Origin of the sequence: Corynebacterium halotolerans YIM 70093 = DSM 44683, assembly GCF_000341345.1 — a bacterium.
Lineage (GTDB): Bacteria > Actinomycetota > Actinomycetes > Mycobacteriales > Mycobacteriaceae > Corynebacterium > Corynebacterium halotolerans.
In genome coordinates this window covers 1,254,104-1,311,774 of the sequence record NC_020302.1, presented here as the reverse complement: position 1 = coordinate 1,311,774, position 57,671 = coordinate 1,254,104, and the positions used below count along the sequence as shown (strand labels likewise).

At 66.9% G+C, this 57,671-nt stretch carries 44 protein-coding genes and 1 tRNA gene (2 of these 45 running past the window's edge); 28 read left to right on the top strand and 17 right to left on the bottom strand.

Annotated elements, in window-relative coordinates:
- The 7 genes from A605_RS06120 to A605_RS06090 form a co-directional block, all read left to right on the top strand.
- On the top strand, nucleotides 1–1,976 hold the 3' portion of the coding sequence (locus tag A605_RS06120) for a nitrate reductase subunit alpha (protein ID WP_015400636.1). Its footprint begins 1,771 nt before the window's first position; 1,976 of the gene's 3,747 nt are visible here — the last part of the coding sequence; the start codon falls outside the window, past its left edge; the stop codon is at nucleotides 1,974–1,976.
- A complete protein-coding gene (narH, locus tag A605_RS06115) occupies nucleotides 1,976–3,595 on the top strand; it encodes a nitrate reductase subunit beta (RefSeq protein ID WP_015400635.1) in 1,620 nt (539 codons plus the stop codon). Before A605_RS06120 ends, narH begins: the two co-directional genes overlap by 1 nt.
- A gap of 4 nt (nucleotides 3,596–3,599) precedes the next feature.
- The gene (gene narJ / locus A605_RS06110) at nucleotides 3,600–4,289 is read left to right on the top strand and encodes a nitrate reductase molybdenum cofactor assembly chaperone (RefSeq protein WP_015400634.1); all 690 of its coding nucleotides are present in this window, start codon (nucleotides 3,600–3,602) and stop codon (nucleotides 4,287–4,289) included.
- A 35-nt stretch (nucleotides 4,290–4,324) separates the two neighbouring features.
- Nucleotides 4,325–5,116: a respiratory nitrate reductase subunit gamma gene (gene narI, locus A605_RS06105; RefSeq protein WP_015400633.1), complete on the top strand. Its 792-nt coding sequence runs from the start codon at nucleotides 4,325–4,327 to the stop codon at nucleotides 5,114–5,116.
- Nucleotides 5,117–5,232: 116 nt separating this feature from the next.
- A complete protein-coding gene (gene modA, locus A605_RS06100) occupies nucleotides 5,233–6,039 on the top strand; it encodes a molybdate ABC transporter substrate-binding protein (RefSeq protein WP_015400632.1) in 807 nt (268 codons plus the stop codon).
- 51 nt (nucleotides 6,040–6,090) lie between these two features.
- On the top strand, nucleotides 6,091–8,052 hold the full coding sequence (locus A605_RS06095) for an ATP-binding cassette domain-containing protein (protein ID WP_015400631.1): 1,962 nt from the start codon (nucleotides 6,091–6,093) through the stop codon (nucleotides 8,050–8,052).
- Nucleotides 8,049–8,879 (top strand): helix-turn-helix transcriptional regulator, encoded by an 831-nt coding sequence (locus tag A605_RS06090; RefSeq protein ID WP_015400630.1) that lies wholly within the window; start codon nucleotides 8,049–8,051, stop codon nucleotides 8,877–8,879. Before A605_RS06095 ends, A605_RS06090 begins: the two co-directional genes overlap by 4 nt.
- A gap of 356 nt (nucleotides 8,880–9,235) precedes the next feature.
- Here the strand turns inward: A605_RS06090 and thrB are convergent, their stop codons facing one another.
- Both thrB and A605_RS06080 read right to left on the bottom strand, forming a co-directional pair.
- Entirely contained in the window at nucleotides 9,236–10,165 is a 930-nt protein-coding gene (thrB, locus tag A605_RS06085) for a homoserine kinase (RefSeq protein ID WP_015400629.1), read from the bottom strand.
- Between the two features lie 21 nt (nucleotides 10,166–10,186).
- Nucleotides 10,187–11,533, bottom strand: a complete 1,347-nt coding sequence (locus tag A605_RS06080; protein WP_015400628.1) for a homoserine dehydrogenase — start codon at nucleotides 11,531–11,533, stop codon at nucleotides 10,187–10,189.
- A gap of 420 nt (nucleotides 11,534–11,953) precedes the next feature.
- Between A605_RS06080 and A605_RS06075 the strand changes: the two genes are divergently transcribed.
- Complete coding sequence (locus tag A605_RS06075; protein WP_015400627.1) at nucleotides 11,954–12,748, top strand: hypothetical protein; 795 nt, start codon at nucleotides 11,954–11,956, stop codon at nucleotides 12,746–12,748.
- 258 nt (nucleotides 12,749–13,006) lie between these two features.
- Here A605_RS06075 and lysA read toward each other — a convergent pair whose 3' ends face one another.
- On the bottom strand, nucleotides 13,007–14,353 hold the full coding sequence (gene lysA, locus A605_RS06070; RefSeq protein ID WP_015400626.1) for a diaminopimelate decarboxylase: 1,347 nt from the start codon (nucleotides 14,351–14,353) through the stop codon (nucleotides 13,007–13,009).
- Between the two features lie 3 nt (nucleotides 14,354–14,356).
- Entirely contained in the window at nucleotides 14,357–16,009 is a 1,653-nt protein-coding gene (gene argS / locus A605_RS06065; RefSeq protein WP_015400625.1) for an arginine--tRNA ligase, read from the bottom strand.
- 264 nt (nucleotides 16,010–16,273) lie between these two features.
- On the opposite strand from argS, the gene A605_RS06060 reads away from it, so the two are divergent.
- The 5 genes from A605_RS06060 (at nucleotide 16,274) to catC (ending at nucleotide 20,523) form a co-directional block, all read left to right on the top strand.
- Nucleotides 16,274–17,845, top strand: a complete 1,572-nt coding sequence (locus tag A605_RS06060) for an alpha/beta fold hydrolase (protein WP_015400624.1) — start codon at nucleotides 16,274–16,276, stop codon at nucleotides 17,843–17,845.
- A 104-nt stretch (nucleotides 17,846–17,949) separates the two neighbouring features.
- A tRNA-Arg gene (locus tag A605_RS06055) sits at nucleotides 17,950–18,023 on the top strand.
- 169 nt (nucleotides 18,024–18,192) lie between these two features.
- Complete coding sequence (locus tag A605_RS06050; RefSeq protein ID WP_015400623.1) at nucleotides 18,193–19,188, top strand: alpha/beta hydrolase; 996 nt, start codon at nucleotides 18,193–18,195, stop codon at nucleotides 19,186–19,188.
- 319 nt (nucleotides 19,189–19,507) lie between these two features.
- A complete protein-coding gene (locus A605_RS06045) occupies nucleotides 19,508–20,143 on the top strand; it encodes a class I SAM-dependent methyltransferase (RefSeq protein ID WP_015400622.1) in 636 nt (211 codons plus the stop codon).
- An 89-nt stretch (nucleotides 20,144–20,232) separates the two neighbouring features.
- Entirely contained in the window at nucleotides 20,233–20,523 is a 291-nt protein-coding gene (gene catC, locus A605_RS06040) for a muconolactone Delta-isomerase (protein WP_015400621.1), read from the top strand.
- A 90-nt stretch (nucleotides 20,524–20,613) separates the two neighbouring features.
- Here the strand turns inward: catC and A605_RS06035 are convergent, their stop codons facing one another.
- From A605_RS06035 to A605_RS06025, 4 genes are all read right to left on the bottom strand, one after another.
- Nucleotides 20,614–21,300 (bottom strand): SDR family oxidoreductase, encoded by a 687-nt coding sequence (locus tag A605_RS06035; RefSeq protein WP_015400620.1) that lies wholly within the window; start codon nucleotides 21,298–21,300, stop codon nucleotides 20,614–20,616.
- A gap of 106 nt (nucleotides 21,301–21,406) precedes the next feature.
- Complete coding sequence (locus tag A605_RS15270; protein ID WP_149029390.1) at nucleotides 21,407–21,718, bottom strand: hypothetical protein; 312 nt, start codon at nucleotides 21,716–21,718, stop codon at nucleotides 21,407–21,409.
- Nucleotides 21,715–21,942: a PspC domain-containing protein gene (locus A605_RS06030; protein WP_015400619.1), complete on the bottom strand. Its 228-nt coding sequence runs from the start codon at nucleotides 21,940–21,942 to the stop codon at nucleotides 21,715–21,717. Before A605_RS06030 ends, A605_RS15270 begins: the two co-directional genes overlap by 4 nt.
- A 136-nt stretch (nucleotides 21,943–22,078) precedes the next feature.
- Complete coding sequence (locus A605_RS06025) at nucleotides 22,079–22,597, bottom strand: MarR family winged helix-turn-helix transcriptional regulator (RefSeq protein WP_015400618.1); 519 nt, start codon at nucleotides 22,595–22,597, stop codon at nucleotides 22,079–22,081.
- 288 nt (nucleotides 22,598–22,885) lie between these two features.
- On the opposite strand from A605_RS06025, the gene A605_RS06020 reads away from it, so the two are divergent.
- Nucleotides 22,886–23,422, top strand: a complete 537-nt coding sequence (locus A605_RS06020; RefSeq protein WP_015400617.1) for a YceI family protein — start codon at nucleotides 22,886–22,888, stop codon at nucleotides 23,420–23,422.
- 105 nt (nucleotides 23,423–23,527) lie between these two features.
- Here the strand turns inward: A605_RS06020 and A605_RS15945 are convergent, their stop codons facing one another.
- The 3 genes from A605_RS15945 to A605_RS06000 all read right to left on the bottom strand — a co-directional run bounded on the left by A605_RS15945 (nucleotide 23,528) and on the right by A605_RS06000 (nucleotide 28,164).
- Nucleotides 23,528–26,200 (bottom strand): AAA family ATPase, encoded by a 2,673-nt coding sequence (locus A605_RS15945; protein WP_015400616.1) that lies wholly within the window; start codon nucleotides 26,198–26,200, stop codon nucleotides 23,528–23,530.
- 5 nt (nucleotides 26,201–26,205) lie between these two features.
- On the bottom strand, nucleotides 26,206–27,351 hold the full coding sequence (locus A605_RS06010) for a metallophosphoesterase family protein (protein ID WP_015400615.1): 1,146 nt from the start codon (nucleotides 27,349–27,351) through the stop codon (nucleotides 26,206–26,208).
- Between the two features lie 237 nt (nucleotides 27,352–27,588).
- Nucleotides 27,589–28,164, bottom strand: a complete 576-nt coding sequence (locus tag A605_RS06000) for a CueP family metal-binding protein (protein ID WP_027004458.1) — start codon at nucleotides 28,162–28,164, stop codon at nucleotides 27,589–27,591.
- 385 nt (nucleotides 28,165–28,549) lie between these two features.
- Between A605_RS06000 and A605_RS05995 the strand changes: the two genes are divergently transcribed.
- From A605_RS05995 to A605_RS05970, 5 genes are all read left to right on the top strand, one after another.
- Nucleotides 28,550–29,272 (top strand): response regulator transcription factor, encoded by a 723-nt coding sequence (locus A605_RS05995; RefSeq protein ID WP_015400612.1) that lies wholly within the window; start codon nucleotides 28,550–28,552, stop codon nucleotides 29,270–29,272.
- Nucleotides 29,269–30,489 (top strand): sensor histidine kinase, encoded by a 1,221-nt coding sequence (locus A605_RS05990; RefSeq protein ID WP_015400611.1) that lies wholly within the window; start codon nucleotides 29,269–29,271, stop codon nucleotides 30,487–30,489. The genes A605_RS05995 and A605_RS05990 overlap by 4 nt, the downstream gene beginning before the upstream one ends.
- 297 nt (nucleotides 30,490–30,786) lie before the next feature.
- A complete protein-coding gene (locus tag A605_RS05980; protein ID WP_081602093.1) occupies nucleotides 30,787–33,042 on the top strand; it encodes a copper-translocating P-type ATPase in 2,256 nt (751 codons plus the stop codon).
- A gap of 49 nt (nucleotides 33,043–33,091) precedes the next feature.
- Nucleotides 33,092–33,778, top strand: a complete 687-nt coding sequence (locus A605_RS05975) for a DUF305 domain-containing protein (RefSeq protein ID WP_015400608.1) — start codon at nucleotides 33,092–33,094, stop codon at nucleotides 33,776–33,778.
- Nucleotides 33,779–34,062: 284 nt separating this feature from the next.
- Nucleotides 34,063–34,500: a tautomerase family protein gene (locus tag A605_RS05970; protein WP_015400607.1), complete on the top strand. Its 438-nt coding sequence runs from the start codon at nucleotides 34,063–34,065 to the stop codon at nucleotides 34,498–34,500.
- 85 nt (nucleotides 34,501–34,585) lie between these two features.
- On the opposite strand, the gene A605_RS05965 is transcribed toward A605_RS05970, so the two are convergent.
- Complete coding sequence (locus A605_RS05965; protein ID WP_015400606.1) at nucleotides 34,586–35,419, bottom strand: SWIM zinc finger family protein; 834 nt, start codon at nucleotides 35,417–35,419, stop codon at nucleotides 34,586–34,588.
- On the bottom strand, nucleotides 35,420–38,503 hold the full coding sequence (locus A605_RS05960) for a DEAD/DEAH box helicase (protein ID WP_015400605.1): 3,084 nt from the start codon (nucleotides 38,501–38,503) through the stop codon (nucleotides 35,420–35,422).
- A gap of 432 nt (nucleotides 38,504–38,935) precedes the next feature.
- On the opposite strand from A605_RS05960, the gene putP reads away from it, so the two are divergent.
- The 3 genes from putP to A605_RS05945 all read left to right on the top strand — a co-directional run bounded on the left by putP (nucleotide 38,936) and on the right by A605_RS05945 (nucleotide 41,731).
- The gene (putP, locus tag A605_RS05955) at nucleotides 38,936–40,519 is read left to right on the top strand and encodes a sodium/proline symporter PutP (RefSeq protein WP_015400604.1); all 1,584 of its coding nucleotides are present in this window, start codon (nucleotides 38,936–38,938) and stop codon (nucleotides 40,517–40,519) included.
- Between the two features lie 61 nt (nucleotides 40,520–40,580).
- Entirely contained in the window at nucleotides 40,581–41,237 is a 657-nt protein-coding gene (locus A605_RS05950) for an HNH endonuclease family protein (protein ID WP_015400603.1), read from the top strand.
- Nucleotides 41,238–41,251: 14 nt separating this feature from the next.
- Nucleotides 41,252–41,731 (top strand): hypothetical protein, encoded by a 480-nt coding sequence (locus A605_RS05945; protein ID WP_015400602.1) that lies wholly within the window; start codon nucleotides 41,252–41,254, stop codon nucleotides 41,729–41,731.
- Nucleotides 41,732–41,762: 31 nt separating this feature from the next.
- Here the strand turns inward: A605_RS05945 and A605_RS05940 are convergent, their stop codons facing one another.
- Nucleotides 41,763–42,758 carry a hypothetical protein gene (locus A605_RS05940; RefSeq protein ID WP_015400601.1) on the bottom strand — a complete coding sequence of 332 codons (996 nt, stop codon included), beginning with the start codon at nucleotides 42,756–42,758 and terminating at the stop codon, nucleotides 41,763–41,765.
- Nucleotides 42,759–43,058: 300 nt separating this feature from the next.
- Nucleotides 43,059–45,152 carry a DEAD/DEAH box helicase gene (locus tag A605_RS05935; protein WP_015400600.1) on the bottom strand — a complete coding sequence of 698 codons (2,094 nt, stop codon included), beginning with the start codon at nucleotides 45,150–45,152 and terminating at the stop codon, nucleotides 43,059–43,061.
- A gap of 281 nt (nucleotides 45,153–45,433) precedes the next feature.
- Between A605_RS05935 and A605_RS05930 the strand changes: the two genes are divergently transcribed.
- The 4 genes from A605_RS05930 to A605_RS05920 all read left to right on the top strand — a co-directional run bounded on the left by A605_RS05930 (nucleotide 45,434) and on the right by A605_RS05920 (nucleotide 49,514).
- A complete protein-coding gene (locus A605_RS05930) occupies nucleotides 45,434–46,864 on the top strand; it encodes an amino acid permease (RefSeq protein ID WP_015400599.1) in 1,431 nt (476 codons plus the stop codon).
- A gap of 167 nt (nucleotides 46,865–47,031) precedes the next feature.
- The gene (gene hutG, locus A605_RS05925) at nucleotides 47,032–48,000 is read left to right on the top strand and encodes a formimidoylglutamase (RefSeq protein WP_015400598.1); all 969 of its coding nucleotides are present in this window, start codon (nucleotides 47,032–47,034) and stop codon (nucleotides 47,998–48,000) included.
- 167 nt (nucleotides 48,001–48,167) lie between these two features.
- Nucleotides 48,168–48,296, top strand: coding sequence for a hypothetical protein (locus A605_RS15940; RefSeq protein ID WP_280109783.1), 129 nt, complete (start codon nucleotides 48,168–48,170; stop codon nucleotides 48,294–48,296).
- A gap of 171 nt (nucleotides 48,297–48,467) precedes the next feature.
- Nucleotides 48,468–49,514, top strand: coding sequence for a right-handed parallel beta-helix repeat-containing protein (locus tag A605_RS05920; RefSeq protein ID WP_015400597.1), 1,047 nt, complete (start codon nucleotides 48,468–48,470; stop codon nucleotides 49,512–49,514).
- 71 nt (nucleotides 49,515–49,585) lie between these two features.
- Here A605_RS05920 and A605_RS05915 read toward each other — a convergent pair whose 3' ends face one another.
- Nucleotides 49,586–49,999, bottom strand: a complete 414-nt coding sequence (locus tag A605_RS05915) for a GNAT family acetyltransferase (RefSeq protein ID WP_015400596.1) — start codon at nucleotides 49,997–49,999, stop codon at nucleotides 49,586–49,588.
- A gap of 201 nt (nucleotides 50,000–50,200) precedes the next feature.
- Between A605_RS05915 and A605_RS05910 the strand changes: the two genes are divergently transcribed.
- Nucleotides 50,201–50,599, top strand: a complete 399-nt coding sequence (locus A605_RS05910; RefSeq protein ID WP_015400595.1) for a (deoxy)nucleoside triphosphate pyrophosphohydrolase — start codon at nucleotides 50,201–50,203, stop codon at nucleotides 50,597–50,599.
- Nucleotides 50,596–53,514 (top strand): DUF3427 domain-containing protein, encoded by a 2,919-nt coding sequence (locus A605_RS05905; protein ID WP_015400594.1) that lies wholly within the window; start codon nucleotides 50,596–50,598, stop codon nucleotides 53,512–53,514. Before A605_RS05910 ends, A605_RS05905 begins: the two co-directional genes overlap by 4 nt.
- 362 nt (nucleotides 53,515–53,876) lie before the next feature.
- Here A605_RS05905 and A605_RS05900 read toward each other — a convergent pair whose 3' ends face one another.
- Nucleotides 53,877–57,671 carry the 3' portion of an AAA domain-containing protein gene (locus A605_RS05900; RefSeq protein ID WP_081602092.1) on the bottom strand. 1,461 nt of this gene lie beyond the right edge of the window, so 3,795 of the gene's 5,256 nt are visible here — the last part of the coding sequence; its start codon lies beyond the right edge, outside the window; it ends in the stop codon at nucleotides 53,877–53,879.

Here is a 57,671-nt window from a genome sequence, read left to right as displayed (position 1 = left end):
GCCAGGAGAAGCTGCGCCCGATCAACGGCTGGACGCAGTACGCCATGGCCCTGGACTGGCAGCGCCCGCCCCGACAGATGATCACCACCGGTTTCTTCTACCTGGCCACCGACCAGTGGCGCTACGACAACTCCAAGGCCTCCCGCCTGGCCTCCCCGCTGGCCAACCGCGGGGCGGTGGGCGACAAGTCGATGTCCGACACACTCATCGAGTCGATGAAGCGCGGCTGGATGCCGTCGTTCCCCCAGTTCAACCGCAACCCGTTGCTGCTGGCCGACGAGGCCGCGGCGAAGGGCGTGGACGTCAGGGACCACATCGTCGACGAACTGAGCTCCGGCAACATGAAGTTCGCCGCCGAGGACCCGGACGCCCCGGAGAACTGGCCGCGCATCCTGCTCAACTGGCGCACCAACATCATGGGTTCCTCGGCCAAGGGCACCGAATTCTTCCTGCGCCACCTGCTGGGCGTCGACTCGGACGCCTCGGCGGAGGAGCTGGCGGCCCACGAGCGTCCCGAATCCCTCGTCTGGCGGGACGAGGCCCCCAAGGGCAAGCTCGACCTGATGCTCGCGACGGACTTCCGCAACACGTCGACCACCCTGCACTCGGACATCCTCCTGCCGGCCGCGACCTGGTACGAGAAGAACGACCTGTCCACCACGGACATGCACCCGTTCATCCACGCCTTCAACGCGGCGATCGACCCACCCTGGGAGGCACGCAGCGACTTCGAGGTCTTCCGCGACCTCGCGCAGGTGTTCTCCCGGCTCGCGGAGCGCTGGCTGGGCACCCAGACCGACGTGATCGCCGCCCCGCTCGGCCACGACTCCCCCGACGAACTCAACATGCCCAACGGCATCGTCCCGGACCTGGACACGGAAGGCCTGGTACCGGGCAAGACCATGGCCAAGCTCATCCCGGTCGAGCGTGACTACACCAAGGTCTTCGAGAAGTGGACCCACCTGGGACCGCTGACCGGGGAGAAGGGCTCGGGAGTGCACGGCACGTCCTACGACATGTCCAAGCAGGTCGAGGAGCTGGCGCTGATCAACGGCACCTCGGAGACCGTCTCCGCCGGCGAACGTCCCGAGCTGACCACCTCGACGAAGGTCATCGAGATGATCCTGCACCTGTCGGGCGTGTCGAACGGTGAGGTCGCCGCGGAGGGATTCAAGAACCAGGGCGACCGCGTCGGCACCGACATGTCCGACCTGGTGGCCGACACCAAGGGCACCCGCATCACGTGGGACGTCGTCAAGGAACGCCCGGCCGAGGTCATCACCTCCCCGGAGTGGAGCGGCGACAAGCGCAACCGCCGCCGCTACACCGCCTTCTCCATCAACATCGAGTACGACAAGCCGTGGCACACCCTGTCGGGCCGCATGCACTACTACCTCGACCACGACTGGTACCTGGACTACGGCGAGGCGCTGCCGGTGTTCCGTCCCCCGCTCGACCGGCTCCACCTCAACGGCGAGCTCAACCCCGGCGAGCTGGTCAAGGGCGACAGTGGCGACCCGGAGGTCACCGTCCGCTACCTCACCCCGCACAACAAGTGGTCCATCCACTCGCAGTACTTCGACAACCTGCACATGCTGTCGATCTCCCGCGGTGGCCAGGTGATCTGGATGTCGGACAAGGACGCCGGGAAACTCGGCATCGCGGACAACGACTGGATTGAGGCGTACAACCGCAACGGGGTCGTCTCGGCGCGTGCGATCGTCTCCCACCGCATCCCGGAGGGCACGGTCATCATGAACCACGCCCAGGAACGCACGACCGGCACCCCGCTCAATGAGCGCACCGGCCGCCGCGGCGGATCCCACAACTCGCTGACCCGCATCATGATCAAGCCCGTCCACGTGGCCGGGGGCTACGGTCACCTGACCTACGGCTTCAACTACATCGGCCCCACCGGCAACAACCGCGACGAGGTCACCCGCATCCGTCGCCGCTCCCAGGAGGTGCAGTACTAATGAAGGTAATGGCCCAGATCGCCATGATCATGAACCTGGACAAGTGCATCGGCTGCCACACCTGTTCCGTCACCTGCAAGCAGACGTGGACCAACCGTGAGGGAACCGAGTACATCTGGTTCAACAACGTCGAGACCCGCCCCGGCGTGGGCTATCCCCGCGGCTGGGAGGACCAGGAGAAGTGGGAGGGCGGCTGGGTCCGCACCTCCTCCGGCAAGCTCAAGCCGAAGGCCGGCGGCCGGCTGAAGAAGCTGCTGACCATCTTCCACAACCCGAAGCAGCCGTCGATCGACGACTACTACGAGCCGTGGACCTACGAGTACGACAAGCTGCTCTCCGCCCCGAAGGGCCAGCAGACGCAGCCGACGGCCGCCCCGGTCTCCCAGCTCGACGGCCGCCCGCTGGACAAGATCCGCTGGTCGTCCAACTGGGACGACAACCTCGGCGGCTCACCGGCGACGATGGACGAGGACCCTGTCCTCCACGACATGAACCTGACGGTGCAGAAGGAGATCGAGGACTCCTTCATGTTCTACCTGCCGCGCATCTGCGAGCACTGCCTCAACCCGACCTGCGCGTCCTCCTGCCCCTCGGGGGCGATCTACAAGCGCGCCGAGGACGGCATCGTGCTCGTCGACCAGGACCACTGCCGCGGCTGGCGCATGTGCGTGACCGGCTGCCCCTACAAGAAGGTCTACTTCAACCACAAGACCGGCAAGGCCGAGAAGTGCACGCTGTGCTACCCGCGCATCGAGGTCGGCCAGCCGACCATCTGCTCGGAGACCTGCGTGGGCCGCCTGCGTTACCTGGGCGTGCTGCTCTACGACGCCGACCGGGTCGCCGAAGCCGCCGCGACCGAGGACCCGCAGGACCTCTTCGAGGCGCAGAAGGACATCTTCCTCGACCCGCACGACCCACGCGTGGTGGAGGCCGCCATCGAGGAGAACGTCCCCCACTCCTGGATCGACGCCGCCCAGCAGTCCCCCATCTGGGACCTGATCTTCAGGTACGAGGTCGCCCTGCCGCTGCACCCGGAGTACCGCACCCTGCCGATGGTCTGGTACATCCCGCCGCTGAGCCCGATCGTCGACGAGGTCACCGCCTCCGGCAACGACGGCGAGGACCACAAGGTGCTCTTCTCCGCCCTGTCGAACATGCGCATCCCGCTGGAGTACCTGGCCGGACTGTTCACCGCCGGGGACACCGTGCCGGTGGAGAAGTCCCTCCGCCGGTTGGTCGCCATGCGCTCCTACATGCGCGACATCAACCTGGGCACCGAGCCGCAGGAGGAGATCGCGCGGGCCGTCGGCATGACGGGAAAGCAGGTCCGGCAGATGTACCACCTGCTGGCCGTCGCCAAGTACGACGACCGCTACGTCATCCCGACGGCCTCCCCGGAAACACCGCGCGGCATCGCCTCCCTCGACCCGTTCGGCACCGTCGACCCGGCCAATGCGATGGACCAGTTCCCGGATCTCGGTGAGGGCGCGCCGGAGGCCTGCACCTCCGAGGGCTGCGGCGGACACGGGGACGACGCTGACGGAAAGGCCGGCAAGGTCTCGCTGCTGAGCTGGACCGGTGACCGCCCGGACGGCATGTTCCCGCCGAGAAAGGACTAGCGCGATGCCCCGCACCCACACCGGCCGGATACCCACCGAACTGACCCGGCCCGTGGCCATCGGCCGCGAACAGCGCCGCACCCTGGCGATGATGGACTCGCTGCTGCTGGACTACCCGGACGACGCCTTCGGCCGGAAATTCGCGGCCGTCGAGACGCAGGTGCACACCCTGCCGCCGGCCGTCGCCGCGGAGGTCACCGCTTTTCTCGACGCCGCGCGGGTCCTCGGCCTGCGCGGGCTGCAGACCCACTACGTGGAGACCTTCGACCAGCGGCGCCGCTGCTCGCTGTTCCTGTCCTACTACGCCGTCGGCGACACCCGGCAGCGCGGCGCGGCCATCCTGGCCTTCCGCGAGGCGCTGCAGTCGCTCGGCTTCGAGGAACTGCGCGAGGAGCTGCCCGACCACCTCTGCGTCGTGCTCGAGGCGACGGCCCTGGCCGAGGACGAGTCCCACGACACCGCCGTCGAGCTGCTCGCCGCCCACCGCGACGGGATCGAGGTGCTGCGCTCGGCACTCGAGTTCGCGCGTTCCCCGTACGCGCACCTGATCACCGCGCTGTGTATGGCGCTGCCGAAGATCGACGAGGACACCGCGCGCAGCTACCTCGACCTGATCCAGTCGGGTCCGCCGGAGGAGCTGGTGGGTCTCGGCACTCCCCTGCCCTTCCCGACCGCCCAACCGGACGTCCACTAGCCGCCGTCCAGGCACCATCTGACGAAGGAACCATCATGAACTACTTCGACACCTTCCTGTGGGTCGCGTTCCCCTGGTTGGCCATCGCCGCCTTCTTCATCGGCATCTTCTGGCGCTGGCGCTCCGACCAGTTCGGCTGGACCTCGCACTCCACCCAGATCTACGAGTCCACCCTGCTGCGGATCTCCTCCCCGATGTTCCACTGGGGCATGGTCTTCGTGATCATCGGCCACCTGATGGGCCTGGCGATCCCGAAGTCCTGGACGCGGGCGGTGGGCATCTCCGACGTGGCCTACCACTGGATCGCCACCATCCCGGGCACCATCGCCGGGGTGGCCGTGATCATCGGCCTGGTCGGCCTGATCTACCGCCGCGTGGTCAACAAGTCGGTCTTCCTGGCCACCTCCACCTCGGACAAGATCATGTACGTCATGCTGGGACTGGCGATCCTCACCGGTTTCTTCGCCACCGTGTCCCTGCAGCTGTTCGGCGGGGCGCACGGCTACGACTACCGCGAGACCATCTCCCCGTGGCTGCGCCAGCTGCTGATCTTCAACGCCCAGCCGGAGATCATGGCCGCCGCCCCGTGGCAGTTCCAGGCGCACACCATCGCCGGTTTCGCCCTGATCGCCGTGTGGCCGTTCACCCGCCTGGTGCACGCGTTCTCCGCACCGGTCGGCTACACCACCCGCCCGTACGTGGTCTACCGCTCCCGCGACATCCGCACCCAGCCCATGCGCCGCCACGTCGCCTGGGAGCCCGTGCGTTCCTCCAACCGGAGCTCGTCACCCGCGGAGAAGGACGAGGCCCCCTGGTCCGGCGCCTGAGCGGCTCCGGTGCCGGTTCCGCCGCCACCGGCCACAAAAATCAGATCAACAGGTGAAATTCCCTTAAACTCGGAGGGAATTTCACCTTTATTTTTCTTCTCCCAGGAGTAGTCCGCATGATCCGACCTGCCCACCCCACCGGAGCCGCCGGTACCGCTCTCGCCACGCTCGGCGCCGCGGCCCTGCTGACCGGGTGCATCCCCGGGACGGCTGGCCCCGGATCCGCGGACGGCGACGCCGGGGTGACCGCCACCACCGAGGTCACCGTCCTGGGCGCGGCCTCCACGCGGGTGATCAACGAGCAGCTGGCCGACCTGGCCGGGGACCTCACTCCCCCGCAGTCGCTCGAGTTCGTCAACGCGGGCTCGTCCACCCTGGTCCAGCAGCTGGCCGACGGCTCGCCGGGCGATGTGCTCATCACCGCCGACGAGGCCACCATGGGCCGGGCCGTGGACAACGGCTCCGTCGAGGACCCGCAGGTGGTGGCCACCAACTCCATGGTGATGGTCGTGCCCGCCGGCAACCCGGCCGAGATCACCGGCGTCGACGATTCCCTCGACGACGCCTCCGTGGTCCTGTGCGATCCCCAGGTGCCCTGCGGCACCGTCTCCCGGGCCCTGATCGAGGAGCTCGGGGTGGACATCGATCCGGTCTCCCTCGAGCACTCCGTCTCCGATGTCCTGGGCAAGGTCATCTCCGGGGAGGCCGACGCCGGCTGGGTCTACCGCACCGACGCCGCCGCCGCGGGCGAGGCCGTGGAGGTCATCGACATCCCCGGCGCCGGGGACCACCCCAACTCCCTGGTCGCCGCCGTGACCGCCGGCACCGACACCCCCGCCGGGTCCCGGGAGCTTGTCGAGCTGCTGACCTCGGAGAAGATGGCCCGGGTGTGGCAGGCCCACGGCTTCACCCCGGCGCCGTAGCATCGACCGGCCCGACAACCACCCCGACCTGTCCCGGAGACGACCAGCCCAGTGACCACCAGCCCCACCACCGAGACCACCCCACCCCCACCGCGGCCGGTCCAGGGGCGGGTGCCGGTCGTCTTCGCGGTGCTGGGCGCGGTCGCCCTCGTGCTCATCCTGGGCCCCGTGCTGGCCCTGGGCATCCGCGTGCCGTGGGAGCGGTTCCCGACCGTCCTGGCCGAACCCGACACCGTCGAACTGCTGCGGGTCACCCTCGCCGCGGCGATCTGGGCGACCGTGGTCACCACCGCCCTGGGTGTGCCGCTGGCGGTGTGGATCCAGCACCTGCGCCGCGGAGGGCGGCTGGTCCGCCTGCTGGTTCTCCTGCCGCTGGCGATGCCGCCGGTCGTCGGCGGCCTGGCGCTGACCGCCGCCGTCGGCAGGCGTGGACTCACCGCCCCGCTGCTCGACGCCCTGGGCTGGCAGTTCGCCTTCGCCTTCCCCGGCGTGGTCCTGGCGCACGTGTTCATCGCGCTGCCCTTCGTGGTGGTCTCCGTCGACTCGGCGCTGCGCCAGATCGACCGGGAAATCCTCGCCAGCGCCGCGGGCGTGGGCATGCGACCGTGGGCGGTGCTGTGGCGGGTCACCCTCCCGGCCGCGGCGCCGGCGATCCTCACCGGCGCGGGCCTGGCCTTCGCCCGCTCGCTGGGTGAGTTCGGCACCACGCTGACCTTCGCCGGTTCCATGCCCGGGGTCACCCGCACCATGCCGCTGGGCATCTACCTCGAGCGCGAGATCAACCAGGACCGCGCCTACGTGCTCGCCGCGATCCTCATCCTGCTCGCCGTGCTCATCCTCGGGCTGGCCGCCCTCCCGGCGGCACTGCGCCGCGAGCCGACCCCCGCTCCACGCGCGATCGGCGATCTCGACGCCGCCCGCCTGCGGGAGCTGACCGCGCCGCGGGAGGGCGGGGTGCCCGTCACCGTCACCACCGCCGGGGTGACCACCCGCTTCCCCGCCGACCGCATCACCGCCGTCGTCGGCCCCAACGGCTCCGGGAAGACCACCCTCATGGGAATGATCGCCGGCCGGTTGCGCGGGGCGGCGGTCGCCGTCGGTGGACGCGTCGTCGACGGCGGGCGGTTCACCGCCCCCGAGGACCGCGGCGTCGTCCTGCTGACCCAGCGGCCCGGCCTGCCGCACACGGCGACCGTCGCGCAGGCCGTCACCATGGCCACCCGCGACAGGCGACTGACCGGGGAGCTTCTCGACGCCGCCGGCCTCGCCGACCTCGCCGGGGTGAAGATCCCGTCCCTGTCGGGTGGGCAGGCCGCCCAGGTCGCGCTCGTGCGCGCGCTGGGCGCCCGGCCGTCCGTGCTGATCCTCGACGAGCCGCTGGCGGCCATCGACGTCGCCTCGGCCACCCGCTGGCGCCGCCTGCTGCGCGCCACCGCCCCGGACCGCACCACCCTCCTGGTCACCCACGACGCCCTGGACGTGGCCGGATTGTCCGACCATCTCGTCGTCCTCGAGGGTGGCCGGGTCGTCGCCGACGGCCCCACCCGGGACCTGCTGGAGGTGCCGCCCAATGATTTCGTCGCCCAGTTGGTCGGCCTCAACCGACTGGAAGGTACGGTTTCAGACGTAGATATTGGTATGATAACTGTCCACAGTGAAGAAGTGACGGTCACCGGCACCGCCGCCGACGGGGAACAGTTCCACGTCGGAGACGAGGCAGTAGCCACCCTGCCCCCGGAGTCCATCACGCTACGCCTGCCCGGTGCGGCCCCCTCCCCGAGGGAGTCGGCCCGGAACGTCTGGCGCGGGGTCATCGGGTCCGTGGACTCCTCCGCCTCCCGTTCCGGAACCGTCGTCACCGTCTCGGTCGGATCCACCCGGCTGACGGTACCCGTCACCAGGCGATCGGCGATCGCTCTCGGCCTCGAGCCGGGGATGGCCGTCGAGTGTGTCACCAAGGCACACGGCATCACCGTCCATCCACATCTCCGACGGAAGGAATGGAAGCCATGACGCCTCAGTCAAACCCGCGGCCGGCCACCGAGCTGTTCCCGGAGTCGCTGCGGCTGAGCCCCAAACAGCGTGAGGTCCTGACCACCCTGCAGACGTTCCCCGAGGGCGCCCGTGCGGTCGACGTCGCGGCGGCACTGGGCATGCACGTCAACACCGCCCGCGGCCACCTCGACGAGCTGGTCAACCGGGACGCCGTCCGGGTGTTCACCGCCCCCGCCCAGGGGCGCGGCCGACCCTCCCTGATCTTCCAGGTGCGGGTGCCGGACAACCGGTCGATCGCCAATGAGTACGTCTCCCTGATCGAGGTGCTCGCCGCCGCCCTCAACGAGGTGGACGAGGTGACTCCGGCGGCCCGCGGGCAGGCCAGGGAGATCGGCCGGAAGTGGGCACGGCAGATGCAGGCGGAGGGCCGGGAGTGGACGAACGTCGAGGAGATGCTCAGCCCGCTCTACCTCAAACTCCGTGACATGGGCTTCGACCCCTCCATCGACCCGTCCCGGGAAACCGGGGACGGCGGCACCACCACCGACGTCCACCTGCACTCCTGCCCCTTCATCGTCGGATCCGAGCGCCCGTCGATCTTCGTGTGCGCCATCCACGAGGGATTCATCCAGGAGGCCATGGGGGACACCGGCCTGCCCGACGCCAGCGGCCGTGTCCACCTGACCCTGCGCCCCTTCGCCGGAGAGGACTCGTGCATCGTCTCCGTGGAGGAGACCCCGGAAAGCCCGGAGACCACGCCGGAACCGCCGGCCAATGAGACCGGGCAGGTCATCGAACGCATCGACCTGGAGAATCACCCGGGCCCGGGCCAGAAGACCGCCTGAGACGGTGGAGACCGGCCCTGTTCACCGGTGTTACGCGGGTGAACAGGGCCGGTCTGGTCCGGCGCGGGCCGTGCACACGGGCAGGTTCCCGAAGGACAGGGCCAGTGCCGAGACGGAGGTGTATTTTCCTCGGCCCCCGGGTATGACGAAGAACTGCGGACAGGGATAGTACACCTGTCAATCAATAGGTATCTGGAGATAATACACCTCAGCACCGGAGCGGCGGGACCACCCGGACCTCCGGATCGGCGAATACGCAGGGAACGCGCGCAACCGCGCACTCCCCGTCCGCAGACACGGGAAAGCGGCCCCGCCCACCTCCTGAACGGGGCCGCTGACCCGGAAACGGTCCAGAACTAGACCGTGCCGACCTCCACCGTGACCGGGCCGGCCACCTCGAGCTCGAGGACGCGCAGGTTGTCCTCGCGCGCCTGGTCGAGGATCCTCTCGTCGATCGGCTCGGTGGACAGGACCATGACGGTCGGGCCGGCGCCGGAGAGGTAGGCCGCGTAGCCGCGGTTGCGCAGGCGGTTGATCCACTCGGCGGTCACGGGCAGGACCTCGGCGCGGTAGGTCTGGTGCAGCCGGTCGCGGGTGCCCTCCCAAAGCAGTTCCGGGTGGTTCTGCAGCGCGACGGTCATCACCGCGGTGCGGGAGACGTTGAAGCGGGCGTCGACGTGCGTGACGTGGTCCGGCAGCACCCGACGCACCGCCTGGGTCGAGGCGTGGAAGTCCGGCACCAGCGCCGTGGCCCGGATTTCCGGGTGGACCGGCAGCTGCACCGCCTGATAGGACGGCTGGCTGCGGCCGTCGACGGGCACCGTCGTCCAGGAGACGACGGCCGAGCCGAGCACCGAGGCGGCGGCGTTGTCGGGGTGGCCCTCGAAGGCCGAGGAGAGCTGGACGATCTGCTCCCCCGTCAGCGGGGAGTCGGCCAGCGCATTGGCCGCGACCACGCCCGCGACGGCAGCCGCCGCCGAGGAACCGAGTCCCCGCGACTGCGGGATGGCGTTCGTGCAGACGACCCGCAGGCCGGGCGCCTCGACGTTCGCCGCGGTCAGCCCCGAACGGATGGCCTTGACCACCAGGTGCGAACCGTCGAGCGGGAGTTCGCCCTCCCCCTCGCCGTAGACCTCGATCTCGAGGCCGGCGTCGGTGACCTCCACCTCGACGGTGTCCCAGATGCCCAGGGCCAGGCCCAGGGTGTCGAAGCCGGGGCCCAGGTTCGCCGACGAGCCGGGCACGGAGACGGTGGCCTTGGTGCCCACCTCCAGCAGGATGCTCATGAGTGTGTCTACGCCCCCGTCTTAAGCGCCGAGGCGGATGACGCTGTTGATGGCCTTGACGTCCGGCATCGCGGAGAGCTCCTCGACCGTGGCGCTCAGGTCCGCCTCGGTGGCGGTGTGGGTGACCACGATGAGACGGGCGTTCTCGCCGGACTCCTCCTGGCGCACGGTCTTCAGCGACACGCCGCGGGCGGAGAACTTGGCGGCCACCTCGGAGAGCACGCCCACGCGGTCCACGACCTCCATGTCGATGTGGTAGCGGGTGGGCACGACGCCGAAGTCGGCGATCGGGAGGTTGGCGTAGGTGTTCTCGCCCGGGGCGCGGCCGCCGTGGACCTTGTTGCGGGCGGCGCCGACGACATCACCGAGGACGGCGGAGGCGGTCGGGGCGCCGCCGGCGCCGTTGCCGTAGAACATCAGGGAGCCGGCGGCCTCGGCCTCGACGAAGATGGCGTTGTAGGACTCGTTGACGGCGGCCAGCGGGTGCTCGCGGCGCACCAGGGTCGGGTGCACGCGGGCGGAGACCGCCTCCCTGCCCTCGTTGTCGGTGACGCGCTCGCAGATGGCCAGCAGCTTGATGGTGTAGCCGGCCTCGCGGGCGGCCTCGATGTCGGCGGCGGTGACGCCGGTGATGCCCTCGCAGTGGACGTCGTCGAACTTGACGCGGGTGTGGAAGCCCAGGGACGCCAGGATCGCGGCCTTGGAGGCGGCGTCGTGGCCCTCGACGTCGGCGGTCGGGTCGGCCTCGGCGTAGCCCAGCGCGGTGGCCTCGGCGAGCGCGTCATCGTAGTTTGCGCCGGTGGAATCCATGGCGTCGAGGATGAAGTTGGTGGTGCCGTTGACGATGCCGGAGATGCGCTGGATGTTGTCACCGGCCAGCGAACGGCGCAGCATGCCGACCACCGGGATGGCGGCCGCGACGGCGGCCTCGAAGTACAGGTCGACGTTCGCGGCGTCGGCGGCGTCGGCGAGCTCGTCGGCGTGCGCGGCCACCAGCGCCTTGTTGGCGGTGACGACGGACTTGCCGGCGTTCAGGGCGGCCAGGACGAGCTTGCGCGGGTACTCGATGCCGCCGATGACCTCGACGACGATGTCGACGTCGTCGCGCTCGATCAGGCTCATCGCGTCATCGGTGATCAGCTCCGGGTCGACGCCCTCACGCGGCTTGGACAGATCCGAGACGGCCACGCCCTTGAGCTCCAGCGGCCCCCCGATACGGTGCGCGAAGGCCTCCGAGTGCTCGCCCATCAGGCGCAGCACCTCGGAACCGACGGTGCCGTGGCCCAGAATGGCGATGCCGACCGGCTGGCCGGCGCCCTTGCCGGGGTTGAAGGTGCTGCGCTCCGAGTTCGCGGTGGTCGCGGTCATGTCTCTCCCTGGGTTGTACGTGTCCTTGCCGGGTGAATGCTCCGGGCCAGACTACCGGGGCGGCGTCGGCGCGCCGCCTCCCGGGGCCGGTTCCGGACGTCCCCTTCCACGCCAGCATAGACTACTTGGTCCATTTCGCACGGACAGCGACAGGCGGCCGCCGATCGTGCCGCGCACAGCGGTGCCGCCTCCCGCCCCGGCTACACCATTTCGGGTGCCTTCCCATGACCGGTGGATCATCCTTTCGTTCCGCTAACCTGTCCGGATGCGGCGTTCTCGGTTAAACTATGACCACTTCCCGCCGCAGTGCGGGTGTCGGCGTTTATCCGCCCTCCGCCCCCTTGCTTTCCCGCCGCCCGTCACGAGGCGGCCGCCCGCGCCCCGGAGTCCCCCGCAGACAACCGAGGAGGCCCCCGTCCCATGACCCTTCGTCGTACCGCAGCGGCCACGGTTGTCTCGGCCCTCCTGTTCGCCGGACTCACCGCCCCGACCGCGGGGGCCAGCGAGACCTCCGTCACCGACGGTACCTGCACCGTCTCCGCCTCGGCCCGGGAGTACGAGAACTTCGTCTCCGCCGCCGGCGTCTTCGCCGCCAACTGGGCCCGCGAGATCATCCGCGACACCCCGGCCGTCTCCGCCGACATGTCCACCGCCCGCGCCTGGTACGCGGACAAGACCTCCGAGGAGGTGGACTCCCGGCCCGAGGAGGTCCGCGCCGCCGAGGAGCGCATCGACGCCGCCGGGGTCCGCGCCGGCTACCGCGAGGGCGAGACACTCGCCCCGCTGCAACTGCTGATCCTGCGCAACGACCGCCGTACCCACGGCTCCGTCAGCTGGTTCGACTCCCACCGCATGACCACCTCCGAGGCGCGCACCCGGCTGGCGGACGCGCGGAGCTCCGGCCAGCCGGCCATCCTCGCCTCGACGCGGACGGACCTGAGCGTGCCCGCCGACGAGGCCTGGAACCGCGCGTGGGAGGCCACCCCGCAGATCCAGGCGCAGCACGACGCCGCCCTCGCCGAGCTGGAACTGTGCGCCGAGGGCACACCCGGGGAGGTCAACCGCACCACCGGGAACGTGAGCGTCAGCGAGGCCCCCACCCCGGCTCCGACGGTCTCCGGCGGGCTCGCGGGCATCGTCAGCGGGCTCTACGCCGCGGTCGTCCAGCTGCTCTCCCGGCACATCCCCGAGCTGCGGGCACTGTTCACCGGGTGAGCGGCACCGGCGTGTGACGGCTACCCGGGTCCCCGCCCGGTTTTCCGGCCCGACGGGGTCGAAAGCACCTGGTCGAAAGGGCTCGTCCTTTCGACCCCGTTGGTCGAGACCACATCCCCTTTCGACGACGTGATCTCGACGAACACCCGCAGCCACACCCCACCGGCTCCAACCCCGCTCCCCTGAACCGGCAGGAGCCGCCCCGATGACCATTCACCGGGGCGGCTCATCTCATGGCCGTCAGGGAAACGGCCGGGCTCACGCCTCCAGCGAGAGGATGTCCTCGATGGTCTCGCGGCGCAGCATCAGCTTCGTCTTACCGGCGCGCACCGTCACCACGGCCGGGCGGGCGAAGGCGTTGTAGCGGCTGGACATGGCGTAGCAGTAGGCGCCCGTCGAGGCCAGGGCGAGCAGGTCACCGTTGGTGATGTCGTCGGGGTAGGTCGCCTCGTTGACGAGGATGTCGCCGGACTCGCAGTGGGAGCCGACCACGCGGGTGGACACCGGCTCGCCCTCGGTGAAACCGGAGACCACGCGGGCGTCGTACTCCGCCCCGTACAGGGCGGGGCGGATGTTGTCGGACATGCCGCCGTCGACGGAGACGTAACGGCGGGTGGTGTCGTCGTCGACGTGGACGTCCTTGATGGTGCCGACCTCGTAGACGGTGACGCCCGCTGGGCCGGCGATGGCGCGGCCGGGCTCGACGAGGACGGTCGGGGCGTCGATACCCAGCTCCGCAGCGGTCTTGCCGACGGCCGTGAGCAGGTCGTGGGCGACCTCGTCGACGTTCAGCGGCTCCTCGTCGACGGTGTAGGCGATACCGTAGCCGCCACCGAGGTCGAGTTCCGGCAGTGCCACGCCGAGCTCGGAGTGGATGCGCGAATACAGCTCGAGGACGCGTTCGGCGGCCAGGGAGAAGCCCTGGGCGTCGAAGACCTGGGAGCCGACGTGGCAGTGCAGGCCCACCAGCCCGAGATTCTCGGCGCGCACGGTCGCCTCGGCGGCGCGGAAGGCGGAGCCGGAGGCCAGCGAGAAACCGAACTTCTGGTCCTCATGGCTGGTGGCGATGAACTCGTGGGTGTGGGCCTCGATGCCGGGCTTGACGCGGATCAGCACCTCCTGGACCTTTCCCTCGGACGCGGCGATGAAGTCGAGCAGCTCGAGCTCCTGCTCGGAGTCCAGGACCACGTGGCCGACGCCCTCGCGCACGCAGGCGCGCAGAAAGTCGACGTCCTTGTTGTTGCCGTGGGCGGTGACGCGCTCGGCCGGGAAGTCGGCGGCCAGGGCGATGCGCAGCTCGTTGAGGGAGGCGACGTCCAGCGACAGCCCCTCCTCATCCACCCAGCGGGCGACCGTCTTGGTCAGGAAGGCCTTGGATGCGTAGTGGACGCGCTCGGGGCCGCCGAAGGCGCGCGCCATGTCCTGGCAGCGGGAGCGGAAGTCGTCCTCGTCGATGACGAAGACGGGCGTGCCGTACTCCTCGGCGATCTCGGGCAGCGGTACTCCCGCGATGGTGACCACGCCGTCCTCCTGGCGGACAGCGTTGCGGGGCCAGACGTGTGCTGGCAGGTTGTTGAACTCTTCGGTCGCGGTGGACACCTGCATTGATTACATCCTCTCCGGTGCGGTGACGCCGACAAGGCCGAGAGCGTTGGCCAGGGTCTGGCGGGTGGCGGTGGCCAGGGCCAGCCGGGCGGCGTGAATCGGCTCGGCGGACTCACCGGCCTTCGGCAGGATCTGGCAGTTGTCGTAGAAACGGTGGAACACGCCCGCCAGTTCCTCAGCGTAGCGGGCGACGCGGTGCGGTTCGCGCAGTTCGGCGGCGGCCGTGACGACGGCCGGGAACTCGCCGAGGGTGCGGATGAGGTCGCCCTCGCGCTCGTGGGTGAGCAGCGAGAGATCGGCACCGTCGTGGGTCACGTCGGCCTCGGCGGCCTTGCGTGCGATGGAGCACAGGCGGGCGTGGCCGTACTGGACGTAGTAGACGGGGTTGTCCGAGGACTGGGAGGCCCACAGCGCCAGGTCGATGTCCAGGGAGGAGTCGACGGAGCTGCGCACCAGCGAGTAGCGGGCGGCGTCGATGCCGATGGCCTCGACGAGGTCGTCGAGGGTGATGACGGTGCCGGCGCGCTTGGACATGCGCACGGCCTCGCCGTCCTTGAGGAGGTTGACCATCTGGCCGATGAGCACCTCGACCCGCTCCGGGTCGTAGCCGAGTGCTGCGGCGGCGGCCTTCAGGCGGGCGATGTAGCCATGGTGGTCGGCGCCGAGCATGTAGATGCACAGGTCGTGCCCGCGCTCGATCTTGTCGACGATGTAGGCGATGTCGCCCGCGATGTAGGCGGCCTCACCGTCGGACTTGATGACCACCCGGTCCTTGTCGTCGCCGAAGTTGGTCGAGCGCAGCCACCACGCGCCGTCGGCCTCGTAGAGGTTGCCGTTGTCCTTGAGCTGCTGTACGGCGCGTTCGACGGCGCCGGACTCGAACAGGGAGTTCTCGTGGAAGTAGACGTCGAAGTCGGTGCGGAACTCGTGCAGGGACTCCTTGATGTGCTCGAACATCATGTCCACGCCGAGCGCGCGGAAGGTCTCCTGCACGTCCGCCGGCTCACCGTCGAGGGCGTCCGGCCGCTTCTCGACGACCGCGTCGGCGATCTCGCGGATGTAGTCGCCGCCGTAGCCGTCCTCCGGGGTCGGCTCTCCCTGGGCGGCGGCGACCAGGGAGCGGGCGAAGCGGTCGATCTGCCCGCCATGGTCGTTGAAGTAGTACTCGCGGGTGACCTGCGCACCCGCGGCGGTGAGCACGCGGCCGAGGGAGTCGCCGACGGCGGCCCAGCGGGTGCCGCCCAGGTGGATCGGGCCGGTCGGGTTCGCGGAGACGAACTCGAGGTTGACCTTCCTGCCGGAGTAGAGATCGACGTTGCCGAAGGAGCCGCCGGCCGCCAGGATCCGGGCCACGATGTCGCCCTGGGCGGCGGCGGCCAGCCGGATGTTGAGGAAGCCGGGACCGGCCACATCGGCGGCGTCGATGGCGTCGTCGGAGGCGAGCGCCTCGGCCAGCCAGCCGGCCAGCTCACGGGGGTTGGTGCCGGCCTTCTTGGCGACCTGCAGCGCCAGGTTGGTGGCGTAGTCGCCGTGCTCGGGGTTGCGCGGGCGCTCGACGGTGACGGTCTCCGGCAGCACGGAATTGTCGAGGTCGCGGGCGGCGAGCACGCCGCCGGCTGTCTCCTTGATCAGGGACGCAAGATCTGCAGGTGTCATGGGCAGAAAGTGTATCGGAGCGCGGGCGCGCGGACAGAACCGGGGAGATATTCCCCGCGCGCGGGTGAATGCGCGGGTGAACCCGGGGCGCCCGACCACCTCCGGAGAGGGGAAACCGGCCCGCGGCGGCAGGCCCGCACCGGCGGTGTGGCGCCACTCCCCCGCCGCGGGGGTGGGAGGCGGGGTGCCCTCGCGCGATTCCTATCACACCGATACATTCGAGACGTTACTGTTTTCCTCCCCCGAAGAGAAAGTTCGACGCCGATGCCGACAGCCCGTCGCACACTGGCCGCCTCCGCCGCCTCCGCACTCATGGTGCTCGGGCTGGCGGCCGTCCCGGTCCAGGCCCAGACCCAGACCACCGCCGCCCCGGAGATCGCCTGGGAGGAGTGCCCGCCGCAGGTCACCGACACCACCGCCGACTGCGGCCGCATCGACGTGCCCATGTACCACTCCGATCCGACCGGCGCGCAGATCAGCGTCGGCTTCGTCCGCGTGCCGGCCGACGACCAGGCCAACCGCCGCGGCGTGCTCTTCGGCAATCCCGGCGGCCCGGGCGGTGACGCCTACAGCTACTTCGGCAACCCCGACGCCATCGCCTGGCCCGAGGGCATCACCAACGAGTGGGACCGGGTGGCCGTCCAGCCGCGTGGCCTGACCGGTTCCACCCCGGTCGACTGCAACGAGCTGGCCCCGGGCTACTCGGATCTCGACATCATCACCCGCGAGGGTGCCTTCGTGCGGGACTCCTGCGAGATCGGCACCCCGGGCTACACCGCCAGCCTGACCACCGAGAACACCGCCGAGGACTGGGAGTGGGTCCGCCGCGCGCTCGGTGAGGAGAAGATCTCCATCATGGGCCTGAGCTACGGCACCTTCCTCGGCTCGGCCTACGCCACCAAGTACCCGCAGCACACCGACCGCGTGGTGCTCGACTCCGGGATGGACCCCGCCAAGGCGTGGAACGGCGTGATGGATTCCCAGGAGGGCGGCTACATCGGCAGCCTGCACGACTTCCTGAACTGGGTCGCCGCCCGCAACGAGACCTACGGCCTGGGTGACACCCCGCTGGCCGTCTACCAGGCGTGGTCGGCGCGGGTCGTCGCCGAGTCCGGCACCAACCCGACCGTCGTTCCCCCGCCGGCCCGGATCGGCGACATCCCGCCGGGCCTGGAGTGGGCCGGCCAGGCCGCCGCCGACATCATGACCGCCACCGGCGGGGCCCGCGTCCAGGCCGAGGGACTGGCCTCCCAGGTCGCCAACCCCGGCTCCTTCCAGTCCACCTCCCTGACCCTGCAGATGACACGGCAGATGCTGCCCATGCCGAACCAGTGGGACACCCTCGCCCGCGTGATCAACGGCACCGAGCCGCTGCCCAACCCCGAGGAGGTCGGCACGGAGGTGCCGGAGGAGCTGGTCACCGCCGTCAACATGCAGCGGCTGATCATGTGCAACGAAAACCAGGTGGCGCCGAACCCGGCCGACGTCCTGCCCTACGCGTGGACGTCCTTCATCACCGGCGACATCTTCTCCGCCCCGAGCCACCAGTTCTCCTCGGGTGCCGCCTGCTCCGGCTTCGCGCCGGTGACCGGTCCGGCCCACGTGGACGGCTCCGCACTGGAGACCCGCCCGCTGCAGATCCAGGCCACCGGTGACCCGCAGACCCCCTACGCCGACTTCGGGCCGCTGGCCGAGGCGATGGGCAGCCACGTCATCACCGTCCACGGTGCCGGCCACGGTCAGGTGGGCTTCGGCAACGCCGCCGTCGACGAGGCGGTCGTGGAGTACCTGCGCACCGGTCACACCGACGTCACCGACGTCCCGGGCGTGGAGTAGTCCCAGCGGGCGACCCGCCGGAGGGGGGTGATTGGGTACCGTCTCCGGCGTCGTGCTAGAATTTCATCGTTGTCAGCCCGGCACCGCTCCGGGCAGCGACGTCAGTCTCCGTAGCTCAGTGGATTAGAGCATTGGTTTCCGGTACCAAAGGTCGCAGGTTCGAATCCTGTCGGGGACACAGAAACGGGAGACGGTCCCGGAGGAACGGTCGGTTCCTCCGGGACCGCCTCCTTTTGCGTCACCCATCCGGTGGGACGATGCCCGGACGCGCCCGCAGTTCGGCCAATTCCACTCCGGGAAGCACCGACGCCTGCTAGGTTGTGACCCAACCCACACAGGAGGATGTCATGACTGCCACCGGACCGTACAGCATCACCCCCACCCGACCGCCGTTTTCCCCGGATCTGCTCGATTCGCTGGCCACGGCCCAGGAGCTCCTTCCCGACTTCGCCACCACGGACCTTGCGGTCGTGCGGGAAGCCATTGCCGCCCAGAAAGACGCCCTCGACCTCACCGTCGGCGGTTCCGTGGTGCACGAGGATGTCACCGCCCCCGGCCTCGGGGATGATCCGGACATCATGCTGACGATCTTCCGGCCCGCCGCCCTGCCGGAGACCGCCCTTCCGGTGATCTTCCACATCCATGGCGGTGGCATGATCATCGGCGACCGGTTCACCGGGGTCATGTCCTTTCTGACCCACGTGTCCGAGGGTGCCGCGATCGTCGTGACGGTCGAGTACCGCCTCGCCCCGGAGCACCCCGACCCGGCCCCGGTCAACGACTGCTACGCGGGTCTGCGGTGGGTCGGCGAGAACGCGGATGCCTTCGGTGGCGACCCGGAGCGGATCATGGTCGCCGGGACGAGCGCCGGCGGCGGGCTCAGCGCCGGCGTCGCGCTCATGGCGCGGGACCGCGGATTCCCGGCCCTGACCCACCAGGTCCTCCTCTGCCCGATGCTCGACGACCGTTTCCTCACCCCCAGCTCGCACATGCTCGACCGGGAGGGTGTGTGGGACCGCAACGCCAACCTCTTCGGCTGGACCGCGCTGCTCGGCGAGCGGCGCGGGGGCGAGGACGTCTCCTATTACGCCGCGCCGTCGCGGGCGTCGGTGGAGGAGCTCGCCGGGCTGCCTCCGACCTTCCTCAATGTCGGTTCCACCGAGACGTTCCGGGACGAGGACCTCGCCTACGCCCAGGCGCTGTCCCAGGCTGGTGTGCTCGTGGATCTCGTGATGACCGGCGGCGGGTTCCACGGTTTCGACGGCCTCGCCCCGGAGGCGAAGAGCTCGAAGCGGCACAGCGCGGCCCTGGACGCCTACCTGCGCGACGCCCTCGAGGGCTGACCCGGCACCAGGGGCAGGGCTTGCGCCGCGACCACGAGTCGCTGCGCGAAGAGCCGACACCTGCCGGCCGTCATCGCAGGGCGGGATGAACCTGCACGCCCGGATGCGGCCGGGCAGCAGGCTCCGGCGCGCGGGGCCTCGACAGGCCCGTCGAGAGTCATCCCGTACACCTTCGCCAGCGGGAGAAGCTGCCCCGGGACGTGGGACGCGTCGACCGTCAGGAACACAATTTTGCCGTTCGGCAAAGAACATTGCGCTTGCCGTATCCGTCGTGCCACGCTGGGCGTCTTCCCGCCGCCAACCGAACAGGAGACTCCGGATGCACGACTTCGACAAGCCCTACTGGGACCGACACTGGGCCCCGCCCGAGAAACATACGCACGGCCATGCCCCTGACCTTCCGCCGAACCCCCATCTCATCGACCACGTCCGGGATCTGTCCGCGGGCACGGCGCTGGACGCCGGATGCGGCGCCGGCGCGGAATCCGTGTGGCTGGCCGAGCAGGGATGGCGGGTGCTGGGCGCCGACATCTCGGCCCACGCGCTCGAGGCGGCCGCGCAACGCGCACGGGCGGCATCGGTGGACGACCACATCACGTGGGTCGAGGCCGACCTCACGGAGTGGGAGCCGGCGGAACGCCACGACCTGGTGCTGACCTGCTACGCGCACCCCACCATCCCCCACGGTGAGTTCTACCGGCGCATCTCCGGGTGGGTGGCCGTCGGCGGGACCCTGCTCATCGTGGGGCACCTTCCCGACGCCGCGGGCCACGGCCACGGTCACGGTCACCACCACCCGACGGAGGCGACCGTCACCGCCGCGGACATCACCGCCAGCCTGGAGGACGGCCGCTGGCGGATCGACTCGGCCACCGAATCCACCCGCACGGTCCACACCCCCGCCGGCGAGCGGGTGCTCCGGGACGCGGTGGTGCGGGCGACCCGGCTCAGCTGACGGGCAGGTGTAACCTCCCCCGCCACGTTCTCTTTGAAGGTAGGCTGCGGAGTGCACAATTGTTCGCTTCGTGAAAGGTTCTTCCGAGAATGCTGTTCCTGGCCCGTATGGACGTCCACTTCCCCGAGTCGCTGACCCCCGAGCAGGTCGCCGACTTCCAGGCCCGCGAGAAGGAGTACTCGGGCAACCTGCAGCGTGAGGGCAAGATGAAGGGTATCTGGCGCGTCGTCGGCGAGTACGCCAACTACTCGATCTACGACGTCGAGAACAACGATGAGCTGCAGCAGGTCATGGCCGGCTTCCCGATGTTCAAGTACATGAACGTCAAGATCACTCCGCTGGCCGAGCACCCGAACCACACCGACGCGGTGGCCTACTAGTCCGGGAAAGCTCCCGCCGCGGACGCCGGAAACGGCCCGCCCCCTCCTGCGTGGACAGGAGGGGGCGGGCCGTTGGTCCCGGTGGGAAGTTTATTTGATCGCGTCCACGATCGGGGTGTCCCCGTCGTAGAAGTTGATCTTCTCGCCCACGCCCGCATTGGCGGCGACCGCGTGGACGATCACCTCGGCGACGTTCTCGCGCGAGGTCTGCCCCTCGCCCTCACCCGGGTCGCGGCCGTCGATCTGGCCCTCCCGGTCGACGTGCCGGATGCGGCTGGTGGCCGGTTCCAGGGTGAGCATCCCGGGGCCGAGGATCGTGTAGTCGAGCCCGGAGCCGCGCAGGTGGGCGTCGGCGTCGTGCTTGGCCTTCGCGTACGGGTACATCTTCGCGTCCTCGTCGAGCCGGTCGACGTCGATGTCGGCGGTGACGTAGGAGACCATGACGTAGCGCCTGACACCCGCCTGCTCCGCGGCGTCCATGGTCCGCACGGCCGCCTCGTAGTCGACGGCGTGGGTGCGGGCCGGATTGCCGCCGCCCGCGCCCGCGGAGAACACGACGGCGTCGGCACCCCGGAAGACCTCGGCGAGCTCACCGACGACGGCGGTCTCGATGTCGAGCAGCACCGGGTTGGCGCCGTGCTCCTCGATGTCCGCCTTCTGGTCCGGATTGCGGATCACGGAATCGACCCGGTAACCCGCCTCCCGGAACTTGGGGGCGGCGAGCAGGGCGACCTTGCCGTGACCGCCGATGATGACAACGCGCTTTTCCTCGGCCATCTTTATCTCCTTCCGCGCCGGATACGGCGCACGGTGTGTCCGCCGACCGGGGATGGAATCCCGCGGTCGGCGGCTTCCTGCCCCCGAGGATACGGAAAATCACCGCTCACCGGTGGACGGGCTCCGGGGCCGGACAATGCGGCGGCGTCACGCGCCGGTCGACGACGACCGGGAGCGCGATGGTGCCCACCACCAGCACCGCCGTGACGGCGGAGAGCACCGTGACGGCCCCGGCCAGCGGAAGCGCGAAGGCCGGCAGGCCGATCACCACCGCGGGGACCCCGGAACCCAGGTAGAAGGCCAGGTAGAGCGCTCCGTTGACCCTGCCGCGATCCGCCGCGCTGAGCGGCGACGGTACAAATCCGGCCCGGCCAGGAACACCTGGCCGGGCCGGATGGTCGTCCCCCGGGCCGCTCATCGGGCCGGCATGATCACCCAGGCGATGACGTAGGCCAGGAACTGGGGGCCGGGCAGGATGACGGACAGCACGAAGATCAGGCGGACGAGGGTGGGGTTCCAGTTGTAGGTCTGGGCGATGCCGCCGAGCACACCGGCGACCCACCGGTCCGAGGTGGAGCGGGCGAGTCGACGCTGGTGGTACGGGAGACGCTCGGCGTTGAAGTCCTGGGTGGCGTCGGTCATGGTGGCGGGGTTCCTTCCTCTGGTGCGGTTGAGATTCATTCTTCCGCGGGAAGGGGGTCCGCCACATCGGGATATGCCCCTAATCCAACCCTGATTTTTCGGCTACCGGACGCCCCGGCACCCCGGTCAGCCCGGGTCAGTCCCGGGCGGAGATGGACGGCGGATCCAGCAGCCGGCCGGTGAAGCCCGGCTGTCCGGGCACGTTGTCGACGGCCATGATGTTGTCCATGAACTCGCGCAGCACCGGCACCATCTTCGGGTCCAGGTGGTCGAAGACCAGGCGGCGCACGCTCTCGACGTGCTCGGGGGCGGCCTGCTCGAGCCGCTTCTGCCCCTCCCCCGTCAGGGTGACGATGACGCCGCGGGCGTCGCCCTCACTCTTGTGCTTCGAGACGAGTCCCCGGCGCTCCATCCGGGTGATCTGGTGCGAGGTGCGCGAGCGGTCCCATTCCAGCTGGGCGCACAGGTCACGCAGACGCAACGACTGCCCCTCCGCCTCGGACAGCGACACCAGGACGGAGAACTCGGAGGAGGACAGTTCGCTGCCCACCTGGAGGGTGTCGTCCATGCCTCGTTCGATCTTGCGCATCGAGGCCAGAATCAGTCGCCACAGCGACTGTTCGTCATCGTTGAGCCAGCGTGCTTCCGTAGCCATATCAACAAGGATAGCCCGTGGTCAGTCCGGAACCGAACCGTTGACGATAATTCGGGGCAGCGCACCCACCGGTCCGTGACCGACCGGGCCACCGGAGCCCCGGGACAGCCCTGCCCCCACTCACCTGCGGGAAACGTCTGCCCCATTTTATGTTGACACATCACAAACCTTTGGTATCGTGGGCATCACGGCCCGCTGCGGACTTCCCGGAAGCTGCGCAGGGTCCATTAACGTGCGGGCCTCCGTGCCCGCCGACACAACACACGATCAACTTTTTAGGAGCACCGCATGAGCAACCTGAACGGCACCTACGTCCTGGATCCCTCCCACACCGAGATCGGCTTCGTCGCCCGCCACGCGATGGTCACCAAGGTCCGCGGCTCCTTCGAGGACTTCGAGGCCAAGATCGTCATCGACACCGAGAACCCGGAGAACGCCTCCGCCACCGCCACCATCAAGACCGTGTCGGTCAACACCCGCAACGAGGACCGCGACGTCCATGTCCGCGGCGGGGACTTCTTCGACACCGAGAACTTCCCGGAGATGACCTTCAACGCCACCTCCTTCGACATCCAGGACGACAAGGAGGGCACCGTCACCGGTGACCTGACCCTCAAGGGCGTGACCAAGCCGGTCACCCTGGACGTCGAGATCGCCGGCGTCGAGGAGGATCCGTTCGGCAACACCCGTGTCGGCTTCGAGGCCTCCACCAAGATCAACCGCAAGGACTTCGGCATCGACTTCCAGGCCCCGCTGGGCTCCGGCGGTGTCCTGGTCTCCGAGGAGATCAAGATCCAGATCGACGGCTCCGGCATCAAGCAGTAGTGCTCTTCCCCGACGGGGGCAGCCACCCCGCCTGGTCGGGACGACCCCGCCGCACCACCCCCTCTCCCGGGTGGCGCGGCGGGGTTTCCGCGTCCCCGGGCCCCGCTACAGCAGGCGGCCGGCGGCCTTGAGCTCCTCGATCGGGTACTCGGTGCGGCCGGTCACCCGCGAATAGCGCTGCGGCACACACGTGAGCACCACGACCTGGCCGGTCCTGCCCATGTCCGAGAACAGCGTGGCCATCAGCTGCAGACGCGAGGGATCGGTGGAGCCGAGCGCGTCATCGACGACGACCGGCACCGGCACCGTGCCACCCGCACCGTCGACACCCTCCTTCGAGACCAGCCGGGCGATGGCGAAGCGGGTGAGGATCGCCAGCTGCTCCCTCGCCCCGCCCGACAGTGACTCCAGTGGGACCGAACGGTCCCCGATGCTGCGCGCCTCGACGTCGAGGCTGTCCGTCAGCGTGAACTCCACGTCCGGCCCGAAGACCGTGCGCGCCAGGACGGTCAGCTGCTCCGCGAAGGGCTGCGCGTAGCGGCGCCGCGCCCGCGCCCGATGCTCCTGCAGCGTGTCGCGCAGCAGCCTCGCGGCCTGCGCGCGCCGCTCCACGGAGGCCAGCCGGTTGGCGGCGGCCTCCTCGGCGGCGGTGGCCTTCTCCAGCTCCTCGGCCGCGCCGGTGGCCTGCTCGATGCGTCCGGTGAGCTCGGCGAGTTTGCGCTCCGCCTCGGCGACGGTCTTCTCCAGGGAGGACAGGTGCTCCCGGGCGCCCTCCCACATCTTCGTCGCCAGCTCCGGGTCCTCCCTGGCCAGGGACTGCTCGGCCTCGGCGACCCGGGCGGCGGCCTCCTCCACGGCGGCCTCCGCGGAATCGACCTGCCGGTGCAGACCCTCCTCCGGGTTCTCCTCCTCGGCGGCCTCGAGTGCGCGGCGGGCACGGTCGGCGGCGAGCTGGTCGCCCTCGACCTGGGTGCTCAACCTGGTCAGCGCCGTGGCGGCCTGCCGCTCCCGCCAGGGCACCAGCGCCGCATCCACCTTCGACACCCGGCCGGTCGCCTCCTCGAGGGCGTCGGTGGCCTCCTCCACGGCGGCCGCGGCCCGCTCGGGATCGCCGTCGCCGTCGACCCCGTTGTCCGCCTCGACCTCAGTGAGCTCACCGCTCAACCGGGACAGTTCCGCCCGCAGGGCATCGACGTCGTCGCCGCGCACCAGCCCGGCGCGCTCGCGGGTCAGCCCCGCCAGATCCTCGTCGACCCGGCGGGCGGTCTCGCGGGCGGTGCGGGCCGCCTCGACGTCGGCGCAGCCGAGATCCTCGAGCAGGTCCGCCAGCGCGCGCTCGGCTGCGGCTACGGCGTCGGTGGCGGGGGTGGTGCCGGTGTGTCCGGCGGAGTAGACGGCGGTGACGGCGCCGATGGTCAGGGTGGTGCCCTCGCGCAGCTCGACGACGTGCTCGTCCGCCCGGATCTCGACGTCCGCGTCGTCGACGGTGACGGAGGTGGTCTCCGCCGCGCTCAGACGCAGCTTCGCGGCGGCGGCCTCGCGCAGGCGGCGCTGGAGCGTCAGTTCGGTGGCGGCGTCCTCGACCGCGCGCAGATCCTCATCGGTGACCCGGGGGCCGGCCGACTGCTCCCGCAGTCCGCGGATCCGCTCGTCGAGGGCGTCGATGTCCGCGAGTCTGGCGGCCAGCTCATCGCGGCGGGCGAGGTCGGTGAGCAGACGGTGACGGGCACGGGCCCGCTTCAGCGCCTCGCGGGCCGCATCCTCCTGCGCCCGTGCCTCGTCGAGCTGTTCACCGAGAGTGGTCAGCTGCTGGTCTTCCTGGGCGGCCTTCTCCTGGGCCTCCGCCAGGCCGCGGCTGCGCTCGGCCAGCGCCTCCGCCAGCTCGGTCACCCCGGTCTTCTGCTGCTCGCGGGCGGCCACGGCTGCCCGGGCCCGGGTGAGCGTGTCCTCGGCGCGGGTGAGGTCCCCGCGCAGCCGGTCCGCCTTCTCCTGCGCGGCGGCGGCCTGCTCCGCCTTCTCCCCCAGTGCGGTGACCTCCGCCCGGGCGTCGGGGAGCTGGGCGGTGGCCTCGTCGCGGTCACGGGTGACGGTCTCCACGCGGGTGACGAAGCCCTCGAGCTCGGCGACGGCGGCGCGGGCGTCGGCAAGGGAGGCCCGGGCCTCGGCGTGCTGGGTGCGGGCGGTCTTGAGCACGCCGGCCTCGGCGCCCTTGCCGGCGGTGTAGTAGCGGGTGTACTCCGCCTCGACGGCCTTCATCAGGGCGGAATCCTCGGTGCCGGAGGCGGCCCCGGTGTCCTCCGCGCCGTCGAGTGCGCGGGTCAGCGACGGGATGCCGGTGGCGTCGCCGGCGGTGTCGATGTCCCCCTGACGCAGGAACAGGGCCCTGAGCAGGCCGTCATCGAGGAAATCGGCCTTGAGCCGGTCGAGCTTCTCCTCCGCCTCGTCACCGGTGTGGTTCTCGCGCGCCGGGGCGGTGATCGTCAGCTCCGCCTTCGCGCGCCGCAGCCAGGTCTTGGCCAGGGTGAAGGTGTGCGGGCCGAGCGTGGCGGTCAGGGTGACGGACGGGGCGGCGTCGCGGTCGACGGGCTGCAGCTCCCGCAGGGTCTTCTTCTTCGAGGAGTGCTTCTCGTTGAGCACGGCGTGGAGGGCGTCCAGGATGGTGGACTTGCCCTGCTCGTTGTCGCCGGAGATGACGATGACGCCCGTCTGCGGCAGGTCGGTCAGCTCGAGGTGCTCGATGCCGCGGACGTTGTCGATGGTCAGTGAGTGGATGCGCATGACGCTTAAGCCTCCTTCGTGAGCCGGAACAGCAGGTTGACGGCGTCCCGGGCGACGGGCTCCTGCTCCGCCCGGCCGATGAGGTCCTCCATGGCCGAGGCCGCGAAGCCGGCGATGTCGAGCGAGGCGAGTTCCTCCGCCCCCGGCTCCAGGTGCAGGTCCATCAGCCGTTCTCGGGGCCGCAGTGAGGCGAAGACCGGCTCGAGTTCCTCCAGCCCGGCCTCGAGTCGGCGGGTGGCGGTCATGTCGAGGGTGCCGCGCAGGGCGTACTTGAGGACGGTGGTGGCCTTGCGCTCGTAGGCGCGCAGGGTGTCCAGGAACTCCTCGACGTCCTCAAGGGAGGAGACCTCGCGGGTCAGCGCCTCGAAGACCCACTGCCCCACCGGGACCTTCTCCACCTCGACGGCGGCGTCGGTGGCCGAGGTCTTGTCCACCGTGACCACCAGGGCGTTGCCGGAGTCGGTCTCCCCGCCCTCCACCCCCTCGGTCAGGTCGTGGAAGTCGGTGGTCTCCGGCGCCCCGGAGAACCACACCCGCCCGCTCGTGCCGACCTGGCGGGTGGAGTGGGTGTCGCCGAGGGCCAGGTAGTCGATGGTGCCCTCGGCCAGGCGTTGCTCGACGAAGGCGAGGTCGATCTGGTCCGGGGAGGCGTCGTTGCTGCGGGATTCCGCCTGGCCGTGGCCCACTGCGACGCGGATGCCGTCGGTGGGCTCGAGCGGTGCGAGCGCCTGCCGGACCAGATCGGTCGTGGCCCGCTTGGCCGTCAGCGGTGCGCCGATAAGCTCCACCCCCTCGGCCACGGTGACCGGTTCCGTGTCCGCGATGACGTGCACACCCTCACCCGTGGTGCGGTAGAAGATGGAGTCGGCGACCAGGGGATCATGGTTGCCGGGCAGCAGGTACACGGGCACGGGCAACCGGCGCAGGGCCTCGAGCGCACGGCCGGTGGTGCGCTGGTTGAGCGAGTTGTGTTCGAACACGTCGCCGGCGACGACGATGAACGCGCAGTCGTACTCCCCGGCGATCTCGCCGAGCCGGTCGATCGCCCCGATGCGCGCCTCGTCGAAACGCGCCTGGGCTTCGCCCTCGAGGAACCAGCGGGTCATTCCCAACTGCAGGTCAGAGGTGTGGAGGAAGCGGGTGGAGGTCATGGGTCAAGGTGTATCAGACAGGCCGGACACGGTGCCCGATGTGTGTCAGCTGCAGGTTCGGACACGCGGACCCCGGGTGGCGTGGAAGGCCGATGCCGGGAGGGACCGGTTCGACGGCCGCGGCCTCGCTGAACTGTTGACCGGTCACCGACTGGGCCATCACGCCGCCGGTCATGGCGAACCCGGATGCGGCCTGGTGCGCCATGGAGAGGCCGGTGCTCCCTGCGGGGGCGATCATCAGGTCAGGCGCAGATCGGTGAGGCAGGTGGCGCCCTCATCGGTGGTGGAGAACCCGGTGGTACCGGTGTGGCCCTGGTAGCTGACCTCGACCGTGCCGGTGGTGTCGCTCGGCATCCAGAAGCCGATGAACCCGTTGTCGAAGGTGGTCACCTGCTCATCGACCAGCTGTTCGCCGGTCGCACCGTCGGTGATCGTGACGTGGATGTTCTCGTTGCCCAGCTCGCCCAGGCAGGTCGTCAGGCTGTGGTAGAAGCAGTCGTGTGTCTGATTCACATACGGCGCAATCGACACGTAAGTCTGATTCTCCGGCAGGTCGAGGACCACCTCCCGGTTGTTGTCCGTGAGGAGCAGCTCATCGGGGCGCACCGAGGCGATCAGGTCGGTGGACCGTTCAGCGACGTCGACCCGGTCGAGGTGGTCGATGATCCCGGCGGTGTCCATGCCGTCGAGATCATGGGCGGCCAGGAACTCCTCCTGGGACGCCTCACCACTGGCAGTGGAATCAGAGCCAGCTGTTGAACATCCGGTCAGTGTGAGGGCGAGGGCGGCGGCCCCGATCGTTGCTCTTTTCACGTCCATCTCCTTGAGTCATCGGGCGGCCCGGGATCGGCGCCACAGACTTTTCTAGCACGCACCCTTCGCGCCCCTTAAATAAAACGACTGCTCACAGCGCTGTAAAACGCCGGGAGCAGGCCCGGGCGGCGGCCCCGCCCACGGTGGTTGCGGTACGGATCTCCGCGTCGGGCTGGCCGCCACGGCACCACGGCGGACACTCGTCCGTGACGAGAACCCCTGGTGGGGAGGCCCAGCTTCCGTCCCGGGAGAGACCTTTTCTCCTCCGTGTGGGGACGAGTGCCCTCCAGACAGGCCCACGGTTCATGAAGATTTGGCGAAGATGTGGCCTGTGGGGGGCCCGGATCCGCCTGCTCTGTCGCATCCTCGGGTGATACTGGGACCCATGGTTGCCCGAACAACGACACAGGATCGGCCCGCCGGCAAGGTCCTCGTCGTCGACGACGAGAAGCCCCTGGCCCAGATGGTGGCCAACTATCTCATCCGCGCCGGTTTTGACGTCGCGCAGGCCCACACCGGGAGCCAGGCGGTGGACGACACCCGCAGGCATGAGCCCGATGTCATCGTGCTTGATCTCGGCCTGCCCGGCATGGACGGCCTCGAGGTCTGCCGTCGGATCCGCACCTTCTCCGACTGCTACATCCTCATGCTCACCGCCCGTGTAAGTGAGGATGACAAGATAACCGGCTTGACCACCGGTGCCGACGACTACATCACCAAACCGTTCAGCATCCGTGAACTGGTCACCCGGGTCCTTGCCGTCCTGCGCCGCCCACGGACCGGCGCCGCCGGGCCGCAACCGGCCACCCCTCACGTCTTCGGCGACCTCGTCGTTGATCCGGCCGCCCACGAAGCCCGCGTCGAGGACACCGCCGTGGCCCTCACACGCACGGAATTCGAGCTGCTGGTCGCCCTGGCCGCCCGCCCCGGCCAGGTCCTCTCCCGCCACGAACTCATCACCGACGTCTGGGACACCTCCTGGGTCGGTGATGAGCGCATCGTTGACGTACACATCGGCAACCTGCGCCGCAAGCTCGGCAACGATGCCCGGGGGCGTGGCTACATCGACACCGTCCGCGGGGTCGGCTACCGGATGGGACGGCCATGAGAAACGAAACCGGACTGACCTTCCGATTCCTGGCCGCCCAGGTCCTGGTCGTGACCGTCAGCCTGATCGCCGCGGCGGCCGTGGCGTCCCTGGTGGGCCCACCCCTGTTCCACCACCACCTGCTGATGGCCGACCGATCGGATCCCGCCCTCGAACTGCTCCATGTCGAGCAGGCCTACCGTGACGCCGGCCTGATCACCCTGGCGGTCGCGGTACCGACCGCCCTGATCTGTGCGCTGTTGGCCAGTCTCTGGCTCTCCCGCCGGCTCCGGACACCCCTGCAGGGCCTGACCCGTGCCGCCACCACCGTGGCCGGCGGCAACTACCGGGTCCGCGTCCCCGCCGGCAACGCCGGCCCGGAGGTCACGACCCTGGCGCACGCCTTCAACACCATGGCCCACCGGCTCGAACACACCGAGGAGGTACGTCGGCAACTGCTGTCGGATCTCGCCCACGAGATGAGCACCCCGGTGTCCGTGCTCGCCGTCTACCTCGATGGACTCCAGGACGGGGTCGTCGACTGGAGCCCCGCCACACAGGCGGTGATGGCCGAACAACTGAAACGTCTCACCCGTCTGATCGAGGACATCGACGACGTCTCCCGCGCCCAGGAGGACCGAATTGACCTGGACCTCGCCGAGGAACCCCTCGGCGAGCTCCTCCGTGCCGCAACCGCTGCGGTTCGGGAGGACTACCAGGCCAAGGGCGTGGGGCTGCAGGTGGAGGTCGGCACCTCCGGGGTAACCGTCCTCGTCGACCGACAACGCTTCGGCCAGGTGATGGGCAACCTGCTCTCCAACGCGCTGCGCCACACCCCCACCGGCGGGCAGGTCACCGTCAGCGCGGTACGACAGGGATCGGGCACGGTCCTCATCGAGGTCGCCGACACCGGCGAAGGACTGACCGGCGACCAGCTGGGCCACGTCTTCGAGCGGTTCTACCGGGGTGACACCGCCCGCGGCCGGGACAACGGCGGCTCCGGTATCGGCCTGACCATCTCCCGTGCCCTGGTTGAAGCCCATGGAGGCGCACTCACCGCGACGTCCGCGGGACCCGGTGCCGGAGCGGTGTTCACTATCCGTCTTCCCCGGCCCTCAAGGGAGCGTCCACTGATGCACGATGGTCTCCATCACCCCTCGGCTGATACGCGGCCGGGATACAGACTGAAGGATGAGGTCCCCGCCCCAACCCATCAATCCCAAGGAGCTTCCCGATGACGACCCAGACTCCCCGCCTGCTGCCACTGGCCTCCGCCGGATGCGGGTACTGCGCGCCCTCCGGGACCGCGTCGGCCCCTCCCGCCACCGAAGACGGCCCAACACCTGACCTCGCGGTCATTTTCGAGGCGACGGGATGACCTGCGGACACTGCACAGGCAGCTTCACCACGGTTACCGTCAGCGGCGGCACCTCCCCGGGGACTGTCCGCCGGGCGACCGGGCAGGCCGGGCACACGGTCCCCATTTCCTGACTGACCCACCCATCACCGCACATGAGGTGAGAGGAAGGAGTGTCATGACAACCCCTCGCCAGCACGGCGATCACCACGCCGACCATGCCGATCACGATCAGCACATGGACGCGGACACCCACGGCCAGGCGATGCCTCACGAGCACCCGCACTCGGCGGTGGACGAAGAACACCCGGCCCGTACCCCTGGTGGGCACGCGGGCCACGGCCATGATCAACACGATGAGCACCACGTCCACGATCACGGCGAGCACGCCGGTCACAGTGTGGCGATGTTCAGGAACCGCTTCTGGTGGTCGCTGGTCCTGTCGGTTCCGGTCGTGTTCTTCAGCCCGATGTTCGCCGAGATCATCGGCTACCAGATCCCGGAATTCCCCGGCTCCACCTGGATCGCGCCCATCCTGGGCACCGTGATCTTCTTCTACGGCGGCCTGCCGTTCCTTAAGGGCGGATGGACGGAACTGCGCTCCCGCCAGCCGGGCATGATGCTGCTAATCGCCATGGCGATCACCGTGGCGTTTGTCGCCTCCTGGATCACCACCCTCGGGATCGGTGGATTCCACCTCGACTTCTGGTGGGAGCTGGCGCTGCTGGTGACCATCATGCTGCTGGGCCACTGGATGGAGATGCGCGCACTGGGCTCGGCCTCCTCCGCCCTCGACGCCCTAGCCGCCCTGCTGCCGGACGAGGCCGAGAAAATCGAGGGCGACACCACCCACACCGTGGCCATCTCGGAGTTGGCCCCGGGCGATACCGTCCTGGTGCGGGCCGGAGCCCGCGTACCGGCCGACGGGACCATCGTGAACGGCGCGGCCGAGTTCGATGAGGCGATGATCACCGGGGAATCCCGGCCCGTTTTCCGGGACACCGGCGAAAAAGTGGTGGCCGGGACGGTGGCCACCGACAACACCGTCCGCGTCCGCGTTGAGGCCACCGGCGGGGACACCGCTCTGGCCGGTATTCAACGCATGGTCGCTGATGCCCAGGAGTCCTCTTCCCGCGCTCAGGCGCTCGCCGACCGGGCGGCGGCGTTGTTGTTCTGGTTCGCCCTGGTTGCCGCCCTGATCACCGCGGTGGTCTGGGCGATCATCGGCAGCCCGGACGATGCCGTGGTACGCACCGTGACCGTGCTGGTCATCGCCTGCCCGCACGCCCTGGGCCTGGCCATCCCGCTGGTCATCGCGATCTCCACCGAGCGGGCCGCGAAGTCCGGGGTGCTGATCAAAAACCGCATGGCCCTGGAGCGGATGCGCACCATTGACGTGGTGCTGTTCGACAAGACCGGCACCCTGACCGAAGGCGCGCACGCCGTCACCGACATCGCCGCCGTTCCCGGCACCACAGAGGGCCAGCTGCTGGCCCTGGCCGCTGCCGCCGAAGCCGACAGCGAACACCCCGTGGCCCGGGCGATCGTCACCGCCGCCACCGAGCACCCGGAGGCCTCCCGTCTCGGACTGCGCGGCACCGATTTCACCGCCGCCACCGGCCGCGGGGTCCGCGCCACTGTCAACGACGCCGAAATCCTCGTCGGCGGACCCAACATGCTGCGCGAACTCGACCTCACCACACCGGGCGAGATCACCGACACCACCCGCTCCTGGACCGAGCGTGGGGCCGGCGTGCTGCATATCGTCCGTGACGGCCAGATCATCGGTGCCGTGGCGGTCGAGGACAAGGTCCGCCCTGAATCCCGCGCGGCTGTAAAGGCCCTGCAGGACCGCGGGGTCAAGGTCGCCATGATCACCGGCGACGCCCGTCAGGTCGCCCAGGTGGTCGGTGAGGATCTGGGGATTGATGAGGTCTTCGCCGAGGTCCTGCCCCAGGACAAGGACACCAAGGTCACGCAGCTGCAGGACCGTGGCCTGAGGGTGGCCATGGTCGGTGACGGCGTCAACGACGCCCCGGCCCTGGCACGGGCCGAGGTCGGCATCGCCATCGGTGCCGGCACCGATGTGGCCATGGAGTCCGCCGGGGTGGTGCTGGCCAGCGACGACCCCCGGGCGGTGCTGTCGATGATCGAGCTCTCGCGGGCCAGCTACCGCAAGATGATCCAGAACCTCATCTGGGCATCCGGCTACAATATCGTGGCCGTGCCCCTCGCTGCCGGTGTGCTCGCCCCGGTCGGGTTCGTGCTGTCCCCCGCCGTGGGCGCCATCCTGATGTCGCTGTCGACCATCGTGGTCGCACTCAACGCCCAGCTGCTGCGCCGGATCACCCTCGATCCGGCGCAGCTCGCCCCCACCGACCCGAAGGAGGAAGAAATCATTGGGCCGGAGTCCCCCGCAACCACCACTCACTGACCCCTTCATTCTCGAACCACACCTGGAAATCACCGTGAAAGGAACCATCATGAAGCGCACCACCACTCTCGCCGCCCTCACCCTGACCTCCACCCTGGCCCTGGCCGCCTGCGGCAATGACACCGGAGGAGACAACGGGGATTCGACCACCGGTACGGCCACTGACACCGCCACCTCCGCCCCGGCCACCACCGATGAAGGTGACACCGCCACCGAGACCACCACGACCGGGACGGGCGGGGAGATCTCCGCCGAGCACAACGACGCCGACGTGATGTTCGCGCAGATGATGATCCCCCATCACCAGCAGGCCGTGGAGATGAGCGAGATTCTGCTGGCCAAGGACAACATCCCGACCGAGGTCGCTGACTTCGCCCAGGGTGTTATCGACGCCCAGGGCCCCGAGATCGACCGGATGAACGCCATGCTCGAGGCGTGGGGTGAGCAGCCGGTCACCGGATCCTCTGGCATGGGTGGGATGGATCACGGCGAGATGGGTGGCATGAGCGGGATGATGACCGAGGAGGACCTGGCGGCCCTGGAGAACGCCCAAGGTACGGAGGCGGCCCGGCTCTACCTGGAACAGATGACCGCCCACCACGAAGGCGCCGTCGACATGGCCCGCGATGAGGTCAATGACGGCCAGAACCCGCAGGCCGTGGCCCTGGCTGAGCAGGTCATTGAAGACCAGGAAGCCGAGATCGCCGAAATGGAGCAGATGCTCCAGAACCTGTAAGCGTCCCCTGCCGGTCGGGAAGTTCCCCCAGCGTGGGTTCACGCCGCGTAGCGTGCCCCGGTCCCCCTACCCCGACGGGGTGCCGGGGTCCGGGACGGCCCGAGAGCCCTCGGCGCGAGAGAGCTGCAATCCGTGGGACAACCAGAACCATCGAGAGCTGGGGATCACCCCTACCCGGAAACTCTGGGCACTCCTCACACCGACGGCAGGCTCACCCCCTGGGGTCCATCGGTGTATTCAGGTTAAACGCCCCGGATGAGCCAATCACCGAAAGGACGCCGTCGATGCCCAGTTATGCCGTCTCGTCCCGTGCCGGGCTGATTGACCAGGAACGCCGCGCGGCGGTGGCGGACCTGTTGACCACTCTCCACCGCGACATAGCCGTCGCCCCGCGCTACCTGGTCCAGGTCATCTTCAATGACCTGGATGCAGGGGCACTTTTCCTGGCCGGACGGGAGGCCCCCGAAGGGCATGTCTGGATCCACGCCGACATCCGCTCCGGGCGCACCGCGCAGCAAAAGACGGATCTCTTGGAGCAGATCACCTCGAAGGTCGCTGATGTGCTGGAGCTTCCTCCCGAGCATGTGTGGGTCTACGTCAATGAGATCCCCGGTGAGAACATGACCGAATACGGCAAGCTCCTGCCGGAGCCGGGCAAGGAAGAGGAATGGTTCGCCACGCTTCCGCAATCACTGCAGGAAGAACTGTCTGACCTGCGGTGACTCGATCGCCGGGCCCCGGCCGCAGAGGACCAGGGGAAGCCGTTTGTCCGGACTCACACTTCCACCGGCACGGACCCGGCCACCCTCACCGCGTCAGATGGTCGTAGATGTCCTCGATGTCGGAGACCGCGCGCAGCTGGTCAATGCTGGTGTAGGACACCGCCCGCATCGCCTTGTGCAGCAGGTCCAGGTCGGAGTCGTCCAACGCCGGCGCCACCTTCGGATCCGGCAGGTCCGGCAGCGGATGCCCGGACCAGAACAGCTCGGTGTCGTCCTCGGATTCCCGGCTGACGATCTTCGCCTGTTCGCTGACGGCCTGCTCGAGCCGGCCCAGGTCGAGCCCGCGCAACTGGAACAGCAGGGCGGAGTCGGCGTCCATCTTCGCGGCGAGCTTCTCCACCACGGCCACCGCGTGTTTGCACACGACCGCGGAATCCGGGCAGTCGCAGCTGAAGCGGATGTCGGACGGGTCCTCGGCCAGCAGGATGTCGAGCAGTTCGTCGGCGACGTCGCCGGAGCGGGCCCGCCGCAGGCCGTTGGTGGTGCGTGCCAGCCGGTCGGTGACCTTCGCGATGTCGTCGGTGGAGCGGTACGGCAGCTGGATCGCCACGTTGAAGGGCTCGTTCTGGGAGCCGGCGACCTGCCCGTGGACGCGTCCGTTGGCCACCTCGAGGCCGACGACGTGGCCGGCGGCCGCGTACTGCCTGCCCCGGGTCACCCGCCCCTGATCGGTCAGCCGGGTCACGGCGTCGAGCAGCCGCGCCGCACCTGGGACGAAGGCGGGCCGGGTGCGCCGGGGGGCGCGCGGGGCGTCGTCGGATCCGGTCACCCGGGTGCGGTTGCCGAAGTTGGCGTAGATGACGTTGCCGTCCTTCGGCCGCTGCCTCCCCTGCTTTCCCGGCCTGTCTGATTCCGCCATCTACTTCTCCCTTCCCCGGTAGCTCATCAGCTGGGCCAGCTGCTCCGGGTCGAGCTCGGTGAGCCAGCCCTCGCCCTCGCCGACGACCGCGCCGGCGAGGTCGGTCTTGCCGTCGAGGATGTCCTGGATGGACTCCTCCATCGTGCCCGCGGTGATCATCTTGTACACGTCCACGTTCTTCAACTGCCCGATGCGGAAGGCGCGGTCGGTGGCCTGGTTCTCCACCGCCGGGTTCCACCAGCGGTCCATGTGCACCACCATCGACGCCGCCGTCAGGTTCAGGCCCGTGCCACCGGCCTTGAGCGAGAGGATCATCGCCCGCGGCCCGTCCCCGGCCTGGAACTCCGCGACCATCTTATCGCGCCCGGTCTTGGTCACCCCGCCGTGCAGGAAGGGGATGCGCTCGCCCAACCGGTCGGACAGGTAGGGCTGGAGCAGGTCGCCGAAGGCTTTGTACTGGGTGAAGATCAGCATCCGCTGGTCGGTCTCCACGGCCTCGTCGATCAGCCGCATGAGTTCCCTGACCTTGCCCGAGCGGTGGCGGCCCTTGGCGGTCACCGCGGAGGCGTCGCCCAGGTAGTGGGCCGGGTGGTTGCAGATCTGCTTGATGCGGGTGATCGTGGCCAGCACCAGTCCACGCCGGGCGATGCCCTCGGTGTTCTCCAGGCGCAGCTGCACGTCGTCGACCAGCGCCTTGTACAGGGCGGCCTGCTCGGAGGTCATGGTGACGGTGAGAATCTCCTCGTTCTTCTCCGGCAGGTCGTCGATGATCGCCGGGTCCGTCTTCAGGCGCCGCAGGATGAACGGGGCCGTCAGCCGCCGCAGGCGTTCGGTCATCTCCTCGTCGTGCTCGCGCTCGATGGCCTTGGCGAAGTGGTTGCGGAAGAAGCTCGTGGAGCCGAGCACGCCGGGGTTGCAGAAGTCGAGGATGGAGCGCATCTCGGACAGCCGGTTCTCCACCGGGGTGCCGGTCAGGGCGACGCGGTGGCGGCTGGGCAGCGAGCGCACCGCCTTCGACGAGCGCGTCGAGGAGTTCTTGATCGCCTGGGCCTCATCCAGGACCACGCGGTCCCAGTCGATTTTGCCCAGCTCCGAGAAGTCGCGGCCGACCACGCCGTAGCTGGTGACCACCAGGTCGGTCTCCCCGATCGCCTCGTCCAGCGCCTCGCCGTGCAGCCGCTCGGTGCCGTGGTGGACGGCCACGCGCAGCCCGGGCACGAATTTCGCGGCCTCGCGGGCCCAGTTGCCCACCACCGAGGTCGGCGCGACGACGAGCGTCGGTCCGGCGGCCTCGCAGCGCTCGCGTTCAACGGCGAGCACCGCCAGCAGCTGGAGCGTCTTGCCCAGGCCCATGTCGTCGGCGAGCACCGCGCCGAGGTTGTTGCGCGACATCCAGTACAGCCAGTCCACCCCGCGGCGCTGGTACTCGCGCAGGTCGGCGTGCACGGTGTCGGGAATGGCCACGCGCTCGGGCGCGGGCGTCTCCGTCCCGCCGAGTAACGAGGTGAACCACTGCGAGCCGGTGAACTCCACCGGTTCCTCGGCCATGGCCTCCAGGGCGAGCTGGCGCAGTTCGGCGACGGTGACCTCCCCGGAGCCCTCCGCGCCGGCGAAGTTGCGGTTGAACTCCTCGCGGCGCTTCTCGACGTCCGCGATGAGCAGCTCCCAGCCCGGCTGCTCCTCGGCTCGCGCCCGCTCGGCCGCGGCGGCGGCCTTCTCGAGTTCGGCGCGGCGTCGTTTGCGGGAGGAGGCGGCGAGCTCCTCCATGTAGTCGGCGATCTTCGTCAGCGCGGAGGTGTCCGCCATGACCCACTCGCCGCGCAGGCGGATGAGCCCGGACTTGGAGTTGACCAGCTCGGTCATCTCCTCGTCGGTCAGCTCGACGTCACCGACGGACATCCGCCAGTTGTACTCGACGAGCTGATCGAGCCCGATATTGGTGCGGGTGGCGGCCACGGCCGGGTCGGAGACCTCCGTGGTCTCCAGCCGGGCCTTCGTCTCGTAGGCCGACCACGCCTTGGGCAGCATGACGGTGAACCCGCCCGCCTGGACCCGGGCCACGTCCCGCGAGATGAAGTCGACGATCTCCGCGGTGGACAGGTGGACGTCCCAGTCGCCCTCGGCCTCTGAAAAGTCGGTCGTGCGTTTGGGGTGGGCGACCGGATCCAGCAGCTCGGTGATCCCGATCGCCCGGCGGTGGGAGGCGCGGAGTTTCTCCACGCTGCCACGGTCGAGCTCCTCGACCCGGATGGGCCGGGGGCTGTCAGTGCCGGAGCGGACCTGGACGCGCACCGGCCACGTGGAGTCCTCGGGATCCTGGTACCCGCTGTCGGCCGGGGGCTGTTCGACGATGAACACGAGCTGCAGGTCGACCGAGGTGATCGAGTCCTTCCACTCGTTGAGCTTGTTGAGCAGGCCCGCCCCACCCCGGCGCAGCGGCGATGAGGTCAGCAGCGAGTGGGCGAAGTCGTGCCACGGGTACGGGCGGGTGACGTCGACCAGATCCTGCAACTGGGCGGCGGCGATCCAGTGGACGAAGGTGTCGGCGATGTCCTCGCTCAGGCCCCGGTTGTTGGCGGTGAGCACGCCGGGGGCGGCGGCGACCATCTCCGCGAGCCAGCCGCGCTCCCCCAGCCCGGAGGCCAGCTGCCACTGCGGCCACCACTGGTCGTCCTCGTAGCCGAGCTTGAGGGTCACACGCCCGGCGCGGACGAATCTGGTCAATCCGGTGTACATGCGGATCAGCCACATCAGATCCGGCGCGATGGCCGCGCGCTGGGTGGTGGTCGCCGCGGGCCCGGGGCCGTCGAGGAAGGCCAGCTGGGACAGCGTGGCCACGGCCTGCTCCGGGGTGAACACGGCGGTGGGGATGACCAGCTGCACCTGCCGGCCCTTCGGGGTGCGCAGCTTGACCCGCAGCTTGCGGCGGAAGCGCCGGTCGTCCAGCAGCGAGTGGGTGGCCGGCGGGAAGGTGCCGTCCGGCACCGAGGACGGCAGCACGATCCGGTGTCCCTCCACCTGCTCAATCCACAGGTGAAGGCCGGAACCCGGCATCCACAGACCGTGCAGGAGGAAAGAAGGCATAAGGTCTTTTCTACCATTTCGCGCGGTCAGAGTCCCCGTCGCGGGGCGTTCAGATACTTTTCGTGGGCCGCATCACGCTCGCCGGCGGCCGGGGCACCGTGCCGGGGAACGGTGACCTCCGCCACCCCCTTTAGCGGTGGGCAGGTGCCGCGCCATGTCCGCTCCGGCGATTGTTGCCATTCCGTTACATCCTGGGTCGCCCGCAGGTAGTGCGCCGGTTACCCCCGGATTGACACGTGCCCGCCGCCCGATTTCGTTTGGGCCAGTCCCCGGCAGCCGTTACGGTCAACAACCGACCCCGCCCCACGTGGCGGGCAACTTATTTCATAATGTTATGTGACCTGAGCGACACCTGACGCGCGGCCGTGACAAAATTAAGCCACCCCACTCGCGGCGTGGCGTCCGTCCGCGTCTGACCAAAAGGAGGAACCGGTGTCAGAGACAACCTGGTTCATCATTGCCATCATCATCTACATGGCGGCAATGCTGGCCATCGGATACTGGAGTTACACCAAGACCGACAAGTACGACGACTACGTGCTCGCCGGCCGTGGCCTGCACCCGTTCGTCGCCGCCATGTCGGCCGGCGCCTCGGACATGTCGGGCTGGCTGCTCATGGGCCTGCCCGGCGCCCTGTTCGTCACCGGTCTGTCGGAACTGTGGATCGCCATCGGCCTGCTCGTCGGCGCCTGGGCGAACTGGAAGTGGGTGGCACCCCGCCTGCGCTCCTACTCGGAGATCGCCAACAACTCGATCACCCTGCCGAGCTTCTTCGAGAACCGGCTGCGCGACCGGACACGTGCACTGCGCGTGGCCTCCTCGCTCATCATCATCCTGTTCTTCACCTTCTACGTCTCCTCCGGCATGGTCTCCGGCGGCCGCTACTTCGAGGCCACCTTCGGCGGCGACTACCTCACCGGCATGCTCATCGTCGCGGCCGTGACCGTCGCCTACACCTTCGTCGGCGGCTTCCTGGCCGTGTCCTACACCGACACCGTGCAGGGCATCATCATGTTCGCCTCGCTGATCATCGTGCCCGTCATGGCGCTGATCGCCCTGGACAACCCGTCGGACATCTTCTCCTGGGCCGAGAACAACGACTACGGCCCCTGGCTCGAGGAGGCCGGCGCAGGTAACCCGACCTACTTCAACATGATCGCCGGCGTCTCCGCGGCCGCCATCATCGGCAATCTGGCCTGGGGTCTGGGCTATTTCGGCCAGCCGCACATCGTGGTGCGCTTCATGGCCCTGCGCACCCCCTCCGAGGCCAAGCAGGGCCGCTGGTACGGCATCGGCTGGATGCTCCTGTGCATCATCGGCGCCACCTTCGTCGCGATGATCGGCACCGTCTACTTCTCCCAGAACCCGGACATCACCATCACCGACCAGGCCGCGTTCGAGACGATCTTCCTCGACATGGGCCGGATCCTGTTCCACCCGCTGATCGCCGGCCTGCTGCTGACCGCGGTGCTCGCGGCCATCATGTCCACGATGTCCTCCCAGCTGCTGGTCGTGTCCTCCTCGCTGATCGAGGACCTGTACAAGATCGTGGCCAAGCGGTTGCCGAGCGAGCAGGTGCTGATCAACCTCTCCCGTACCGCGGTCGTGGTGGTCGCCATCATCGGCGGTGTCCTGGCGGTCAGCCCGAACGACTCCATTCTCGGACTCGTCGGCTTCGCGTGGGCCGGCTTCGGCTCCGCGTTCGGCCCCCTGATGCTGGCCGCCCTCTACTGGAAGCGCCTGAACGCCGCCGGTGCGCTCGCCGGCATGGTCACCGGTGCCGTCGTGTCCTTCTCCTGGGGACAGTTCGGCGGTTCGGACATCATCTACGAGATGGTCCCGGGCTTCCTCTCCTCCGCCATCGTCATGGTCGCGGTCACCCTGCTGACCAACGGCCCGAAGCCCGAGGTCGAGGAGGAGTTCGAACAGGCCTCGAAGCTGGCCAGGTACACCGAGAAGCACCAGGACATGGAGATCGAGACCGCCGCCGAGAAGGTCACCCAGGGCGAGATCTAGCACGTCCACCACTCCCCTCACCGGGGAACCGACCAGGCCTCACACCCCGTCGAAGAAGGGTGTGAGGCCTTTTCGCGTCTACCTGACCGCACTCGTCTGCGCCACCATCCTCGTCGCCGGCCTCGAGGTGGCCCCGCACCTCGCCCCGCGCGAGGAGCCCGGCCTGCCGCGCCTGCCGGTCCTGCTCGCCGACATCCGCCCCGTCCCCCAGCGGGCCCGCGTCCTCGGCTACGAGCGCACCGAATTCGGTGCCGGCTGGGCGACGGTGGGCGCGTGCACCGTGCGCGAACACATCCTGATCACCCAGCTTGCCGACACCGCGGCGGACACCGCCGGCGGCGGCTGCACCGTCACCACCGGCCGCGGTCGGGATCCCTACACGGGTGAAGAGATCGTCCTCGGTCCCGCGGCGACCGCCGTGGAGATCGACCACATCCTCCCACTGTCCGCCGCGTGGGATCTCGGGGCGCACGCCTGGGACCCGGCCACCCGGCTGGCCTTCGCCAACGATCCGCTCAACCTGCTGGTGACCACGCGGGAGGCCAACCGCGACAAGTCAGACTACCTGCCAGCGGCCTGGTTGCCCCCGGATCCCGCCGCGCGGTGCTGGTACGCCCGCCGCCTCGCGCTCGTGGCCCAGCGCTACGCCCTGCCACTGCCACGGGAGGACCTGTCGGCGATGCGGGCCGCCTGCCGCCTGAGCGGGCTACTCCGCTGATTAGGGTGGGTGACATGACCATTGTCCTGATCATCCTGCACGTGCTGGCCGCCGTGCTGTTCATCGGTCCCACGACCGTGGCGGTGTCCACCTTCCAGGGGCAGGCCCTGAAGGCCCACGCCGGTGACACCCGCGCGGCCGGCACCGCCGCGCTCCTGCACCGGATCACCCGCTCCTACGGCGTGCTGTCCATCCTGGTCCCCCTGCTCGGCGTCGCCACCATGGCCACCAACTGGAGCGTCTACGCCACCCGGGCCAACTTCCACACGGCCATCGCCGTGGCGGTCATCGCCTGGGCGCTGCTGCTGGTCCTCATCATCCCGCAGCAGCGGAAGATGATGGGCGCGCTCGGCCTGCTCGAGGCCGACGAGCACGACCCGGAGGAGGACGTCGTCTCCGACTGGGACAGGGCCAGGAGCCGCCTGTCCATGTTCGGCGGCGTCTTCGCCCTGCTGTGGGTGGTCATGCTCGCCCTGATGTACATCAACTTCTAGGACCGGGCGGGTTCCGGCACCACCACCGGGTTCAGTCCCCCGCGGCCCGCCAGGTGAACACGGAGTTCCCGCGCAACACGTCCTCCAACACCTCCGCGGTCTCGAAGACCAGGTTCCACCGCACCCCCTCCGGCGCCGGACCGGGGACCTCCCCGTGGAGGTAACCGCGCACTCCCCGGTCCCGCACACTCTCGTCCAACCCCAGCCGGCGCGCCACCAGATGGGCGATCAACCCCGTCTCCAGCTCACCGGGATGCGTCACCCCATCCTCCCCGTCCTCCCCGGTGACCGGCGCCCCGCGCCACCTGCCGAGCACCGTCAACGCCAGGATCTGCGCCAGCAGGCCGAGGATCACGACCATCACGTTCTCCTCCCCCGGCCACGGATTGATCAGCAGCCGGAAGAGCGCCTCGTCTCCCGTCAGGTCGGGACGGGGCAGTCTGCGGCGGTCACGGGGGCCGTTGCGGATCCACCCGACGGTGTCGTAGTCCGGATCGTCATCCCACTCGACCACCGCGCCGATGACCCAGACGTGCCGCAGCAGGGCGAGCTCGTAGTCGGTGAGCACCTCCGCGAACTCCCGGTACTCCGGTGCCAGGTGGTGCGCACGCCGACGCAGGTGGCGCGACCGTTCGAGCGCGTCGACGACCGGCCAACGGGTGGACTCCTCCGCGCCGGGCGCCGGGGATACGTCACCGGAGAGAAAACAGCCGAACCGCTCCCGCCGCGAACCAAGCATGCGCACCGGCCGCGCGCCGGGGTCGGGAACCCGTCCCCTGGCCAGCCACTCGGCCTCCGTGTAGAGCACCGGTTGGACGAGTTCCTCCCGGCGCCGCTCATCCGCCACCACGTCGAAGCCCCACCGCTCCGCGAGCTGGCGGGCGACCACCACCGCCTGGTCGACGGTGAACCGGGGATTCTCCGCGACGAACTCGATGATCCACCGTTCCAGGCCCGCCCGGTCGACCGGATCCGTCACATGGCGGATGTGGCGGTCGGTGGCGAGGTAGACGAGCGTGGGGGTCACGAGGGATTCTCCTGGGTCGGGATATTGGTGGACCCGATCAGTAGACCGCACGACCCGGACACCGGTCAGGCGGCAGTCGAACACCCGTACCGCTACGAGCGCCTCGGCCGGAGGTGTATTTTCCCGATGGCCGAGGTGCATCTTCCCTGTTCAGAAAATCAGTGACGCATCACGCATGTAGAATAATGCACCTTCCCGGAACCCGGGACACCCCGCGGCACGTCCCGCCCCCACCCACAAACACCACAGGGGCCCGCCACCGGAGAATCCTCCGGCGACGGGCCCCTGTGTCAGCTCAGGCTAGTCGCGCCAACCGCCGCGGCCACCGCCACGTCGGTCGTCACGGCCACGGAAACCACCGCGGCCACCGCGATCATCACGGTCACGTCCACCACGGAAACCGCCACGACCACCACGGTCGTCACGATCCCGGCCGCGGAAGCCACCGCGTCCGCCGCCGCGGCCACCACGGTCGTCACGGTCACGGCGCGGCGGGCGTCCGCCGCCCGAGTCGCGCTCGATCTTGATCAGCTCGCCGGAGATGCGGGTGTCGGACAGCTTGTCCAGCACCGAGTTCGGCATGTCCTTCGGCAGCTCGACCAGGGTGTGGTCGACGGCGATGGTGATGCGGCCGAAGTCCTTCGAGGACAGGCCGCCCTCGTTGGCCAGCGCACCGACGATGGCACCCGGGCGCACGTGCTGACGCTTGCCCACGGCCAGGCGGTAGGTGACGAAGTCGCCGTCCCGGTCGAAGCGGGAACCACGGTCACCACGGTCCCGACGGTCACCACGGCGGTCGTCCCGGTCGAAGCGGTCGCGACGCTCGCGGCGCTTCTCCGGCGGCGGCTCCTTCATGAGGAAGTCGTCGCCGGCCTGGGCCTGGGTGGCCAGGGCGGCGGCAATGTCCTCCAGCGGGACGTCGTGCTCCTCGGAGTAGGCCTTGACCAGATTGCGGAAGATGTCGAGCTGCCTCGACTCCAGCGACTGGGTGATCGAGTCGGCGAACTTGGCCTTGCGGGCCTCGTTGACGTCCTCGACCGAGGGCAGCTCCATCTCGTCGAGCGGTGCGTTGGTGGCGCGCTCGATGGAGTTGAGCATGCGGCGCTCACGCGGGGTGACGAACAGGATCGCCTCGCCCGAGCGGCCCGCGCGGCCGGTGCGGCCGATGCGGTGGACGTACGACTCGGTGTCGTGCGGGATGTCGTAGTTGAGCACGTGGGAGATGCGCTCGACATCGAGGCCGCGGGCGGCGACATCGGTGGCCACCAGGATGTCCAGGCGTCCGTTCTTGAGCTGGTCGACGGTGCGCTCACGCTGGTTCTGCGCGATGTCGCCGTTGATGGCGGCGGCGGAGAACCCGCGGGCACGCAGCTTCTCGGCGATCTCCTCGGTCTCGTGCTTGGTGCGCACGAAGACGATCATCGCGTCGAACTCGGTGACCTCGAGGATGCGGGTGATCGCGTCCAGCTTGTTGCGGTGCGCCACGTGCAGGTAGCGCTGCGTGATGTTCGTGTTGGTCCGGGTCTCGGACTTGACGGTGATCTCACGCGGGTCGTTGAGGTACTGCTTGGAGATCCGGCGGATGCCGTTGGGCATGGTCGCCGAGAACAGGGCGACCTGCTTCTCGTCCGGGGTGTCCGCGAGGATGCGCTCGACGTCCTCCTGGAAGCCCATGTTGAGCATCTCGTCCGCCTCGTCGAGGACGAGGAAGCGCAGGTTGGAGATGTCCAGGGAGCCCTTCTCCAGGTGGTCGATCACACGGCCCGGGGTGCCCACGATGATCTGGGCGCCCCGGCGCAGGCCGGAGAGCTGGATGCCGTAGGCCTGGCCGCCGTAGATCGGCAGCACGTGGATGTCGCCGAGGTGGTCGGCGAAGGACTGGAAGGCGTCGGCGACCTGCAGGGCCAGCTCACGCGTCGGCGCGAGAACCAGGGCCTGCGGGGAACGCTCGGCGACGTCGATACGCGCCAGGACGGGCAGCGCGAACGCCGCCGTCTTGCCGGTACCGGTCTGGGCCAGGCCGACCACGTCGCGGCCGTCCATGAGGACGGGGATGGTCTCGGCCTGGATGGGCGAGGGTGTCTCGTAGCCGACCTTCGTCACGGCGTCGAGGACGGCACCGGGAAGTCCGAGGCTGGCGAAACCCTGGCTCTCGGTTTCGTTGTCAGTTTCGTTGTCCGGGTTGTTGTCCGTCCCGGAGCCGGCAGCCTCAGAAGTGTTCGCGTCCCTGGTGTCCTGTTCCGCCTCCGCTGCGACGTCGAGATTCTCGACGGTCAGCGGCTCGGAGGCGGCTGCAGCCTGCGCTGCGTCACCCTGCGAAGTTTCCTGAGATTCCGACAGATTAAAGTCATCCGGCTCGTTCACGCCGCCGGTGGCGTTATCGGTAATGCTCATTGCCGTTCAATCATACGCCACAAGCGGCCGTTTATCTACATTGCGCAGGTGATTCGCCCCACTGTGAGCCTTTTCCGGGCCCGCAGCGGCACCAAACAGCGGGAAAAACGGATGTCAAACCCACAAAACCCACACCATTCCCACACCGCCCGGCGTCCCCGTCCGCCCATTCCGGAAACCGGTGCCCCACGGAGTAACGTACGGTCTGTTCATTTTCCCCTGGCCCCCGCGCGCAACTGGGGCGCGCGGGGAGCTCGAGCAGAAACCGCGAGGTAGCCACAGTGGTTGACTCCCCCGCCGACCCCCGGTCGGCCAATCCCACCACCGTGATCAAACGGCCGGGACTCAAGGCCCGCCACATCCACTTCATCGCCCTCGGCTCGGCGATCGGCACCGGCCTGTTCTACGGCTCGGCCGGCGCCATCCAGGCCGCCGGCCCCTCGGTCCTGCTGGTCTACCTGCTCGGCGGCGCGGTGGTCTACTTCATGCTGCGCGCCCTCGGCGAGATGTCCGTGCACCACCCCGTGCGCGGCTCCTTCGCCGTGTACACCCGCGCGCACCTGGGCGGGTGGTCCGGCTACATCACCGGCTGGATGTTCGCCTTCGAGATGATGATCGTGTGTCTGGCCGACCTGACGGCGATCGCCATCTACATGAAGTTCTGGTTCCCCGACTCCCCGCAGTGGATCTGGGTGGCCGTGACGCTGCTGATCGTCGGCGCGGCGAACCTGGCGAGCGTGCGCTGGTTCGGTGAGCTGGAGTTCATCTTCACCATCATCAAGGTCACCGCCGTGGTCGGCATGATCCTCGGCGGCGCCGCCATCCTCGCTTTCGGCCTGGGCACCGACCCGGCGACCGTGGGCATCGACAACCTCTGGAACAACGGCGGCTTCTTCCCCAACGGCGTCGGGGGCATGATCGCCGCGTTCATCCTGGTGCTCTTCGCCTTCGGCGGCACCGAGATCATCGGCGTGGCCGGCTCCGAGGCCGAGGACCCGGATAAGTCCGTGCCCAAAGCCGTCAACACCGTGCCCGTGCGCATCCTGCTGTTCTACGTCGGCGCCATCTTCGTGATCCTGGCGCTGAACCCCTGGCAGGCCATCACCGGCGAGGAGTCGCCCTTCGTCCAGATCTTCTCCACCCTGGGCGTGAACTGGGCGGCCGCCCTGCTCAACGTCGTGGTGATCACCGCGGCGCTGTCGGCCATCAACGCCGACCTCTTCGGTGCCGGCCGCGTGCTCACCGGCCTGGCCAAGGAGAATCTCGCCCCGAAGGCCATGGGCAGGGTGACCAAAAACGGTGTGCCCGTGATGACCACCGCCATCCTCATCGCCGTGCTGATCATCGGCGTCATCCTCAACGCCGTGCTGCCCGAGCGGGTCTTCGTCATCGTCGCCGCGCTGGCCACCTTCGCCACCGTCTACGTGTGGCTGATGATCCTGCTCGCGCACGTCGCCTCGCGGCGCCACATGGATCCGGCGGAGGTGGCCTCCCTGAAGTTCCCGGTCCCGCTGTGGCCCTGGGGGCAGTACTTCGCCATCGCGTTCATCCTCTTCACCTTCGGCATCATGCTCTGGCTGGATGAGTACCACCTGGCGCTCGGCGTGGGCGTGGGCTTCCTCGTGCTGATGACCGTGCTCTACTACGTCACCGGCCGACCGCAGGCGATCGCGCCGGCGCCCGAGGTGGCACCGCAGGAGACGAAGGCCTGACGGCCTCCGCTTATCGACGCCCCGTCCCTCTCCCCGTAAGTACGCGGAAAGGGCCGGGGTTTCATCGTCTCTCAGCGCGGCGTCAGATCACCACGGACAGCCCGGACCAGAGTCATGCTCTCCCATCCCGCCTGCCTGTCCCCATTTCCGTGACTACCCTGCAGCCCATGACCCACCACAGCAACACCTTCGCCGATTCCCTGCCCGATGCCTGGACTGGTCGCGTCGACGGGCCCAACCCCGACCACGCCCTCTGGTACACCACGATCCAGCCGCTCCCCGACCCCGCCGATGCGCCCCCTGGCGTGGCACTCGTGGGCTTCGCCTCCGACGAGGGCATCAGCCGCAACCACGGCCGACCCGGCGCAGTGGACGGCCCCGACTCCATCCGTGGCTCCCTCGGCTGGCTCGCGGTCCACGACGAACACCCGCGTTATGACGCCGGCACGGTCCGGGTCGACGACGCCGATCTCGAGGGCGGGCACGACCGGCTCGCCCGGGCGGTGGCCGATATCGTCGCCGCCGGCCACCTGCCGGTGGTCCTCGGCGGCGGGCATGAGGCGGCCTTCGGCTCCCACAAGGGCCTCCGTGACGGGCTCGGCGGGAACCCGCCCACCCCCGCGATCGTGAACCTCGACGCCCACCTCGACCTGCGCCAGGCAGACCGCCCGAACAACGGCACCCCGTTCCGCCAGATCGTGGAACTGGTCGGCGAGGACTTCGACTACACCGTCCTGGGTGTCTCCCCCGCGGACAACACCCGCTTCCTGTTCGACTCCGCTGAACGGCTGAACGTTTCCGTGACCCTCGACGACGAGCTCGCCGCCCTCTCCCCCGACGAGGCCGCCGACCTGGCACTCAAAGCCGCGGAGGAGCGCGAGATCGTGCACCTGAGCATCGATCTCGACGTCATGTCCGCCGCCGTCGCCCCCGGGGTCACCTCGCCGGCGGCCGTGGGCGTGCCGGTCGCGAATATCCGGGCGATCTGCACCGCCTTGGCGAAGACGGGCAAGCTGCGCCTGGTCGACGTCGTCGAGCTCAACCCGCACCTGGACGTGGACAAGCGCACCGCACGCGTTGCCGCGCGCCTGATCCACGAGATCGCCGCCGCGCACCTGGCCGCCATCGCGGCCTGAGCCCCTGCCACTACCCCGTTCCACCACACCACGACCCTGGTGAGACGGGGTTTTCCTGAATCGGCTACCCCCGGTTAATTTTGTGTGCCGCAATACCCGGAAATGCGAAGCGTGCCATGCCTACACTCATGGCACGCTTTCCCCAGACGATTCGCCAGGAGATACCCATGACCGATCAGGCCCCGCAGCACGAGACCCTGCTCAGGAAGTTGGCCACCCGCCTCACCCTCCCCGCCCTGGCTCTGGCCGCACTGGTCGCGGTCACCCCCGGCAGGAAGACGAAGGCCGCGGCCTGAGGAATCTCCGCCGCCCCCGTCCCACCGTGCTTCCTGCTTGGTGGGGCGGGGTTTTTCTATCTGGGGCACTCTGTTCAACTTTGTTATGTCAATATCAGGACATGGTGAGCCTTCTGTGGGTACACTCGCTCCATTCGCCGGATAGTGAGTCAGACCACACGAGGAGAAGGCATGACCGTTGCCACCCCGCTTCGCCCGTACTCCCCGAAGAGCCTGGCCGCCATGATCGGCGCCCCACTCCTGACCATCGGCACGCTCGCGGCCGTGGTACTCGCCCCCGCGGTCTCCGCGCAGTCCACCACCGCCGTCAACTGCAGCCTCGGCGATTCCCTGTCCACCGCCGTGGCCGAGGCGGAGCCGGGCACGACGATCGAGGTCAGTAGCACCTGTGGGGAGTCCGTCCACGTTCCGCGCACCGTCCACAACCTGGTCATCGACGGCAGCGGGAACGCCACCGTCCAGGGCCCGGATGCCTCCGCACCGCCGACCGGACCGGGCTCGTTCACCTTCTTCATTGAGGGCCAGGGCATCACCCTCCAGGGCCTGACGATCAATGGTGGTGCCCACAACGGTGTGCACCTGTCCGGCCCGGCGTCGGCGACGATTGTCGGCAACACCATCACCGGCACCGGTGGTGCCATCCACCTAGACAAGGACTCGACGGCTCAGATCGCCGGTAACACCATCACCGACAACCTCGGCTACGGCATCAACATCCAGGAGAACTCCTACTCCCGCATCGGCTTCACCGCCCCCACTCGCGGGCTCAATGGCAACACCATCACGGACAATGACGGTCCCGGCATCGTGATCAAGCAGTGGTCCACCGGCTGGATCTCCGGGAACACGATCGCTGACAACCAGGGCGACGGGGTGGTCATCGACCGCAACTCCCTCGGTGAGGTCTACGACAACACCATCGAGGCCAACACAGGGGATGGCATCCGCGTGAGCAACGGTTCGGGACTCAGCCTGACCCCGGAGGGTGCCGAGGCACCCTCGCAGGTCGCCGGTAACCACACCGCTCCGGCGACCCTCAACGGTGGCACCGGCATCTCCTGCACCGTCGGCGGCTACGTCAGCGGCGCCACCGGCACCATCAACGGCACGGGAGGCACAACGTACTTCACCGAGGGCTGCGTGAACTCCCTGACTAGCGCGTCAGACATCCCGGGCAACGGAAACCAGGCCTCCTCACTGTTCCAGCTGTCATCGTAGAGCGCTTATCGATGTCCGCCCCTGCCGCGTGTCCGCGTCAAGGTGCGGGCTTTGGCGTGCTCCAGGGCCGATCAGGACTGCAACCGGCGGGACATGACGAAGACCTCGTCACGCCCGAAGCCCAGCGACTCGTAGAAGCCCTGGACCTGCTCGTTACCCTCCCGCACGAGGAGCATCAGTTCGACGGCCTCGAATTTTTCCAGCCACTTGATGGCCGCGTCCATGATGATGCGCCCCAGTCCCCTCCCCTGCTGTCCCGGCGCGACCGCGACGTAATAGACCCAGCCCTTGTGCCCGTCGAAGCCGACCATCACAGAGGCGATGATCGCATCGTTCTCAACCGCAACGAGCACCGTGGACGTTTCCGTGGCGAGAGCCTGACGGGCGTCCGCTGCGGGATCATTCCACGGACGAGTCAGGCCCGCGTCGTGCCACAGCTGGACGACCTCGGGGATCTGGGAAGCGCGGAGCTCTTCGATGTGCATGGGGACAGCGTAGGCATGTGCAGAGCTTCGATTCTTGTCTTCTCTCATGTCTCTCGCTTCGGGACTGAGTGGCTTACCCACTTGAAGCTTGAACGGTGCCAGACTCACACACTCGGCTGTGCCAGCTAAAAACATGAGCAAGAAAGGCCTGCTCAACGTGTTAACATTGGCTGATCCAGCAGTGAGAACCGAGGAGCAGTTGTGAAGAAGCGCATCAACGTAACGGGAGCAGTCCTAACTGACGGAGACAAGGTTCTCGCAGCCCGGCGCGGCGCAGGAAAAGCACTCGCTGGATTTTGGGAGTTCCCTGGCGGGAAAATTGAAGCTGGCGAGACTCCTGAAGAATCACTAGCTCGAGAGTTGGAAGAGGAACTTCTCTGTCAGGCAACCGTGGGCGAATACGTCACCACAACCGAGCACGAATATGACTTCGGCATCGTCATCCTCTCAACCTATTTTTGCACTCTCTTGGAGGGAGAACCTCAGCTCACGGAGCATGAGGAGATTCGCTGGGTGCCAGCCAACGAGTTGAAGAATCTGGAGTGGGCACCCGCCGACATCCCCGCAGTCGAACTCATCGTGGAGAAGTTCACGGCATGACGGTGTCCAACTCCCCTCTTGGGCTTGACACTCAGTTCGGGTTCCTCGACAGAGCGATCAAGTCCCAACAGCTCTACAATCCCACCCTCATCGCAAACTACGACCACGCAACTATGTTGCAAGCGATTCGCGAAGAGCTACGACGGTCAAAGAGTTTTACCTTCTCAGTAGCGTTCATCTCCAGCCGCGGGATCGCCCTCCTCAAGCAGGCCCTCGTTGATTTCGAAGGCACTGGCGAAATCATTACCTCCCGTTACTTGGATTTCAACGACCCCGCTATGTTCCGCGAGCTCCTGCTACTCGAGAACGTGCAGGTAAACATCCATGAAGATGCAGGCTTTCACTCAAAGGGTTATGTGTTCGAGCAAGACACTGGGATCACCGCGATCATCGGTAGTTCCAACCTGACCGACAATGCACTTTTGGTGAATCAGGAATGGAACCTCAAGTTCTCGGCTGATGTGGAAGGCGATATCGCCTTCCAACTCCATGACGCGGCACAGAAACAGTGCTCTCGCTCGGTGCCCCTTACTGAGCAATGGATTCAAAACTACGAAAAGTCTCGACGCGTTCCCGATCGACTGATCCATCGAGACGATCCCATTGAGCTCAGCGCCGATGGCGGTCGTATCGTTCCAAACGAAATGCAAGAAGAGGCTCTGGAAGGTCTCCGTGAACTGCGAGACCGAGGAGAGCGCCGAGCGGTTATCATTTCGGCGACTGGTACGGGAAAGACAATCCTGGCTGCACTGGCGACACGAATGTTTAATCCCGAGAAAGTGTTGTTCATCGTCCACCGCGAACAGATTCTCGATAAGGCTGTTACAGAATTTCAGAAGGTCCTCAAGGAGCCATCGGACCATTTCGGGAAATTTGTTGGGTCTTCTCGCCAGTTTGATCGAAAATATATCTTCGCCACGGTGCAGTCCCTATCTCGCCGATCCACGCTGGATGCTCTCGATCCTGCAGAATTTGATTTCGTAATTATCGACGAGGTTCACCGATCTGGCGCAGAATCTTACCGTCGCATAATTAATCACTTGGCACCAGAGTTTTTGCTCGGGCTCACTGCCACCCCTGAGCGCACCGATGGTTTCAACGTTTTCGAGTTATTCGATTATAACGTGCCCTACGAAATCCGCCTTCAGGCAGCACTTGAGGCGAAGATGCTTGTTCCTTTTCATTATTACGGTGTCACTGACTTTGTCACTGCCGACGATGAGACGGTTACTGATACTTCACAGCTCGCCCGCCTAGTTGCAGATGAACGAGTCAGCTACATCCTCGACATGCTTCGCACCTATGGACATCCTGAAGCAGTCAAGGGGCTGATGTTCTGTAGCCGAAAGGATGAGGCCCACGAGCTGAGCACACTTTTTAATCAATCCATTATTAACGGTCATCGACTGCGCACCGCTGTACTCACAGGTGATGATTCCATTCAGGATCGTGAAGCAACAGTCGAGCAGCTTGAGGCCGGAGAACTCGACTACATTTTAAGCGTCGATATTTTTAATGAAGGTATCGATATTCCGCTGGTAAACCAGGTCGTTATGTTGCGAGGTACGCAGTCCAGCATCATCTTCACTCAACAATTGGGTCGGGGGCTACGAAAAGCACCCGGCAAGGACCACCTCCGAGTGATCGATTTCATCGGGAACTACGCGAACAACTACCTAATCCCCATCGCGCTATTTGGCGATAATTCTAGAAACAAGGACAGCATCCGTCGGAGAATGATCGATAATGAGACCGCCGGAACAATTTCTGGGGTCTCAAGTGTTAATTTTGACCCGATCGCTCAAAATCGCATCCTCGAATCACTGGGGAAAGCTCGCCTCGTAGGAAAGCAGCAATTCAAGCAGGATATTCTGCAGCTTCAAGACCGCCTCAATCAGATTCCGAAGCTCTACGATTTTGCGCGCTTCAACACCGTCGATCCGGTGATTCTGGCCAGCAAATATGGAAACTACTGGAGGCTTCTGACAGATCTAAAGTTCGCTGAATCCGGGCCTTCTGAAGAAGAAGAGAAATTTCTCGTTTTTCTGTCGAACGAAGTTCTCAATGGAAAAAGGCCTCACGAACTGCTATTGCTGAATGAGCTCCTTGAGCACGGGGAGTTATCTAGAGCTGAATTCGCTTCCCTCTTGGATAGGGAAAATACCGTCTCGAACGTTGAGACGATGCTGTCCGTGGAGCGAGTCCTCTCTTACTCATTCTTCTCAAGCCAGCAGCTGAACAAGTACGGGGACCAGCCTGTTCTCAGAGTGGATGAAGATCGAATCTGCTTGGGAGAAAAATTTTCTGATCTCTATCACTCACCCGCACAGGCTGAGGATCGCACTGCCGAGAAACAGTCTTTCCATGATCATGTCAACGACATCATTCAAACAGGGCTTTTCCTTGCCAGGCACCAACATGCGTGGAGAGGGGAGCTTCTCATAGGCGAACGGTATTCCCGTAAAGACGTATGCCGCTTGCTTAATTGGGAGAAGAATAACGAGAGCACAATTTACGGATATAAGGTCGATCAGTTCACCTCAACGTGTCCTATTTTCGTGACGTACCACAAGGATGATGAGGTGTCTGCCAGCACAAGTTATGAAGACGAATTCAAGGGTCCTGACACGCTGCATTGGTACACAAGGAGCCGGCGGACGCTCTCCAGTGGAGAGGTTCAAGCAATCACTTCGAACTCTGTCGCTCTACATCTTTTTGTGAAAAAGGACGATGCAGAGGGCACGGACTTTTTCTACCTCGGCGAAGCTCAAGCTGAAAACGAAGTCCAGGAACAGATGCCAGGAAATGACGGCGCCGCACTCAATGTAGTCAGTATGGATCTCACTCTGGAAACCCCCGTGGAACAAAGCCTCTATGAGTACCTAAGTACTCTCGGTGCGACATCCGCTTCATAGAAGCTAGCCCGGTGTTTTCACGGGAAGTGGGCTGACACAGGGTGAAAATATAAGGAAAGTGACCCACCCGTGCTACCGGATCATCACCGGATCATCACCAACCCGCTACCAAAAGCCCGTCCTGTGAAGACCGTCCCAAACATTCTATCCCCTCTGACCCGCGCGTATTTCGGGAACCGGAGCTCTTGTGAAGCGGTACTGGGAGTCTGTGGCGAACCCCGGTACCCGATACCCACCTACCCAGAATACCGGTACCAACTCAGGCTAATCGCTATCGTGCTTCACGATCGTCACCACGCCGCTTCAAACTATTCGTTCCTAACATTTTTGAAAACCTCCCGAGGAAATACACCTCGGGCTTCTCAGGGGGATTCGAAAACCGATTTCAATGGTCCTTCAAAGAGTTTCCTTACGTTGGGTGTCAATCGGACGAGTCCATACGTACTCAAGGTCTCTCGCATGATGCATTCAGGATCATCAGAACTCTTCTCCCGATGGACGTGCTCCATAACTGCAGCGATTTCCCGGAATGGGATCTCCTGGAGCTTTCTTGAGCCTCGGGTTCTGACTACGACTCGAGCCTGCTCCGGAAGATGGAAGGTTCGCCCCTTATAACCCTGCACATTCGCCGGATTATCGGAGAGCACAGTCCCCTGCTGGAGAAGCTTGCTGATGCTGCTGTTCAGCTTCTTTTTCACCGCCGCGGTAACCCTTTGGTCTCCACCGGACGTAACGTAGCGAGTAATCCAGAGATCGCCCAGCATGGGCCCTTCAACCTCGAGGATCTCCAGCATCCCTTCGTTGATCTCAGCGCTGGTTGCCCGGTGTACGGAAACGCAGGAGCCAGCAAATTCCTCATACTCGCTCTCGAAGACTGCAGACTGCCCACTCGATTCAACGGCGGTATCCTGCCCATCAAAGTCGGCGCGCTCGTCCCGCACCTCTAGCTCGTTCCAATCGAACTGCTCAGAATCTTCCTGCGAGTACAAGGAGTGAGACAGAGGCTGGTTTCTCAGATCCTGTGGATGAGGTGAGACAACGGGATCTTCCTCAGACCAGAGCTCCTCCTCAGGCTCAATCTCCTCCCTCTCAGGAGCTTCCGGAACTGCGAGGTTATGCCCTGCACCCGCTGTCTCACTCTTCAGGGAACACGCCAAGGCATCCGACAGATCCAGGTCAAATTCAACGGACTCTTCTGAACTGAAGACATTCTCCAGCACCTCCACGTTTGATTCCACGGCTTCAGACGCAGCTTCAAGTGAGAATGGAGTGATGTCGTAGCCATCCAGTGTCTTGAACACCCGGTCCATCTCGTCGGCGCGATCCAGGTAGAAGTCTGACTCGAAGATTCGGGCAAACCGCCAGCCGAGACGCTCGAGCTCTCGCTGCCGTGATCGGTCCTCTCGTGCATGCGCCTCATTGTGCCAATGGTCGCCATCACATTCGACAGCAAGACGACCTCCGGATCCCTCAACAACCAGATCCAGCCGGTAACCAAATGCATTGTACTGGGGTATTACGTGGTACCCCCTCGATACGAGTTCGTTGTACACCCGCTGTTCAAAGAGGGAATCGAATGGCTCAACCCGTTCATCATTGGGCACCGGCGAAGACGACTTGGTTTCTGGAGCAGCCAAAGCAACATCATATGCATACTGCAGCAAACGCGCCCGGACGTCTTCAGGGCTGCTGAAGTTCTCCAGACCTGCAGAATGGAACAGCCATACCTGATCCTTGGCACGGCTTACCGCAACGTTGTAGCGCTGGGTGAAAGTGTCCCCGACTAAAGACTTTATCCGCCTGTCGGTTTCAACCATGGTGACCATGGACAGGAAGATGACATCTCTTTCTGCACCCTGGAATTCTGAGGGGCTGCCGACCTTGAGGTCTCTGTTCTCCCACACTTCCGGCGGAAGCTTCTCCAGAAGGCGATTACGGATGTAGTCAGCCTGCCCTGAAGTACTCAGCAATGAGATCACACCCATGGATTTTCCATCGTAGGCGGGATCATTGAGGCACCTCAGGAGCCGGGTGATGAGGGCATCGGCCTCCACCGTGTTGATCACCTTTTTCTTGGTGGGCGGTTGGAAGGCATTGGGGGTCTGGGTGATCTTGAATGGCGCGAGCCTGCCCGGCAGCACCTGACGAACCGGCTGGAGTTCGATGTTGTTCGGACGATAAACCAGCTGATTGGAAAATTCAATAATCTCCGGGACACACCGCCGGTGCTCCTGCAGGACAATCCGACCGCCGTAGCGCATCTCTGCGTCATCAAACAGTGACCGCTTCGGATCTGTCCACGAGGCTACATCGTCAAAATCATGCAGGTACTGTTGCGCGAGCTTCTGAATCGGCTCATGCTGAACACCAACCGCAGAAGGTGAAACCTGCTTGTTGTCACCGATAACCACAATTCGCGGAGCGAGGAACTGGAGGAAGAGGGCATCGACCCCCGCCTGTGAAGCCTCATCAACGATCACGACATCAAACATGTCTTCGTCAAGACTGAACTGCTCTACTACCTTGAAGATGGGCATGATCCACACCGGAACCGCACTCCGGCACCTGTCCAGGCGCTTCCGCACCTCGCGACGCTTTTGGTCGGCGAGTTTTCCGGTCCCCTTCCCCAGTCGTTTCACCGCCTGGGTATAGGCTACGAGGTTTGCCCTCATCGCCGGATCAATTCGGGAGCTGCCAACCGCCTGGGCCCAGGCGCGTTGCGCCGCCAAGGAAGTCACGGTGGAGGTAATCTGCTCCTCCAGGATTGCGATCTCCTTTTGAAGGACGCTGAGGTCCTCGTTACTCCGGTCCTCGATTCGCTTACCCGCCAGTGCCCAGCATCGCGCTGCTTCGGTATCCCTGACCCGCTGACGCCAGACCCCACCCCGGGCATCATTGGTGACCCGTGCGTGAAGATCACGAGACCATGTCTGAACCAGATCGGAGATCCTAGCGTACTCACGGGCATCTCCAGCCAGTGCCGCAGCCTCCTCTGCCCGCTTTCTGGCTGTCTCATAGGCTGCAACATCTCGTTGTTTTACAGCTTTGGCCATTTGCTTTGGCCACGCAAGCGTGGAATCTGCACTGATCTGTTCACATGCTTCCTTCACCGAAGTGAAGTTGGCCTCTTCCTTCTCCATCCTGGCCTTAGAAGATGAAGCAGCTTCCAGGGCTTCAAGATCCTTGAGGAAACTTAACGGTGAATCCACGTCGATTCGGAAACCGAGACTATTCCCGAATTCGGACTGCTGGCTCAGTTCAGCAATCTTGTGAAGTCGGCTAGAGCATTCCTCCAAACGGTCTGCATCATTGTTAACCTGCAGCTGAGGATCGACAGAACCCCGCTCATCAAAATAGGACCAGGAACCATGCAGATCTTCCATGATCCAATTGAAATCGACGTATGCCAGAAACTGGGTGACTTGTTCCAGTGTGGTGGGCGGCATGCCGTCGATTCTGACTGACTCAAAAAAGGGCATCGAGTCACGGACTACCCTCTTGGGAAAAAGCCCGAGCTTGACGGTTCCATCCGGCTTGGCCGAGATCTTACCGCCCTTGGTCAGGAACTCCTGAAGACTACGTGCAATCGGTACAAAGGACTCTGCATCGCCGTTAACGACAATCTTCCTGATTCCCTGGAGAGGCTCACTTGTCTTCCGTACCTCCGAGATTTTTACTCGGAGTCCCTCCAGATCCCTCCAAGCATTAGAGACCTCGAAGGAAGTCATGGCGGGGGAAAAATCCTTCGACCATGGCCGGGTGTCCTTCTCCAGCTCCTCGCATATTTCCACTGCGCGACGACCTGCCGTGACGAGCTTAGCTCGGTCATCCTGTGAGCAAGATTCCCACCGATCTAGTTGCTTTCCGGGAACCTTGTTCGCCAATGCCTGGTGCTCAGCGTTAACTGATTTCCAGTCCGAACACATGGCCTGAAAAGATTCGACCGTTGGGATGGAGTTCAGGTCAAACGTATCTGCGCTTTGGAGATGCCGGTACTGTTTTAGCTCGGGAGTTTCGAGCAGGCGCAGCCATTCGGAGATCTCTCCATCAGTGAGGGGGAAGGGGTTCTCCAGATCAGCTAAAGCTACAACCTGGATCCAATCATACTCATCCTTCTGACCCACCCACTTCTCGATCGCTCTGGAGACAGTCTCACC

Excerpts from the sequence above, each read along its gene's own strand:
- A605_RS05975 (WP_015400608.1), top strand. The coding sequence starts at position 33,092 with ATGAAGCGCACCACCACTCTCGCCGCCCTCACCCTGACCTCCACCCTG.
- A605_RS05980 (WP_081602093.1), top strand. The coding sequence starts at position 30,787 with ATGACAACCCCTCGCCAGCACGGCGATCACCACGCCGACCATGCCGAT.
- argS (WP_015400625.1), bottom strand. The coding sequence starts at position 16,009 with ATGACACCTGCAGATCTTGCGTCCCTGATCAAGGAGACAGCCGGCGGC.
- A605_RS06050 (WP_015400623.1), top strand. The coding sequence starts at position 18,193 with ATGACTGCCACCGGACCGTACAGCATCACCCCCACCCGACCGCCGTTT.
- thrB (WP_015400629.1), bottom strand. The coding sequence starts at position 10,165 with ATGAGCATCCTGCTGGAGGTGGGCACCAAGGCCACCGTCTCCGTGCCC.
- A605_RS06060 (WP_015400624.1), top strand. The coding sequence starts at position 16,274 with ATGCCGACAGCCCGTCGCACACTGGCCGCCTCCGCCGCCTCCGCACTC.
- A605_RS06080 (WP_015400628.1), bottom strand. The coding sequence starts at position 11,533 with ATGACCGCGACCACCGCGAACTCGGAGCGCAGCACCTTCAACCCCGGC.
- A605_RS05945 (WP_015400602.1), top strand. The coding sequence starts at position 41,252 with ATGACCATTGTCCTGATCATCCTGCACGTGCTGGCCGCCGTGCTGTTC.
- hutG (WP_015400598.1), top strand. The coding sequence starts at position 47,032 with ATGACCCACCACAGCAACACCTTCGCCGATTCCCTGCCCGATGCCTGG.
- A605_RS06090 (WP_015400630.1), top strand. The coding sequence starts at position 8,049 with ATGACGCCTCAGTCAAACCCGCGGCCGGCCACCGAGCTGTTCCCGGAG.
- narJ (WP_015400634.1), top strand. The coding sequence starts at position 3,600 with ATGCCCCGCACCCACACCGGCCGGATACCCACCGAACTGACCCGGCCC.
- A605_RS05960 (WP_015400605.1), bottom strand. The coding sequence starts at position 38,503 with ATGCCTTCTTTCCTCCTGCACGGTCTGTGGATGCCGGGTTCCGGCCTT.
- A605_RS06045 (WP_015400622.1), top strand. The coding sequence starts at position 19,508 with ATGCACGACTTCGACAAGCCCTACTGGGACCGACACTGGGCCCCGCCC.
- lysA (WP_015400626.1), bottom strand. The coding sequence starts at position 14,353 with ATGCAGGTGTCCACCGCGACCGAAGAGTTCAACAACCTGCCAGCACAC.
- narH (WP_015400635.1), top strand. The coding sequence starts at position 1,976 with ATGAAGGTAATGGCCCAGATCGCCATGATCATGAACCTGGACAAGTGC.
- A605_RS05905 (WP_015400594.1), top strand. The coding sequence starts at position 50,596 with ATGACGGTGTCCAACTCCCCTCTTGGGCTTGACACTCAGTTCGGGTTC.
- narI (WP_015400633.1), top strand. The coding sequence starts at position 4,325 with ATGAACTACTTCGACACCTTCCTGTGGGTCGCGTTCCCCTGGTTGGCC.
- A605_RS05990 (WP_015400611.1), top strand. The coding sequence starts at position 29,269 with ATGAGAAACGAAACCGGACTGACCTTCCGATTCCTGGCCGCCCAGGTC.
- A605_RS05965 (WP_015400606.1), bottom strand. The coding sequence starts at position 35,419 with ATGGCGGAATCAGACAGGCCGGGAAAGCAGGGGAGGCAGCGGCCGAAG.
- A605_RS05935 (WP_015400600.1), bottom strand. The coding sequence starts at position 45,152 with ATGAGCATTACCGATAACGCCACCGGCGGCGTGAACGAGCCGGATGAC.
- A605_RS06035 (WP_015400620.1), bottom strand. The coding sequence starts at position 21,300 with ATGGCCGAGGAAAAGCGCGTTGTCATCATCGGCGGTCACGGCAAGGTC.
- A605_RS06010 (WP_015400615.1), bottom strand. The coding sequence starts at position 27,351 with ATGACCTCCACCCGCTTCCTCCACACCTCTGACCTGCAGTTGGGAATG.
- catC (WP_015400621.1), top strand. The coding sequence starts at position 20,233 with ATGCTGTTCCTGGCCCGTATGGACGTCCACTTCCCCGAGTCGCTGACC.
- A605_RS06030 (WP_015400619.1), bottom strand. The coding sequence starts at position 21,942 with ATGACCGACGCCACCCAGGACTTCAACGCCGAGCGTCTCCCGTACCAC.
- A605_RS06020 (WP_015400617.1), top strand. The coding sequence starts at position 22,886 with ATGAGCAACCTGAACGGCACCTACGTCCTGGATCCCTCCCACACCGAG.
- A605_RS06025 (WP_015400618.1), bottom strand. The coding sequence starts at position 22,597 with ATGGCTACGGAAGCACGCTGGCTCAACGATGACGAACAGTCGCTGTGG.
- A605_RS15270 (WP_149029390.1), bottom strand. The coding sequence starts at position 21,718 with ATGAGCGGCCCGGGGGACGACCATCCGGCCCGGCCAGGTGTTCCTGGC.
- A605_RS15940 (WP_280109783.1), top strand. The coding sequence starts at position 48,168 with ATGACCGATCAGGCCCCGCAGCACGAGACCCTGCTCAGGAAGTTGGCC.
- A605_RS05920 (WP_015400597.1), top strand. The coding sequence starts at position 48,468 with ATGACCGTTGCCACCCCGCTTCGCCCGTACTCCCCGAAGAGCCTGGCC.
- modA (WP_015400632.1), top strand. The coding sequence starts at position 5,233 with ATGATCCGACCTGCCCACCCCACCGGAGCCGCCGGTACCGCTCTCGCC.
- A605_RS05995 (WP_015400612.1), top strand. The coding sequence starts at position 28,550 with ATGGTTGCCCGAACAACGACACAGGATCGGCCCGCCGGCAAGGTCCTC.
- A605_RS06075 (WP_015400627.1), top strand. The coding sequence starts at position 11,954 with ATGACCCTTCGTCGTACCGCAGCGGCCACGGTTGTCTCGGCCCTCCTG.
- A605_RS05915 (WP_015400596.1), bottom strand. The coding sequence starts at position 49,999 with ATGCACATCGAAGAGCTCCGCGCTTCCCAGATCCCCGAGGTCGTCCAG.
- A605_RS05970 (WP_015400607.1), top strand. The coding sequence starts at position 34,063 with ATGCCCAGTTATGCCGTCTCGTCCCGTGCCGGGCTGATTGACCAGGAA.
- A605_RS15945 (WP_015400616.1), bottom strand. The coding sequence starts at position 26,200 with ATGCGCATCCACTCACTGACCATCGACAACGTCCGCGGCATCGAGCAC.